The following is a 57,504-nucleotide window of genomic DNA, read 5'->3' as shown; positions in this document are numbered from 1 at the left end:
GTCGGGACGAGCGGCCGCGGCCCCCGACGCGACCGCGCCGGGGCCTCGGACCGGCTCCGCGCCCCGACCCGCTCGGAGAGCAGGGCCTAGCGGCGGCCGCGGGCCCGGGCGATCTCGATGACGGCGCGCTCCAGGGCGTACTCCGGGTCGCGGCCCGCGCCCTTGATCAGCGCGTCGGTCTCGGCCACCACCGCCATCGCCCGGCCGATGCCCGCCGGGGACCAGCCGCGCGCCTGCTGGCGCAGGGTGCGCAGCTTCCACGGCGGCACCTTGGCGCTCTTGGCCAGGTCCGCGTCCGAGCCCCCGCGCGAGGGGCCCGCCACCACGGCGATGCCGCGCACCGCGCCCGCCAGCGCGCTGTTGATCAGCACCGGGGCGGTGCCCACCGCCAGCGACCAGCGCAGCTGCTCCAGCGCCTCGGGCAGGCGGCCCTCGACCGCGCGGTCCGCGACGGTGAACCCCGACGCCTCCGCCCGGCCCGAGTGGTAGCGGGCCACCGCGGCGGCGTCCACCCGCCCCTCGGTGTCGGCGATCAGCTGGGTGCAGGCCGCCGCGATCTCGCGCAGTTCGCTGCCGACCGCGTCCAGCAGCGCCTGGGCGGCGTCCGGGGTGATCTGCCGGCCCGCCGCCGAGAACTCGGCCTTGACGAACGCCACGCGCTCGGGCCCCTTGGTCGGGCCCTTGCAGTCGATCCGGGCCGCACCCGCCTTCTGCGCCGCCTGCAGCAGGGCCTTGCCCTTGTTGCCGCCCGCGTGCGTCAGGACCAGGGTGACGTCGTCGGCCGGGTCCTTGAGATAGGCCGTCACCGTCTCGGCCAGGTCCTTGACCAGGTCCTGGGACGAGCGCAGCACGACCACCCGGCGGTCGCCGAACAGCGACGGCGAGGTGACCTCCACCAGGGTGTGCGGGCCCACCTGGGCGGGGACCAGGTCGTGGACGTCCACCTCCGGGTCCTCGGCGCGGACGGCGGCCACGATGGCGGCGACGGCCCGGTCGACGAGGAGTTCCTCGTCGCCGACGATGAGCGTGATCGGGGCGGGTGCAGGCATACCACGAGCATGCCACGCCCCACCGACCTCCCGCGCGCCGAAGCGACCGGTCGGGACCCCGGACCAGCGCCAGGGGTCCCTCGCCGGTGCCGACCACCGCGATGTCCCCCGACAGGTCGGTGCGCAGGTCCAGCGCGCCCATCCGGCGCAGCACGCTCTGCGTGAAGGGCGCCGGGTGGCCGTAGGGGTTGTCGGCGCCCACCGAGGTCAGCGCGATCCGCGCCCCCGTGGCCTCCAGGAACTCCGGGACCTGCGCGGCCGACCCGTGGTGGGGGACCGCCAGCACCGCCACGGCCAGCGGCTCCCCGAGCAGCCGGCGCTGTGCCTCCTCCTCGACGTCGCCGGGCAGCAGCACCGACAGGTGCGGGGCGTCGGCGCGCACCACCACCGAGCCGTCGTTGACGGAACCGCGGAAGCCGGGCGGCGGCCACAGGACGCGCAGCGTCCAGGCGCCCACGCGCAGCCGGTCCCCGCGTTCGGCGGCCGCCTGCTCCACCCCGGCCCCGGCGAGCAGCCCGCCCACCGGGGTGGCGCCGAACCCCGGCGGGACCAGGGCCCGGTCCACCCGGCGGTGCCGCAGCACCCCGGAGGTGCCGTCCACGTGGTCGGCGTGGTCGTGGCTCAGTACCAGCAGGGGGACCTCGCGCACGCCCAGGCGCTCCAGGCAGGCGTCGACCGCCTCGGGGTCGCGGCCCGTGTCCGCCACCACCGCGGCACCGGGGGCCACCGACAGCACGAAGGCGCTGCCCTGGCCCACGTCGCAGGCCGCCACCGCCCAGTCCCGCGGCGGCCACCCGCCGGGCAGGCAGCGCGCCGCCGCGGCCAGCAGCAGCACCGCCGCCGTCCCGGCGGCGAGCACCCGCCGCACCCGGCCCCGGGACGCCACCAGCGCCACCACCAGGACGGCCAGCAGCAGCGCCCCCGAGAGGTCGGTCCGCCAGGGCAGCGCCCCGTACGGGACGCGGGCGCCCGCCTGCGCCACCGCCGCGATCCAGGCCACGCCCCAGCCGGGCACCACCGCCACCGCGGCCGCCACCGTCGGCGCGACCACAGCCAGGGCGGCGACCAGGGAGCCCAGCACCGTCACCACCGCCACCACCGGGGCGGCCAGCACGTTGGCGGGGACCGCCACCCACGACACCTCGCCGGACAGGGTCACCACCACCGGGGCGACCGCCAGGTGCGCGGCCATTGCCACGGCCAGGGCCTCGGCCACCACCCGGGGGACCGACGCCGACCACTCCCGGGTCCAGCGCGGCACCAGCAGCACAATGCCCGCGGTGGCCAGCACCGACAGCGCGAAGCCGTAGGAGGACGCCAGGGCGGGGGCGGCGAACAGCACCCCCACCACGGTCACTCCCAGCGCGCCCAGCGCCATGTGGGTGCGGCCGGTCGCCAGCGCCAGCAGGGCGAGGGAGCCCATGAAGGCGGCCCGCACCACGCTGGGTTCGGGGCGGCAGACCAGGACGAACAGCCAGATCATCACGGCCCCGCCCGCCACCGTCCACCACGGCGGCGCGCGCACCAGGCGGCCCAGCGCCACGACCACCCCGGTCAGGATGGCGAGGTTGGCGCCGCTGACGGTGAGGAGGTGCGTCATCCCGGTCGCCCGGAAGTCCTCCGCCACCTGTTCGTCCACTCCGGAGGTGTCGCCGACGATCAGGGCGGGCAACAGCCCGCGCTCGGGCTCGGACAGGCCGGCGGCGGCGCCGCGCAGCCCGGCGCGCACGTCGCCGGCGAACCGCTGCCACCGGTCGGGCGGGGCCACCTCGAGGGGCGGGCCGCGCACCAGGACCAGGGCCCCGAGGAAGGGGTCGTCCTCGGCGGGGACGAACACGCCGCGGGCGGTGAGGGACTGGCCGGGCAGCAGCCGCGGCCACTCCCGGCCGGAGGCGAGCAGGACCACGGGTTCGGCGTTCCCCGGACGCCCGTCCGCGGCGCTCACCCGCGCGTGGACGACCCACTCCGGCCGGCCCGGCCGCGGTGTCCCGGCGCGCGCCCGTGGGTCGCCGGTGACCCGGGCGGTGAACTCCACCTCGCCGCCCGCCTCCACAGCGGCCCGGGCCGCGCCGACCGCCACCCGGTGCACCTGGACCCCGGCGACCACCGCGACGGTCCCGGCGCAGGCCAGCGCGGCGGCGGTGGTCAGCGCCAGCGCCTCGGCCGGCGCCCGCGCCAGCAGGAACACCAGCACCGCCGCGCACCAGGCGGCACCGCCCAGCGCCCACGCCGCCCAGGGCGGCGCTGCGGGGGCGGCCAGCGCGGCCGCCCACGCGGCCGCGGCGGGCACCACCGACCGCAGGTCCACCGGCCGCCCCACCCCGTACCCGTCCGTCCCCAGCCACACCACCACCTCCACCACCTCCTTCCGGGGCGCTTCGGGCCCCGGTCCTCAGCCGACGGTCACGTGCGGGCGGATCTCCTCCAGGGTCTTGGCGCCGATGCGGTCGACGTTGAGGAGGTCGTCCACGCTGGTGAACGGCCCGTTGGCCTCGCGGTAGGAGACGATGTTGACCGCGGTGACCTCGCCCACGCGGGGCAGCGTCTCCAGCTCCGCCTCGTCGGCTTGGTTGATGTTCACCAGCGGGCCCCCGGCGGTGTCCGCGGACGGGGCCGCCGCCTCCGGCTGTGGCAGGCCCACCAGGATCTGCTCGCCGTCCACCAGGGAGCGGGCCAGGTTGAGCAGGTCCATGTCGGCGTCGGGGAGGGCGCCCCCGGCGGCCTCCACCGCGTCCGCCACTCGCGAACCGGGTGGCAGCGTGTACAGTCCGGGGTCCTCGACCTCGCCGCCCACGTGCACGACCACGTCCGCCTCGGGGGAGGCCGCCGCGGCGCTGGGCGTGGCCGCCTCGGCGGGGAGCGTGTGCGCGACGGTCTCGGGCGCGACGACCTCGGCGGGGCGCTCGCGCAGGAGCAGCACGGCGGCGACCGCGGCCAGCGCCACCACGAGCAGGGCCGCCACGGCCCGCCGGGACATGGTCGCCTCGGGCGGCCACCGCCGCGCCAACCGCTCCACGAGCCCGCCCCGCTGGGGGAGGAACTCGGTGTACCCGCTCGGCACCCGCGGGACCCGCTCCTCCCCGTCCCGCCGGGCGGGGGCAGCGCCGTCCGCGCCCCCGCGCACCCCGGAGCCGGGGTCCCCGTCGGCCCGCCGCCGCGCCCCGGCGCCCGCGCGCCGCCATGCCGATGCCGTGCCGAGCCCCTCGGGCCCCGGTCCGCCCCCGTCACCCGCCGGCGTCCCGCCCGTGTGCGTGGAGCCGCCATCCGGGGTGGGTCCGTCCCCGTCACGCGCCAGCGCCCGGCCCGGGCGTGCGGGTCCGTTGTGCGGGTCGGGGCCGTGCCCGTTCCGGGGACGCCCCGCCGTGGACCGTGCGTCGTGGTCCGGGGTGGCGGTGTAGGAGAGGCTGTAGGCCGCAGCGGGGTCGCTCCCGCTTCGGGTGCGCTCCGGGATAGGACGTGTGTCCCAGATCGGGGGTGTTTCGGTCGGGTGGGTGGAGCCGCCGCGCAGGGTGGGGGTGCGCCCGTTCCGGGGGTGCCCTGCCGTGGAGCGTGCGTCGTGGTCCGGAAGCGTCCCGCCCGCACGCGGGGGGCCATCGTCCGGGGCGGGGCCGCTCACGCTTCGGGTGCGCTCCGGAGTGGGGCGTGTGTCCCAGGGCGGGGCGGCCGGGGGCGCTCCGTCCGGGCGGGGGCGGGCCGGGTGGAGGCGCTCGGTGGTGCCGTCGGTGAGCGGCGGGTGGGGGAGACGGGCGCCGGTCCACGGGGGCGGGTCGCGCGGGGGCGGGGTGCGCACGGTGCGGGCGGCGTCCGGCTCCGGGTCCGGGGGCGCCGGGGCGCGGTCGTGCGGGTCGCGCTCGGGCCAGGCGTCCACCGAGTACGGGGCGCTCGGGATGCCCTCGGCGGGTTCGGGGGCGGGGCGCGGGATGCGGGCGCGCAGCCGGCGCGCGGCCGGTGAGGCGTCCAGGCCCAGGGCCCGGAGTCGTTCCTGCTGGTCGTTTCGAGGGGTCATGAGCCCAAGGTAGGGAGCCCGGTCACCGTGTGCCAGCGGGTGTGCGCGGCCTGTGGATAACCCGAAGGCCCGGCCCCCCTGCGGGGACCGGGCCTTCGGAGAAGGGCTCTAGGCGCTCTGCAGGTCGTGCAGGCGCTTGGCGATCGCGCTCTTGCGGTTCGCGGCCTGGTTCTTGTGGATGACGCCCTTGCTCACGGCCTTGTCCAGGGCGCGGGCGGCGGAGCGCTGGGCCACGGTGGCCTGCTCGACGTTCCCGGTCTCGGCAGCCTCACGGAACCGGCGGACGGCCGTCTTCAGCGAAGAGCGCACCGCCTGGTTGCGGACACGGGCCTTCTCGTTCTGCCGAATGCGCTTCTTCTGCGACTTGATGTTCGCCATGCGAAAACGTGCTCCAGTTGATCTGTGCTTGTGCGCCGGTCGATCCGCGGGCTCTGCTCACGGGCAGCCGTTCCGTGAGCGGCCGACACGGGCGCCGACGCCGGGTGTGTGGTTCCACAGGGCTTGAAAGAACGTGGAAGTCCGAGACACGGACTTCCAGTATGCCGCATGGCGCCCACTGCTCAGCCCAGCCACCCTGCCGTGTAGAGCCGCAGGTCCGCCGGATCGGACAGGCTCACCCCCAGGCGCACCTGCTCGGGCGCCTGCGCCCGCGTCGTGCCGATGCGGATCGCCGCCAGCGCCGTCTCCGCCTGCTCGCCGGAGGGCACCCCGAAGCGGATCGTCACCTCCTCGCGGGTGCTCAGCGCCGACACCGCCTCGGTCACCTGCCGCACCGTGAACCCGCCGTCCAGGGCGTCCGCGGGCATCCCCGGGTCCGTCCCCGGCAGCACCACCTCGTCGGCGTGCTCGGTCACCCGCGCCAGGTACCCCTTGGACCAGTACTTCTCCTCGCCGTTCATGAGGAAGGACGGGATGCGCCCGCCCGGGGCCAGCTCCACGTGGTGCGCCAGCACCGACAGCACCGCGTCCCCGCCCAGCTCCCCGCGCACCATCTCCATGAGCGCCGGCATCGACGGGTCGTTGACGGTCACCGGCCGGATCTCCAGGTGCACCCCCGCGTACCCCTCGGCGGCCTGCGCCGCGGCCGGGGCGAGCCTCTCCCGGGCCTGCCGGTCGAACCGGTCGCTCAGCAGCGACGACCCCTCGGTGGCGTGCCGCAGCCAGGCCAGCGCCCGCACGTCCGGGTACCCCTCCACCAGGGGGCGCAGGTCGTCGGTGGCGGTCACGTCCCCGTCGGCGCCGATCTCCCCGGCGAGCAGGTACACGGTGTCCACCGCGCCGGTGTCCAGCAGCGCCCGCAGGTCCCCGGCGTCGTCGGCGGAGTCCACCCACACGGCGTCGGTCCCCTGGGAGACCGCCCACGCCGCCGGGGTCCCCGAATACTGGGCGGCCAGCAGCACCCCCACCCCGGCCAGGACGACGGCGACCGCCGCCGCACCCGCCAGCAGCCGGGTCAGAAACCACTTCACCGCCGCCACCCCCACGGTTCGCGCGCCCCGAGTGGCTCGGAGGTCGCATAATCTGGACACCGGACAGTCCCGCGTGCGCGACCATACTGTCGCACCGTCCGCCGCCCGCCCAAGGGGAGGGCGCGCACTCCTCCGTGGGAGGATGGACGACGGCCCCGCGGGCCGCACACCCCGAACCCTTAGTCGAACGGAGCACGGTGGCACAGCCGAACCGGACCGATCCCGCGCTGATCCGCAACTTCTGCATCATCGCGCACATCGACCATGGCAAGTCGACGCTGGCCGACCGGATGCTCCAGATCACCGGCGTCGTCGAGGACCGTCAGATGCGGGCCCAGTACCTGGACCGCATGGACATCGAGCGCGAGCGCGGCATCACCATCAAGTCGCAGGCCGTGCGCATCCCGTTCACGGCGCTGGACGACAAGACCTACACCCTGGACCTCATCGACACGCCCGGGCACGTCGACTTCACCTACGAGGTCTCCCGCTCGCTGGCCGCCTGCGAGGGCGCGGTCCTGCTGGTGGACGCCGCCCAGGGCATCGAGGCCCAGACCCTGGCCAACCTGTACATGGCGCTGGAGAACGATCTGACGATCATCCCGGTGCTCAACAAGATCGACCTGCCGGCCGCCCAGCCGGAGAAGTACGCCGAGGAGCTGGCCGGCATCATCGGCTGCGAGCCCTCCGACGTGCTCAAGGTCAGCGCCAAGACCGGCGAGGGCGTCGAGGAGCTGCTCAACGAGATCGTCCGGCAGATCCCGCCGCCGATCGGCGACGCCGACGCCCCGGCCCGCGCGATGATCTTCGACTCGGTCTACGACACCTACCGCGGCGTGGTCACCTACGTCCGCGTGGTGGACGGCCGCCTCAGCCCGCGCGAGCGCATCCAGATGATGTCGACCCGGGCCTCCCACGAGATCCTGGAGATCGGCGTCAGCTCGCCCGAGCCCACCAAGTGCGACGGCCTGGGCGTGGGCGAGGTCGGCTACATCATCACCGGTGTGAAGGACGTGCGCCAGTCCAAGGTCGGTGACACCATCACCGCCCTGAACCGGCCCGCCACCGAGATGCTGTCGGGCTACCAGGACCCCAAGCCCATGGTGTTCTCAGGCCTGTACCCGATCGAGGGCACCGACTACCCGGTGCTGCGCGACGCCCTGGAGAAGCTCCAGCTCAACGACGCCGCCCTGGTGTTCGAGCCGGAGACCTCGGCGGCGCTGGGCTTCGGCTTCCGCTGCGGCTTCCTGGGCCTGCTGCACCTGGAGATCACCCGCGCCCGGCTGGAGCGCGAGTTCAACCTCGACCTCATCTCCACCGCGCCCAACGTGGTCTACCGGGTGGAGATGGAGGACGGCACCGAGCACGTGGTGACCAACCCGAGCGAGTTCCCGGCGGGCAAGATCGCCGCGATCTACGAGCCGATGGTCAAGGCCACGGTGCTCAGCCCCTCGGACTACATCGGCCAGATCATGGAGCTGTGCCAGGAGCGGCGCGGCGACATGCAGGGCATGGACTACCTGTCCGAGGACCGCGTCGAGATGCGCTACACCCTGCCGATGGCGGAGATCGTCTTCGACTTCTTCGACCACCTCAAGTCCCGCACCAAGGGCTACGCCTCCCTGGACTACGAGCCCACCGGCGAGCAGCGCGCCGACCTGGTCAAGGTCGACATCCTGCTCCAGGGCGAGGCCGTGGACGCCTTCTCGGCGATCGTCCACAAGGACAAGGCGTACACCTACGGCGTCGAGATGACCAAGAAGCTGCGCGAGCTCATCCCCCGGCAGCAGTTCGAGGTGCCGATCCAGGCCGCCGTCGGCGCCCGGGTGATCGCCCGCGAGAACATCCGCGCCATCCGCAAGGACGTGCTCGCCAAGTGCTACGGCGGCGACATCAGCCGTAAGCGCAAGCTGCTGGAGAAGCAGAAGGAGGGCAAGAAGCGCATGAAGATGGTGGGCCGGGTCGAGGTCCCCCAGGAGGCCTTCATCTCCGCGCTGTCCACGGACACCAGCGGCGAGGACAAGAAGAAGAAGTAGTCCTCCCGCCGAGAACGCCGCGCAGGGGCGCCCCGCCACGGGGCGCCCCTGCGTCGTCGTGCCGGTCAGGCAGTGGCGGGCACGGAAAGAGGGGCGCCCCCGTCGGGAGGCGCCCCTTTTCGCGTGTACGGCGGGCCGAGGACCCCGGGTCAGCCCTTGACCGCTCCGGCGGTCAGCCCCTCGGTGATGTACCTCTGGAGGAACCAGAACACGATCAGCGTCGGCAGGGACAGCATGACCGCCCCCACCGAGAACATCCCGAAGTTCGCGTTGCGCTGCGACTCCACCAGCTGGTACAGGCCCAGCCCCAGGGTCTTGGCGTCGGTGTCGCGCAGGAACACGCTCGCCATCAGGAACTCGTTGATGGTGGAGATGAACACCAGCAGGCCCACGATCGCCAGCACCGGGGTGACCAGCGGCAGCATGATCCGGAAGAACACCTGCGCGTGGGTGGCCCCGTCGATCTGGGCGGACTCGTCCAGCTCCGTGGGCACCGTGTCGAAGAAGCCCTTCATCAGCCACGTGTTGATGCTCAGCGCCCCGCCCAGGTACACCAGCAGCAGCCCCCACCGGGTGTCGAACCCGATCTCGGGCCGGTACTCGCCGACGGTGCTGAACATCAGGTAGATCGCGACGATCGCCAGGAACTGCGGGAACATCTGGATGATCAGCAGGCCGATCATCCCCACCCGGCGGCCCCGGAACCGCATCCGGCTGAACGCGTACGCGGCCAGCGCCGACAGGAACACCGTCGCCGCGGCGTTGGCCACCGCGAAGAACAGCGAGTTGGCGTACCAGGTCGTGAACGGCGTGTTCCGGAACAGGTCCACGGCGTTGTCGAGCCCGGCCCCGGTCGGCCAGAGCCGGGCGCTGCTGAGCGTGCCGACGGGGTTGACCGCCGCCGACACCACGAACAGCACGGGGAACAGCGCGAACGCCGCGACGGCGATCATCACGACGTGCCGCCAGCCGAACCGCGCCGCCCACAGCGCGAACGCGGAGCCGGTGCTGCGCCGGTACCCCGGGGTCGTCGCGGTCATCGGTCCACCTCCTGCAGGGCCTTGCTGCGGCTGAGGCTGATCACCGACATCACCGAGACGATCACGAAGATCATCACCGACAGCGCCGCCGCGTACCCGTACTCGGCGGTGGCCTGGCTGAACGCCATCCGGTACGTGTAGGTGATGAGCAGGTCGGTGGCCCCCGCGGACGGGTCGTCCGGCGGGAACGGCCCGCCCTTGGTGATCAGCCACACCGCGTTGAAGTTGTTGAAGTTGAACGCGAACGTCGCGATGAGGATCGGCGTCATCGCGACCATGAGCATCGGCAGGGTCACGTGCCGGAACGCCTGCCAGGCCCCGGCCCCGTCGATCCGCGCCGCCTGGGTCAGCTCCCGCGGGATGGCCTGGAGGGCGCCGGTGGCGACCAGGAACATGTACGGGTAGCCGAGCCACACGTTGGCGAGGATCACCGCGAACCGGGCCGTCCAGGCGTCGCCCAGCCAGTCGACGTTCGTGCCGAGCAGCTGGTTGAACAGGCCGAAGTCGGTGTTGAACATGTCCCGCCACAGCAGGTACATGGCCAGCGAGCTCATCGCGTACGGCAGGACCACCAGGATCCGGTACGCCTGCTTCCCCCGCAGTTTCGGTACGTGCAGGGTGAGGGCGACGGCCAGGCCCACCACGAACACCAGGCCGGTGACGGCCACGGCGAAGCCGATGTTCCACACCAGGATGGAGAAGAACGAGGAGGCGAAGGTGGGGTTGAACAGGAACCGGGCGAAGTTGTCGAAGCCGACGTTCACGCGCCAGCCCTGGGCGAGCCGCTCGCCGTCCTCGCTGTAGAACGCGCCGCGCTCGTCGTCCGCGGTGTAGACGACCCCGGTCGAGGCGTCGGTGATGCAGTCGCACCCGGCGTCGTAGACCCGGGTGGCCCGCCCCTCGTAGGCGGTGGAGAGGCCGCTGGCCCGGATGCCGGTGCCGTCGCCGACGGGGACGGCGAACTCCTCCAGCTCCTGGCTGCGCGCGTTGACCTGCGCGGGGGACAGGACGGTGTAGCCGAACGCCTCGGTGACCCGGCCGGAGGCGGGGTCGACGGTGGCGTCGTCCAGGGGCCGCAGCCCCTCGATGTCGCCGGCGTAGGCGGCGCCCTCGGGGTCGGTGAGGAGGAAGACCAGCTCGCCGCTCTCGGGGTCGCCGGTGGTCGCGACGGTGAGGCCGAACTCGCGGCCCTGCTCGGCGCGGGTCACCGAGTACGCCTCGATGGCGGCGATCGCCTGTTCCTTGTCGCCGCGGTGGCCGTCGCTGAAGTTCGTGACCGAGGTGCTCATGGTGTAGAGCACCGGCAGGATCTGGAACGTGATCAGGAGGAGGACGCCGGGGAGCAGGTACTTGAGCGGCACCGTCCTCTTGGACAGGTACACCCAGTAGACGAGGACGAGCACGGCCGCGACGACGGCGATGCCCGCCCAGTTGCCGCCGACGTACAGCGGCAGGGCGGCCCAGACCCCCAGGGCCGTGAACAGGCCGAGCAGGGCGATCTTGACGACCTGGCCCCAGAGGGAGCCGGAGCCGGCGAAGGCGCCGCCGGGCAGTGACGTGCGGGCGGGCGCCCCCGGAGCGGGGGCGCCCGCGCTGCTGCGGGAGGACACTCCTAGCCGCCGATCTTCTCGGCGATCGTTTCGTGGGTGCTCTCCATGGTCTCGCGCACGTCCGCACCGCCGATGATCGCGGCCTCGGCCTTGCCCAGGGGCTCCCAGGTCTCGCCCATCTCGGGGATGGACGGCATGGGCATGCCCTCGGCGCCGGCCTCGGCGATGGCGGCGATGTTGGCGTCGTCGGCGGAGACCTCCTCCAGCGCTTCGAGCTGGACCGGCGTGCGCGGGTCGGACTCGTAGAGGCTGAGGATGAACGCCGGGTCGGTCACGTGGTTGGCCAGGAACTCCTGGGCCAGGGCGCTGTTGGCGCTGCCCTCGGTGACGAAGAAGGCCTGGTAGCCGATGTAGGGGCGGGCCGGGCCCTCACCCTCGAAGCCCGGGATGGGGCTGATGGCGTACTCCAGGTCGGCGGCGTCGGCGTCGCCGATGTTCCACGGGCCCGCGATGAAGAACGGGGCCTCGCCGTCGAAGAAGAGGGCGGCGTCGTTCTGGGTGTCGATGGAGCGGCGCAGCACACCCTGGCCGGCCTCGCCGTACTCGGCGATCTTCTCCATGGCGGCGATGGACTTGTCGCTGTTCAGGCCCAGGTCGGTCGGGTCCCAGTTGCCCTCGTCGTCCTGGCCGAAGAGGTAGCCGCCGGCGGAGGTGAACAGGGCGTTCATCCGGTAGGGGTCGCCCTCCTGGCCCACGGCCATGGACAGGACCTCGCTGGTCTCGCCGCTCTCCTTGAGGGAGGTGCCGACCTCGACGAGCTCCTCGAAGGTCTCCGGGGCGTCCGGGGCCAGCGCGGTGTTGCGCATGAGGAAGATGTTCTCCTGCGAGTACGGCACGCCGAAGAGCTGGCCGTCGTAGGTGAGCGCCTGCACCGAGGTCTCGTCCAGCGTCTCGGCGCGGTGCTCGGGCAGCTCGACGGGCTGCACGGCGCCGTTGCGGACCAGGTTGCCGGTCCAGTCGTGGGCGCCGATGAAGATGTCGGGGGCGTTGCCCGCCTGGTGGGCGTTGAGCAGGTCGCCCTGGATGTCGCCGAAGGCCAGCTGCTGCACGTCGACCTTGATGCCGTTGGTGTCGGCGAAGCTCTGCGCGGCGGCCTCGATGGCGGCGGCCCGCTCGGGGTCGGACCAGATGACGAGGGTGGTGTCGGTGCCCTCCTGGGCGTCCTCGCCGCCGCCTCCGCAGGCGGTCGCCATCAGGGCGGTCGCGGCGAGGGCCGCGAACGCCGGTGCGCTGCGCAATCTCATGGTGTCTTCCTTCCGGGAGGACGGACTGAGGAGGTCGTGCGTGCGGTCCGCCGGGGGTTCCGGTGCCTGCCTCCGCCGTGCGTGGTGATGTGACGTTAGCAATAACTTGCAATCATTGAAAGACTTTGCAGGCGCCAGGGATAAAGATGTGGAAACACCATGGAAACGACGGTGTGATCCGATCCGGTGCGTCGTTGCGGAGTCACTCTGGGCTGATCATATCTGTGACTTCGCACCATTTGGTCACACCATTCCCGCGGCGCCTGTAAGAACCCGACGCAACCCGGCCGTTCTTTCGGCAACCGGTCCGTACCGGCCGCCCGCCGTCGGTCCCGCCTGTCCCGTCGATCCCGCCCGCCCCGGCGACGGGGCCGGACGCGGCGGCGGCCGGGCGCCGCGAGGACGCCCGGCCGCCGGCCCGCTGCTCGAACGGGTCAGACGCGCAGCCAGACGGCGGTCTCGCCCGGCAGGGACAGCACGCCCACGGCCGGCGCGGGGACCGGGCCGCTGGCCAGCAGCACCTCGCCGTCCGCGGCCACCTCCGCCGGCTCGGCGCCGAGGTTGACCGCCACCCGCACACCCGGCTCGCGCTCGAAGAAGAGCACGCCCTCGGGGGCGTCCAGCCAGCTCATCGCCCCGTCGCCGAGCGCTTCCAGCTCCCGGCGCAGCCCCAGCGCCCGGGTGTACAGCTCCAGGGTGGAGCCCTCCACCCCGCGCTGGGCGTCGCGCGCCAGTCCGCCCCAGCCCTCCGGCATCGGCAGCCACGGCGTAGAGCCGGCGGGGCCGAACCCGAACGGCGCCTCGCCGGACTCCCACGGCAGCGGCACCCGGCAGCCGTCGCGGCCGCGCTCGGTACGGCCCGAGCGCTCCCAGGTCGGGTCCTGGAGCGCGTCCTCCGGCAGGTCGGTGACCTCCGGCAGGCCCAGCTCCTCGCCCTGGTACAGGTACACCGAGCCGGGCAGCGCCAGCATCAGCAGCGTGGCCGCGCGCGCCCGGCGCAGCCCCTGCTCCCCGCCGCCGAACCGGGTGACGTGGCGGGTCACGTCGTGGTTGGACAGCACCCACGTGGTGGTCGCGCCCACGGCGCCGTTGGCCGCCAGGGATCCGTCGATCACCTCGCGCAGCCGCGCCGCGTCCCACGGGGCGGTCAGGTACTCGAAGTTGAACGCCTGGTGCAGCTCGTCGGGGCGCAGGTAGCGGGCCACCCGTGCGGCGTCCTCCACCCACGCCTCGGCGACCATCGTGCGCTCGCCCGGGTAGGAGGCGGCGATCGCCGCCCAGCGCCGGTAGATGTCGTGCACGCCGTCCTGGTCGAAGTACGGCAGCGAGGTGCTGCCGTCGAGCAGGTCCGCCTTGGCGTCCTCGGCGATGTCGGGCAGCGCCGGGTCCTTGACCATGCCGTGCGCGACGTCGATGCGGAAGCCGTCCACGCCCCGGTCCAGCCAGAAGCGCAGCACGTCGTCGAACTCGTCGTGCACCTCCTGGCAGGTCCAGTCCAGGTCGGGCTGCTCGGCGTCGAACAGGTGCAGGTACCACTGCTCGGGGGTGCCGTCCGGGCGCTTGAGCCGGGTCCAGGCCGCCCCGCCGAAGATCGACTTCCAGTTGTTGGGCGGCTGCTCGCCGTCGGGGCCCTTGCCGTCCCGGAAGATGTACCGGGAGCGGGCGGGGTCGCCGGGCTCGGCCGCCACGGCCTCGCGGAACCACCGGTGCGCGGAGGAGGTGTGGTTGGGGACCACGTCGATGATCACGCGGATTCCCAGGCCGTGCGCGGCCTCCAGCAGCGCGTCGAAGTCCCCGAGGGTGCCGAAGCGGGGGTCGACGTCGCGGTAGTCCGCCACGTCGTAGCCGCCGTCGGCCAGCGGGGACACGTAGAAGGGGGTCAACCAGATCGCGTCCACGCCGAGCTCGGCGAGGTGCGGCAGGCGCTCGCGGATGCCCGCGAGGTCGCCCTCGCCGTCCCCGTTCGCGTCGGCGAAGCTGCGCACGTAGATCTGGTAGATGGCCGCGTCGCGCCACCAGTGCGACTCGTGGGTCATCGTGGGGGTCCTTCCCGATCGGTGGCTGCAAGTTCTTGCGCAAGGTTACCGCCAACTTTCAACCATGTGACGACCATCTCGACTACAGTTGCGCCCATGGGTCCACGACTTGCCGACATCGCGCGGCACGCAGGTGTCAGCGAGGCGACGGTCTCGCGGGTGCTCAACGACAAACCGGGCGTTGGCAGCGAAACCCGCAAGGCCGTCCTGACCGCGCTGGACGTCCTCGGATACGAACGCCCCGCCCGGCTGCGCCAGCGTTCCGCGGGCCTCGTGGGTATGGTCATCCCCGAACTGGACAACCCCGTCTTCCCCATGTTCGCCCAGGCGGCCGAGGGGGCGCTGGCCCAGCGCGGCTACACCCCCGTCCTGTGCACGCAGACCCCCGGCGGGATAACGGAGGACGAGTACGTCGAGCTGCTCCTGGAGCGCAACGTCTCGGGCATCCTCTTCGTCTCCGGCAAGCACGCCGACACCACCGCCTCCCACGAGCGCTACCGCTCCCTGGTCTCCCGGCGGCTGCCCATCGTCCTGGTCAACGGGTTCGCCCAGGAGATCCCCGCGGCGTTCATCTCCTGCGACGACCGCGAGGCCGGGCGGCTGGCCGTCGACCACCTGGTCGCCCTGGGGCACACCCGCATCGGGTTCACCAGCGGCCCCGAGCGCTACGTCCCGGTGCGCCGCAAGCTGGAGGGCTACCACGCGGCGCTGCGCGACCACGGCCTGGACGGGGCCGACCTGGTGGAGCTGTCGCTGTTCGGCGTGGAGGGCGGCCACGCCGCCGCCACCCGGCTCATCGACCGCGGCGTCACCGCGATGGTGTGCGGCTCCGACATGATGGCGCTGGGCGCCATCCGCGCGGCCCGCCAGCGCGGCCTGCGCGTCCCCCGCGACTTCTCCGTGGTGGGCTACGACGACTCCCAGCTCATCGCGTTCACCGACCCGCCGCTGACCACCGTGCGCCAGCCGGTCCACGCCATGGCGCTGGCCGCCGCCCGGGCGCTGTGCGACGAGATCGCCGGGCACCCCGTCTCCCACACCGAGTTCGTGTTCGGCCCCGAGCTGGTCGTGCGCGGCTCCACCGGCATCGCCCCCGGCGCCGGGCCGGGCGCCCCCCGCACCCCCGACGGCGCCGCCGTCCAGGGCTCCGCGCTCTGACCCCCGGCCGGGCCGGGGCGCGACCCGCCGGGACCGGGCACACACGCGGGTCGGTGACACTGGGTACATGCCTTCCGTTGCCCTCGACGGCGAACCCGTACCGCGCACCGGCGACCTGCCGGAGGCCTCCCTCGCCGAACTCGGCGACCGGCCGCTCGGGTTCTACGTCCACGTGCCCTTCTGCGTCACCCGCTGCGGCTACTGCGACTTCAACACCTACACCGCCGAGGAGCTGGTCTCCCGCGACGGAACGGCGGTCGCCTCCCGCGACACCTACGCCGACCAGGCCATCGCCGAGATCGCCCTGGCCGACCGGGTCCTGGCGGGCCCCCGGCCCCGGGTGAGCACCGTGTTCGTGGGCGGGGGGACCCCCACCCTGCTGGCCGCCGAAGACCTGGGCCGCATCCTCGCCGCCATCGCCGACCGGTTCGGCCTGGAACCGGGCGCGGAGGTCACCACCGAGGCCAACCCCGAGACCGTCACCCCCGAGTACCTGTCCCGTCTGCGCGAGGCCGGGTTCACCCGGGTGTCGTTCGGCATGCAGAGCGCCCGGGCGCACGTCCTGGGCGTCCTGGAGCGCGGCCACACCCCCGGCCGCCCCGAGCAGTGCGTCGCCTGGGCCCGCGAGGCCGGGTTCGAGCACGTCAACCTCGACCTCATCTACGGCACCCCCGGGGAGGCGGACGACGACTGGCGGGCCTCCCTGGACGCCGCCGTGGCCGCCGGCCCCGACCACGTCTCCGCCTACTCCCTCATCGTGGAGGAGGGCACCCGCCTGGCCGCCCGGGTGCGCCGCGGCGAGCTCGCCGAGCCCGACGACGACACCATGGCCGACCGCTACCTCATGGCCGACACGGTGCTCGCCGAGGCCGGGTTCACCCCCTACGAGGTGTCCAACTGGGCGCGCACGCCCGAGGGCCGCAGCAGGCACAACATGCTCTACTGGACCGGAGCCCACTGGTGGGGCGTGGGCCCCGGCGCGCACGGCCACGTGGGCGGCACGCGCTGGTGGAACGTCAAGCACCCGGCCGCCTACGCCGCCCGCCTGGCCCAGGGCTCCAGCCCGGCCCAGGCCCGCGAGGTGCTCACCGCGCAGGAGCGCCGCTTCGAGCGGGTGCTGCTGGAGCTGCGGATCGAGCAGGGGTGCCCGCTGGACCTGCTCGAACCCCCGGGCCGGGAGGCCGCCGCCCGCGCCGTCGCCGAGGGGCTGCTGGACGCCGACGCGCACCGCGCCGGCCGCGCCGTGCTCACCCGCCGGGGGCGGCTGCTCGCCGACGCCGTGGTCCGCGACCTCACCTGAGCGGCGCCCGCCGCGAGCGCGGCGGGGGGACGCACGACGAGGGGCCCGGTCCGAGGACCGGGCCCCTCGCGGCGTCCGCGGAGCGGTCGGCCTACTTGATCCAGGAGACGTTGAACGGGTAGCGGTACCACTCGCCCTTGTTGGCGGCGACGCCGCCCAGGATGCCGAAGACGACGGCGGCGACCCAGCACAGGAACCAGGTGATCATCCCGATGAAGACGAACATCAGGATGCTGGACACCACGTAGCCGATGAGGACCAGCAGCTGGAAGTTGAGGGCCTGGGCCGCCTGGTCGCGGACGAACGGCGACTCCTCGCGCTTGATCAGGTAGATGATCAGCGGGACGATGAAGCCGAGCAGGCCGCCGCCCAGGTGGGCGAACAGGCCGAACTGCCGCTCGTCCTGGCTGGGCGGGGCGCCCGTGGCCGAGCCCGGCTGGGCGCCGTAGCCGCCGTACGGGTAGCCGGCCGCCTGGTAGCCGCCGGTCTGGTCCTGGTACCCGCCCGGGGGCGGGTAGCCCCCGGGGGCTCCGGGCGGCGGCGGGTAGCCGCCGGGCTGCTGGGCGCCGGGGGGCGGGTAGCCGCCGGACGGGTCGTGGTGGCCGGGTGCCGCGTGGCCGCCGGAGGGGTCCTGCTGACCGGGCGCCGGGTAGCCGCCGGACTGGCCCTGGTAGCCGGGCGCCGGGTAGCCGCCGGACGGGTTCTGCTGACCGGGCGCGGGGTAGCCGCCGGACTGGTCCTGGCCGCCCTGCTGCGGGTGCTGGCCGTAGGGGTCTTCCGGCGGTGGCGTGTTGGGGTAGGACATCTCGGGTTCCTTAGGGACGGGTGCGTTCGCGGGTGCGGTCGGTCACTTGAGCAGACGGATGCTGAACGGGTAGCGGTACCACGCCCCCTTGTTGGCTCCGTTGGCTCCTAGGACGCCGAACACGATCGAAACGATCCAGATCAGGGCGATCAGCAGGGAACCGATCCACGACAGGTTCGGGAAGAAGATACCCAGACCGATGAAGACCACCCCGGCGAAGATGTACGGGATGAGCAGCGTGATCTGGAAGTTCGCCGCCTCGGAGGCGTGGTGGCGCACGTACGGCGAGGTGTTCCGCCTGGCGAAGTAGATCGCCAGCGGGGGGATCCAGCCCAGGCAGGCGATGATGAAGCCGGACAGGTGGGCGAGCATCGCCATCAGGACGTCGTTGTCGCCGCTCTGGGCCGGGGCGCCGGAGGCACCGGCCCCGGGTTGCGGCTGCCCGTACTGCGGCTGCCCCTGCGGTACACCGTACTGCGGCTGTCCCTGGGGCTGCGGCTGCTGCGGGGACCCGCCGTACGGGCCCTGGTCCCCGTAGGGCGGCTGGGCCTGGGGCTGCGGCGGGCCGTAGTGCGGGGCGCCGGGCGCCGGGGCGAAGCCGGGCTGGCCCTGTCCGTACTGCGGCTGCTGTGCCTGCGGGGGCTGCGCCTGGGGCTGTTCGTACTGCGGCTGCGGCTGTCCGCCGTACTGCCCGTGGCCGGGCTGTCCGCCCGAGGGCTGGCCGTACTGCCCGTATCCGGGCTGGGAGCCGGAGGGCTGTGCGTACCCCGGCTGCTCGCCGGAGGGCTGCCCGTACTGCCCGTACCCCGGCTGGGAACCGGAGGGCTGTGCGTACCCCGGCTGCTCTCCCGAGGGCTGCCCGCCGTACTGCCCGTGGCCGGGCTGTCCGCCGGAGGGCTGCCCGTACTGCCCGTACTGCCCGTACCCCGGCTGCGCGCCCGAGGGGCCGTGGGCGGGGTACCCGCCGGACGGCTGCTGTGCGCCGTACTGCTCGTGCCCCCGCTGCTCACCGTACTCCGGGGAGTAGGGGGACGGCGCCTGCGGCTGCTCGCCGGAGGGCGGGCCCTGGTTCGGGTCCTCCGGGGACGGGGGATTCGTCGGGGTCTCGCTCATGCTCTTCCTCGGCTCCGCTGGTGAGGGGCGCTATCTCGTGTCTACCGGGCCGTACCGACGACCGGAGGCAGAAACCGGCCTCGTGTCCGGTCTGAATCCTAGGCGCAAGGGGGGTCACGGTCCGTGCGGGCCGGTGACGAAATCGATGAGTTCCTCCACCCGACCCGACAGGGCCGGTTCCAGGTCAGCATAGGTTCGCACCGAACCCAGGATCCGGCGCCACGCCTCACCCGTGCTCATCCGCCAGCCCAGCGCCTCCAGGACCCCCTCCTTCCAGGGGACCCCCCTGGGCACCTCGGGCCAGGCGCGGATGCCCAGCGCGGCCGGCCGCACGGCCTGCCACACGTCGACGTAGGGGTGGCCCGCCACCAGGACGTCCCCGCCCCGCACCCGCTCGGCGATCCGCGACTCCTTCGACCCCGGCACCAGGTGGTCCACCAGGACCCCCAGGCGCCGCCCCGGGCCGGGGGTGAACTCCGCCACGATCGCGGGCAGGTCGTCGACCCCCTCCAGGAACTCGACGGCCACCCCCTCCACGCGCAGGTCGTGCCCCCACACCTTCTCGACCAGCTCCGCGTCGTGGGCGCCCTCGACGTAGATCCGGCCCTCCCGGGCCGTGCGCGCCCTCAGGCCCTGGACGGCGACCGAACCGGAGGCGCTGCGCAGCGGCCCCCGCGGAGCAGCGGACGGCCGCACCAGGGTCACCGGCTCGCCGTCCACCAGGAAGGCGGCCGGTTCCAGTGCGAACACCCGGCGCCGCCCGTGCCGGTCCTCCAGGGTCACGGTCGCCTTGTCCCAGCCGACCACCGCGCCGCAGAACGCCTCCCCGGCGTCCTCCACCACGAGGTCGCGGTCGAGCGGGACCTCGCGGACCCTCCGCTCAGGGCGGTTGCGCGCCGAGGCCAGCACATCGCGGCCGTACCGGCCGGTTCCCTTGGTAGCCACGGTGGTGCAGTCTACAGACGGCGCCCCCCGCCGGCGGGGAAGGCGCCGCGCCGGCGCCGCCCCCGCCCGCGGAGCGGCCGGGGTTTGCGTCCGGGCATAGAATTAGCACTGAGGACCATCGAGTGCCAGGAGGTGGCGAGTTGCTGGATGAGCGCAAGCTCGCGGTCCTGCGTGCCGTCGTCGAGGACTTCGTCAGCACCAACGAACCGGTGGGGTCCAAGGCCCTCGCCGACCGCCATCGGCTCGGGGTCTCCCCGGCCACCATCCGCAACGACATGGTCGCGCTGGAGGAGGACGGGTACATCACCCAGCCCCACACCAGTGCCGGGCGCGTGCCCACGGACAAGGGGTACCGGCTCTTCGTCGACCGCCTGTCCTCGGTCAAGCCCCTCTCGGCCGCGGAGCGCCGCGCCATCGAGTCGTTCCTCAACGGCGCCGTCGACCTCGACGAGATCGTCGCCCGCACGGTCCGGCTGCTCGCGCAGCTCACCCGCCAGGTGGCGATCGTCCAGTACCCGTCGCTGACCCGCTCCTCCGTCCAGCACGTCGAGCTGGTGCCCCTCGCGGGCCAGCGGCTCATGCTGGTGGTCATCACCGACACCGGCCGGGTCGAGCAGCGCGTCATCGACGGCCTGGGGGAGGTCGACGCCGACGCGGTCGCCGACCTGCGCGGCATGCTCATCCGGGCCACCGCCGGCCTGCACCTCGCGGAGGTCCCCGGCGCGGTCGAGGACCTGCCACAGCAGGTACCCGAGGAGAACCGCGCCATGGCGGCGTCCGTCCTGTCCGTACTGCTGGAGAGCCTGGTCGAACGCCACGAGGAGAAGCTGGTCCTCGCGGGCACGGCCAACCTCGCGGCCGTCGATTTCGCCGCCAGCCTGAGGGACGTCCTGGAGGCGTTGGAAGAGAACATGGTCCTCATCCGTTTGCTGGGTGAGGCGAAGGACCCGTCGATGCTCACGGTGCGCATCGGCGCGGAGAACTTCCACGAGGGGCTGCGGTCCACCTCGGTCGTGTCGGCCGACTACGGTGTGGGAAACCAGTCGCTCGCCAAGATCGGTGTCGTGGGACCCACCCGGATGGACTACCCCGGGACGATGGGGGCGGTACGCGCCGTTGCTCGGTATGTCGGACAGATTTTGGCAGGACAGTAACTCAGTGGCCAGAGACTATTACCAGGTCCTCGGTGTGCGTCGCGACGCTTCCAAGGACGAGATCAAGAAGGCGTACCGCAGGCTCGCGCGCGAGCTGCACCCGGACATCAACCCGGACCCCGCCACCCAGGAGCGCTTCAAGGAGGTGACCCAGGCCTACGAGGTCCTCTCCGACGAGAACAAGCGCCGGATGTTCGACATGGGCCAGGACCCCTTCGCCCCGGGCGGGGGCGGCGCGGGCGGCTTCGGCGGCGCCGCCGGGTTCCCGTTCGACGACATCATGAACGCCTTCTTCGGCGGCGGCCAGGCGGGCGGACGCGGCCCCCGCGAGCGCGTCCGGCGCGGGCGCAGCATCAAGATCCGCGTCGAGCTGGACCTGGCCGAGACCGCGTTCGGCGTCACCAAGGAGATCACCTTCCCCACCGCCATCCTGTGCGCCACCTGCCAGGGCGAGGGGACGGCCGCCGGCACCCACCGCACCACCTGTGACATGTGCCACGGCCAGGGCGAGGTCTCCCAGGTCACCCGCTCCTTCCTCGGGCAGGTCATGACCTCCCGCCCCTGCCCCCAGTGCGGCGGCCAGGGCTCGGTCATCCCCGACCCCTGCCCCGACTGCGCGGGCGAGGGCCGGGTGCGCGAGAAGGTCACCCGCACCGTCAAGATCCCCGCGGGCGTCGACGACGGCACCCGCATCCAGCTCGCCGGCGAGGGAGAGGTCGGCCCCAACGGCGGCCCGCGCGGCGACATCATCCTGGAGATCGTCCAGCGGCCGCACCCCACCTTCGAGCGGCGCGGCGACGACCTGCACTGCACGGTCACCGTCCCCATGACGGCGGCCGCGCTGGGCGCCTCCTTCGCCTTCGAGACCCTCGACGGCACCGAGAACATCGACCTGCGCCCGGGCACCAACTCCGGCCACGTCATCACCCTGCCCAACAAGGGCGTCACCCACCTCGACGGCGGCGGCCGGGGCGACCTGCGCATCCGCGTCGACGTGGAGACCCCGGGCAAGCTCGACGAGGAGCAGGAGGGGCTGCTGCGCAAGCTCGCCGAGCTGCGCGGCGAGGACCGCGCCCCGGGCCGGTTCAGCCCCGGCCACGGCGGCCTGTTCGCCAAGCTCCGCGACGCCTTCGGCGCCAAGTGACGCCGCCGGTCTTCCTCGCCGACACGGCCGAGCTGGCGGCCGACACCGTCACCCTCACCGGCCCGGAAGGGCACCACGCCGCCGCGGTGCGGCGCCTGCGGGCCGGTGAGGCCGTCGACCTGTCCGACGGGCTGGGACTGCGGCTGCGCTGCACGGTCGTCGACACCGGCAGGGACCACATCGTCTGCCGGGTCCTGGAGCGGATCCGGGAACCCGCTCCGCGCCCGCGGCTGACCGTGGTGCAGGCCCTGGCCAAGGGCGACCGCGGCGAGACCGCCGTGGAGACGATGACCGAGGCCGGGGTCGACGCGATCGTCCCCTGGTCGGCCGAGCGCAGCATCACCCGCTGGAAGGGCGACCGGGCCGCCAAGTCACTGGCCAAGTGGCGGGCCACCGCCCGCGAGGCCGCCAAACAGGCCCGCCGGGCCCGGCTGCCCGAGGTGGCCGAGCCCGCCGACCGGACCGCCGTCGCCGAGCTGCTGGCCGCCGCCGACCTGGGCGTGGTCCTGCACGAGGACGCCGGCCTGCGGCTGTCGCAGGTGCCGGTCCCCGCCGACGGCGACGGGGTGGGCGTGGTCCTGGTGGTGGGCCCCGAGGGCGGCTTCTCCGACGCCGAACTGGACGCCTTCGACGCCGCGGGCGCCGTGCGCGCCCTGCTGGGCCCCACCGTCCTGCGCACCTCCACGGCGGGGGTGGCCGCGCTCTCCGTGCTCCAGGCCCGCACCGGGCGCTGGTAGCCCGCGGGACCCGGCCGCCGCCGAGCCGGCCGCACACAGAAGAACAGAAGAAGGGGGCCTCCCGGGATCAGACCCGGGAGGCCCCTTCTCCACGTCCACGCGCTACTCCGTGGCGGAGGCACCCGACGAGGACTGCTGCTCGGTCCCCTCGGTGCCGGTGGAGCCGCCGCCGGTACCGCCGGTGCCGCCACCGGTGTCGCCGCCGGAACCACCGCCGGTGCCGCCGGGCTCCTCACCGCCGGTGCCGCCACCCGGCTCACCGGTGCCGCCGCCGGGGGAGGGCTCCTCGGAGGGGGCGCACTCCTCGTCCTTCTGCCCGTCCGCGTCCTCCTCCTTGTCGTCGGCCGACGCGGTCGGGGGGACCGACGGGCAGGTCGAGGTCGCGGTGGGGCCGTCGCCGTCCTCCCCGCCCTCGGCGGGCGCGCTCGGCTCGGTCGAGGGCTCGGGGGAGGGCTCCGGCGCGGAGGTCTGCGGCTCCGGCGCGGGGGCCTCCTCCTCCAGGGTGGGCGCGGCCACCCCGCCGCCGTCCTGCTCCGGCGGGGTGCCGAACCTGTCGGCGCCCGCGGGCACCATCTCCAGCACCTGCTCGCGCACCTGGGGCGTGGACATGGCCACCGAGGCTGCGATGAGCACGGCACCGGCCACGGCCAGCGCCGGGCGCAGCCACGGGAGCCCGAACCAGGCGCCGCCGCGGCGGGCGGCGGTCCGCTCGCGGATGAGGTTCAGGGCCTCGGGCGAGTGCGCGACGGTGTCGGCCTCCGCCTTCAGCGCCTGCCGCAGTAGGGCCTCGAAGTCGTCGTTCGCGGGATCTGTAGGGCTGCTCATGTCGTCTGCTCCAGAACAGAGCGGAGCGCGGAGATGCCACGGGATGTGTGGCTCTTCACCGCACCCCGGCTGATCCCCATGGCGTCCGCGATCTGAGCCTCGGACAGGTCGCCGTAGTACCGGAGCACGATGGCCTCTCGCTGACGGGTGGGAAGTTTGCGCAGGGCACGGATCACGGCCTCGCGCTCCAGCAGGTTCAGTGCGCCGTGTTCGGCGCTGGGGGCGTCGGGCAGGGCCTTGGGAGCGTGCTTCTCCACGACCGCACGGTGACGCAGCACGGACCGGGCCTTGTTCACCACCGCCTGGCGGAGATAGGACAGGGCCTTGTTGGGGTCGCGCAGGCGCCGCCACGCGCCGTGCATGGCCACGAACGAGTCCTGCACGACCTCTTCGGCCGTCGCGTGGTCCCGGACCAGCAGGGCGGCGAGACGGACGAGCGGACGGTAGTGCTCCCGGTAGAGCTCCGTCACGGCATGGTCCGCGTCCCACTCCACGGCCAGGGGCGCCGTGGTGGCTCCGGCCACCATGGTTTCTGTCGTCACATCAGTTCGACGCACACCCTTGTCGCGGGGTTTACGAAAGGGCATACCTCTTCTTTTCCAGGTAGGAGCGCGATTCAACCCGAACACGCCCGAGCGTGGCCGAGATGGACGGTGCTCGAGCCGCCGACGCGCACGGGAGGGAAGCCTATCGCGCTTCCGGCGGACCGCGGTGGGAACCGTCCCTTTCCGGGTGGAACGGACGCGTGCGGCCCCCGGGCCCGGCCTGCGGCATCATGGTGCCGACCCGATGCGACGGAGGTTGCCGATGACCACACAGGCCGACTGCCTGTTCTGCAAGATCGTGCGGGGGGAGGTGCCCGCCGAGATCGTCCGGGAGGGGGAGCGGACCATCGCGTTCCGCGACATCAACCCCCAGGCGCCCACCCACGTCCTGGTCATTCCGCGCGAGCACTACGCCGACGCCGGGGCCGCGGCCGAGGCCGACACCGGGCTGCTGGACGCGATCGTGAGGGAGGCCCGCGCGGTCGCCGAGGACGAGGGCGTCGCCGAGAGCGGCTACCGGCTGGTGTTCAACACCGGCAGCGGCGCGGGGCAGACCGTCTTCCACCTCCACGGGCACCTCCTGGGCGGGCGCGGCCTCAACTGGCCCCCGGGGTGACCCGCGAATAACCGATCGAGCGGGTGCGGGGTGCCTTGCTAGACTCGTGGCCGTGGGCCTGAGGAGGCTGAGGGGGTTCGCCGACCCCCGGCCCGGGGCCCCGCCGGCGCCGCAGCGCAAGCGGCCCGGACCGTCACATGAGGCGCCCCACCCGCCGTCGGGACGCCCGACCCCGAAGGGCAGGGACAGCGGCCGCAAGGCCACACCATGGCCGAGACAACGCACACGCATCCGCGACGGGACGCCCAGGTCAAGGTCGTGGTGCCCGACGAGCACACGATGATCAACCTGCTCGGCTCGGGGGACGAGCTCCTCAGAGCCTTGGAGCGGGCCTTCGAGAGCGACATCCACGTCCGCGGCAACGAGTTCACCATCAGCGGCTCCCCGGAGGAGACCGCCGTCGTCGTCCGCCTGATCGAAGAGCTCATCGAGCTGGCCAAGAGCGGCACCCACGTCACCCCGGACACCATCGAGCGCATGGTCCACATGCTGCGCTCGCCGGGGACCGAGCGCCCGGCGGACGTCCTCACCACCAACATCCTGTCCAACCGCGGCAAGACCATCCGCCCCAAGACGGTCAACCAGAAGCGCTACGTCGACACCATCGACCGGCACACGGTCGTCTTCGGGATCGGCCCGGCGGGTACCGGCAAGACGTACCTGGCCATGGCCAAGGCGGTCAAGGCGCTACAGGACAAAGAGGTCAACCGGATCATCCTCACCCGCCCCGCGGTCGAGGCCGGCGAGCGCCTGGGCTTCCTGCCCGGCACCCTCTACGACAAGATCGACCCCTACCTGCGGCCGCTCTACGACGCCCTGCACGACATGCTCGACCCGGACTCCATCCCCAAGCTGATGGCCGCCGGCACCATCGAGGTCGCCCCCCTGGCGTATATGAGGGGTAGAACCCTTAATGACTCCTTCATCATCCTGGACGAGGCGCAGAACACCTCGCCCGAGCAGATGAAGATGTTCCTGACGCGGCTGGGGTTCGGGTCCAAGATCGTGGTGACCGGCGACGTCACCCAGGTGGACCTGCCCAGCGGGCAGGCCAGCGGGCTGCGCACCATCGAGACGATCCTGCGTGATATCGACGACATCGCGTTCTGCAAGCTGAGCAGCGAGGACGTGGTCCGGCACAAGCTGGTGGGGCAGATCGTCGACGCCTACGGGCGCTACGACGCCGACCGGCAGAACGGCGCCGGGGGCGGTCAGGGCGACCGCCGCGGCGGCCGGGGGCGGGGCCTGTCGCCCCGCCGTGAGGCCCCCGACACCCCGGGCGAGGCCGGGACCGGGAGCGCCCACCCACGACAGCGGGCAGACTAAGGGGTGGCAAGGGAGCCGGTGGGCGCGCCGCGTGCGCGCTCACCGCTTCCGCTGCCCTAGGGGTGCCCGCCCTGCGGCGCCCGACCGCAACGATCAAGTGAGGCATCCGCAACCGATGAGTATCGACGTCGCCAACGAGTCCGGCGTCACCACCGTGGACGAGGAGCGGCTCTCCCGGCTCGCCCGGTACGTGCTGGACGCCATGCGGGTGCACCCGCTGGCCGAGCTGTCCGTGGTCCTGGTCGACGAGGGCCCGATGGCCGACCTGCACGTGCGCTGGATGGACGAGCCCGGACCGACGGACGTGCTGTCGTTCCCCATGGACGAACTGCGCCCCGGCGGCCCCGGCCGCACCAGCGAGCCCGGCGTCCTCGGTGACGTGATCATCTGCCCGCAGGTGGCCGAGCGCCAGGCCGAGAAGGCCGGGCACAGCACCGAGGCGGAGATCGACCTGCTGTGCACGCACGGCATCCTGCACCTGCTGGGCTACGACCACGCCGAGCCGGACGAGCACAAGGAGATGTTCGGCCTCCAGGGTGAGATCCTCGCCTCCTGGCGGGAGAGCGAGGCCCAGCGGGCCGCGGAGGGGGACGAGACCGCCTGATGAGACCGTCGGTGTGGCCCGATGTCGCCGCCCTGACCACCGGCGACCCCGTCGAATGGATCACGTCGTTCGCCGTCGCCCTGGCGCTCACCGCCGTGGCCGGGTTCCTGGTGGCCGCCGAGGTCGCCGTCACCCGGGTGGCGTCCGTGGGCCTGCCCGAGGGCACCGGCCGGGGCTGGGAGAAGGTGGCCGCCGACCCCACCCGCCACCTGAACGTGCTGCTGTTCCTGCGCGTGGTCTGCGAGGTGTGCGCGGTCATCGCCGCCGCGGTCGGCATGGTCTTCCTGCTGGGACTGGGCTGGCCCGCGCTGGTCCTGACGGCGGTGGCGATGGTCGTGGTGGAGTCGGTGCTGATCGCCGTCACCCCGCGCATCCTGGGCCGCCAGTTCTCCGGGCAGCTGGCCCGCGCCTCCGTGGCGATCGTGTACCCGGTCCAGGTCGTGGTGGGCCCGCTGGCGCAGCTGCTGGTGGGCGCCGGGCGGGCGCTCACCCCGCGCGGCAAGGGCGACCGGGAGGGGCCGTTCAGCACCGAGGTGGAGCTGCGCCAGCTGGTGGACCTGGCCGAGCAGGGGGAGGTCATCGACCCCGAGGAGCGCCAGATGATCCATTCGGTGTTCAAGCTCGACGACACGTCGGTGCGCGAGGTCATGGTGCCCCGCCCCGACATCGTGTTCACCTCGCGGGAGGCCGACGCCGACGCCGTGCTCACCCTGGCGCTGGCCAGCGGGTACTCGCGCATCCCCGTCACCGGGGAGGACGAGGACGACGTGGTCGGCATCGTCTACCTCAAGGACCTGGTGGACCGGCTGCGCGACCGCTGGGCCGCGGCGGCGGGCAACCCCGGCGGGGAGGTGCCGCTGACCGCGGGCGACGTCATGCGCCCGGCCACCTACGTGCCCGACACCAAGCCCATCGACGAGCTGCTGCGCGAGATGCAGAAGCAGCGCAACCACGTCGCGGTGGCCATCGACGAGTACGGCGGCACCGCCGGGCTGGTCACGCTGGAGGACATCGTGGAGGAGATCGTCGGCGAGATCACCGACGAGTACGACCACGAGATCCCCCCGGTGCAGTGGCTGGACGAGGACCGGGTCCGGGTGACGGCGCGGCTGCCGCTGGGCGAGCTGGCCGAGCTGTTCCCCGACGAGGACCTGGACGTCGACGACGTCGAGACGGTCGGCGGCCTGGTGGCGTTCGTGCTGGGGCGGGTCCCGGCGGGCGGGGCCCAGGCGCAATACGCTGGGCTCAGGCTCACCCTGGAGGGGAAGAGCAGCCGCCGCAACCGGATGACGACCGTCCTCGTGGAACGCCTTCCCGGAGAACAGGGTGAGGACGAGCGGGACGGGAACAAGAACACAAGGAGCACGGAACAGTGAGCGACACGACCCTGGGCGCCGAGGACACCAAGCTCGTCACCCTCGCGCGCGCCTCGCGGGCCCGCAACGCCGCGCCCGAGGGCGCCGCGGTGCGCGACGAGACCGGCCGTACCTACGTGGCGACCACGGTGTCGCTGCCCTCGCTGAAGCTCAGCGCGCTCCAGGCGGCCGTGGCCGCGGCGGTCTCCGGTGAGGCGACCGCGCTGGAGGCCGCGGTGGTGGTCACCGCGGAGCCGGAGCTCGACGGGGCCGACCGCGCCGTGCTGGACGACCTCAAGACCGCGACGGTGGTGATCGCCGCCCCCGACGGGGTGCCGGCGGGCATCATCCGCCGCTGAAGAAGGACATATGAACGACCTCGACCTGGAGAAGCTGCGGGTGCCGCTGACGATGCCCTCCTACCCGGAGGGCTTCCGCAGCGGTTTCGCGTGCTTCGTCGGCCGCCCGAACGTGGGCAAGTCCACCCTGATGAACGCCCTGGTCGGCCAGAAGGTGGCGATCACGAGCAACCGGCCGCAGACCACGCGGCGCACGGTGCGCGGGATCGTGCACCGGCCCGACGCGCAGCTGATCATCGTGGACACGCCCGGACTGCACAAGCCGCGCACCCTGTTGGGGGAGCGGTTGGACTCGCTGGTGCGGTCCACGCTGGTCGAGGTGGACGTCATCGCGTTCTGCCTGCCCGCGAACGAGCCGATCGGGCGCGGTGACACCTACATCGCCAGGGAGCTGGCCGAGCAGACGAACACCCCGGTGGTCGCGCTGGTGACCAAGACCGACCTGGCCGACAGGGCGCAGGTGGGCGAGCAGCTGATGGCGGTGGACCGGCTGGGGGAGTGGGCGGACATCGTCCCGGTGTCGGCGCAGGCCTCCTACCAGCTGGAGACCGTCACCGACGTGCTGTGCTCGCACCTGCCGGAGGGGCCGCCGCTGTACCCGGACGGCGACCTCACCGACGAGCCGGACGAGATGCTGGTCGCGGAGCTGATCCGCGAGGCCGCCCTGGAGGGCGTGCGCGACGAGCTGCCGCACTCGATCGCGGTGGTCGTCGACGAGATGGGGGAGCGGGAGAACACCAGGCCCGGCAAGGAGCTGGTGGACATCTACGCCTCGCTGTACGTGGAGCGCCCCAGCCAGAAGGCGATCGTGATCGGCACCAAGGGCTCCCGCCTGCGCGACGTGGGTTCGCGGGCCCGCAAGCAGATCGAGGGCCTGCTCGGGCAGCGGGTGTTCCTGGACCTGCGGGTGCGGGTGGCCAAGGACTGGCAGCGCGACCCCAAGCAGCTGCGCAAGCTGGGCTTCGACCAGCCGACGTAGCAGGGCGTGCGCGAACGGGCCCCGGAGCGACGGCTCCGGGGCCCGTTCGCGTCCCGGCCCCGCGCCCGGGCGCGGGGCCGGGAGGGCTCAGTCCCGGGGGTTCTGGTTGTTGAGGTCCCCGGCCAGGGTGGCCGCGCACTGCTGGACGATGGGGGCGGCGCGGTTGACGAAGTCCCAGCTCACCCGGGCCTCGGGGCCGGAGATGGACACGGCCATCCCGGAGGGGGCCCCGGTGACGGGGACGGCGACGCAGCGTACGCCGATCTCCTGCTCCCCGTCGTCGATGGCGTAGCCGTTGTGGCGGATGGTGTGGAGTTCGGCGATGAACCGTTCGGGGTCGGTGATGGTGCGGTTGGTGGCGGCGGGCATCCCGGTGCGGCGGACGGTGGCCAGCGCCTCCTCGTCGCCGAGCTGGGAGAGCAGTGCCTTGCCGACCCCGGAGGAGTGGGGCAGGACGCGGCGGCCGACCTCGGTGAACATGCGCATGGCGTGCGGCGAGGGCACCTGGGCGACGTAGATGGCCTTGTCGCCGTCGAGCATGGCGAGGTTGGCGGTCTCGCCGAGCTCCTCCACGAGCTGGGCCAGGTGGGGGCGGGCCCAGGTGCCGAGCATCTTGGCGGCCTTGTCGCCCAGGCCGATGAGGCGGGGGCCCAGGGCGTAGCGGCGGGAGGGGAGCTGGCGCACGTACCCGTTGCCGACCAGGGTGCGGATGATCCGGTGGATGGTGGGCAGGGGGAGGCCGGAGGCGTCGGCGAGCTGGCTGAGGGAGGTCTCCCCGCCGGCGTCCGCCATGATCTCCAGCAGCGCGAACGCGCGGTCGAGGGACTGGACCCCGCCGGTGCGCCGGACCGGGTCGTCGGGGCGGGCCAGGTCCGCGCCGGATGTCTGTGAGGCTGCCAAGGCTGGTGCTCCCCTGCTGTGGGCCGCTGCGGTCACCCTCCTTATTTTGCAATACGAAAGAGGGTTTTCGCTCTTGCTTTCCGAGGGAACTCCCGGGACCCGTGGTCTGGGCCGCCCTGAACCCTTGTTCTTCCGGATAGTAGAAGTTAGTATCCGCATATAGGAATTTGCGCGTGCCTCGCAAAGACGCGCCGACCACGGAGGAGGACATCGGACGTGGCCAAGGACACCCCCCGGGACCTTGCTGATCTGGTCGCCGGACTCGACTCCCGGCTCGCCGACGCGGACGCCCGCCTGGGCCGGGAGTACCCGGGTGCGCGCGGCGCCCGGCAGCCGGTGCACAGCGTTTACGTGCCCGCCGACCGCGTCGGCCCGGGCCTGGCCGCCGACTGGGGTGCGCAGGCGCTGGCCTCGCTCGACGAGTACGCCCCCGAACCCGCCGACCTGGCCCGGATCACCGGCCTGGACGAGGCGGCCGTCGCCGACGCCCTGCCCCGCGTGCGCGCCAAGCTCGCCTCCGAGCCCGTCGAGGACCTGCGCGCCGACTTCGAGGACGGCTACGGCGCCCCCGGCGACGAGGCGGAGGACGCCCACACCCGCGCCGTGGCCGAGGCGTTCGCCGCGGACCTGGCCAAGGGGGAGGCCACCCCCTACTTCGGCATCCGGATGAAGGGCATGGAGGCCGCCGGCCGCCACCGCGGTGTGCGCACCCTCGACCTCTTCCTGCGCACCCTCCTGGAGGCGCACGGCTCCCTGCCCGAGGGCCTGGTCCTCACCCTGCCCAAGATCACCTCCGTCGAGCAGGTGGAGGCGATGGCCTGGCTGGCCGGTCGGCTGGAGCGGCGCTACGGCCTGGAGGAGGGGCGGCTGGGCTTCGAGCTGCAGATCGAGACCCCCCAGTCGATCCTGCTCGCCGACGGCACCGTCGCCGTTCCCCGGATGATCGCCGCCGGGGCGGGCCGGGTCACCGCCCTGCACTACGGCACCTACGACTACAGCGCCGCCTGCGGGATCACCGCCGCCCACCAGAGCCTGGCCCACCCGGTGGCCGACCACGCCAAGTCCGTCATGCAGGTGGCCGCCGCCGGGACCGGCGTGTGGCTCTCCGACGGCGGCAGCAACATCCTGCCGGTCGGCACCGCCGAGGAGGTGCACGCCGCCTGGCGGCTGCACGCCGGCCTGGTGTCCCGCTCCCTGGAGCGCGGCTTCTACCAGGGCTGGGACCTGCACCCCCGCCAGCTGCCGATCCGCCACCTGGCCGGATTCGTGTTCTACCGTGAGGCGTTCGCGCCGGCCGCGGCGCGGCTGCGCGCCTACCTGGGGTCGGTGGAGGGCGGCAACGTTGCCGACGAGCCCGCCACCGCCCAGGCGCTGGCCTCGGTGCTGGCCCAGGGGCTGCGCTGCGGAGCCCTGGACGGCGGGGAGGTCGCCGAGGCGACCGGCACCGACGCCGACACCCTCCTGGCCCTGGCCACCCGCCGGGTGGGCTGACCGGGTCCGGCGCCCCGGCACGGAACGGGCGCCGGACCGGGCCGCCCCGTGCGGCCGTTGTCGGGACGCCCGGACCCCCTCGGGGGTCCGGGCGTCCCCGTGAAGGAAAGGTAGGAGATGGACCGTCTCGATCTGGTCGTCCGCGCCGAGCGGGCCCTCACCCCGCGGGGGGAGCGCCCGGTGACCCTCGGGGTGCGCGACGGAACGGTGGTCGAGGTGCTGGACGGCGCGGACGCGCCGCTGACCGGGGCGCGCGAGCTGCGCGCCGCCGCCGACGAGGTGCTGCTGCCCGGGCTGGTGGACAGCCACGTGCACGTCAACGAACCCGGCCGCACCGAGTGGGAGGGCTTCGCCTCCGCCACCCGGGCCGCCGTCCTGGGCGGGGTGACCACCCTGGTGGACATGCCCCTCAACAGCGTCCCGCCCACGACCACCGTCGCCGGGCTGGACGCCAAGCGGGCGGCCGCCGACGGCGTCCTGGCGGTGGACGTCGGCTTCTGGGGCGGCGCGGTGCCGGAGAACAGCCGTCCCGGCGGGACGGGGGAGCTGACCGCGCTGTGGGAGCGCGGGGTCTTCGGGTTCAAGTCGTTCCTGTCGCCCTCGGGGGTCGACGAGTTCGGGCACCTGTCCGCCACCGAGCTGGCCACCGCCGCCGAGGCGATCGCCGCGTTCGACGGGCTGCTCATCGTGCACGCCGAGGACCCCGACGTGCTGGCCGCGGCCCCGGTGGCCGCCGGGCGCGACTACGCCGCCTTCCTGGCCTCGCGGCCCGACGACGCCGAGACCCGGGCGATCTCCCTGGTGATCGAGACGGCCCGGCGCACCGGCGTGCGGGCGCACATCCTGCACCTGTCCAGCGCCGCGGCGCTGCCGCTCATCGCGCGGGCCCGGGAGGAGGGCGTCCGCCTCACGGTGGAGACCTGCCCGCACTACCTGACCCTGGCCGCGGAGGCCGTCCCGGCCGGTGCCACCGGGTACAAGTGCTGCCCCCCGATCCGCGGGGAGGGCAACCGCGACCTGCTGTGGCGGGCGCTGCGCGAGGGCCTGATCGACTGCGTGGTCAGCGACCACTCGCCGAGCACCCCCGACCTCAAGGACCTGGACACCGGTGACTTCGGCACCGCCTGGGGCGGGATCTCCGGTCTCCAGGTGGGGCTGCCCGCGATGTGGACCGAGGCGAGGCGGCGCGGTGTCCCGCTGGCCGAGGTGGTGGCCTGGATGTCGGCCGCCCCCGCCCGGGTGGCCGGGGTGTCCGGCAAGGGCGCGATCGCCGCCGGGACCGACGCCGACCTGGTGTTCTTCGCCCCGGAGGAGGAGGTGCGGGTGGACGCCCGGGAGCTGGCCCACCGCAACCCGGTCAGCGCCTACGACGGCGCGGTGCTCACCGGCCGGGTCCGGCGCACCCTGCTGCGCGGGGCCGAGGTCACCGGGGACTCCACGGCGGGGCGGATGATCGAGCGCTCCTGAGACGACGGGGGAGGGCGGCGCACCCGTGCGGGTGCGCCGCCCTCCGTCCTCTCCCCGTACCGGCGGAGGGGAGGGGGCCGGCGGCCGACCGCCGAACACCGGCCCCCGGCTCTCGGTCAGGCGCGGGTCCGTGCCCACCGGCGCTCCAGGCCGGCGGTCCCGGCCTCGGTCAGGGATCCGTACACGTGCAGGCGGGCGAGGCCGCCGTCGGGGAAGACGTCGGTCCGCACGTGCGTGGCGGTCACCGGCGCCGGGAGCACGAACCGGTGGATGCCGTCCGGCTCCAGCCGGGTGCGGCCCAGGATCTCGAACCACGCCTCGGGGTCGTCCCCCTCCGCGTCGCGGCCCAGCACCGTCACCCACCCGGCGGAGTTGCCCTTGAGGTAGGAGGTGTCCAGGACCAGGGCGCGGATCTCGCCCTGGGCGGCGAGCCGGAAGCGCACCCAGTCGTGGCCGTCGTCGCGGCGCCGCCGGTTCTCCCAGCCGTCGTCCATCTTCTGGGAGCGGCCCGGCGCGATGATGTTCTCGGGGGAGGAGTAGAACCGGTCCGAGGCGTCCTCCACCGCGCCGCCGTTGAGCAGCGCGACCAGGTCGAAGGAGCCCAGGGCGGCCAGCCAGACAGGATCGGCGACCGGCTCGCCGTACACGCGCAGGCGGGCGATGCCGCCGTCGGGGAACTGCTTGACCCGCAGGTGGGTCCAGCGGTGCCCGTCGGCCACCTCGAACCCGTTGGCGGCGTGTCCGTACACGGGGGTGCGCGCCACCAGCTCGGTCCACTCGGCCTTGAGCAGCTCGTCGGTGGTGGGGGTGCCCTCCACGTGGGCGGCCTCCACGCTCACCTCGGTGGGGTGGTTGCCGCGGAAGTGCGCGGTGTCCACGACCACGCCGCGGACCACGCCGGGCAGGGCCAGGCGGACCAGCGCCCAGTCGTGGTCGTCGGCCGAGGGGTGGGGGCTGTCGGCGGCCGGGCCGCGGCGGCGCCGGGTCTCCCAGCCGTCCATGACCTTGCCCTTGTGCCCGAAGGCGTGGGGGTCGAACTCGGCGGGTTCGGGCCGCAGCATGTTCTCGCGGTGGGCGAAGAACTCGTCGTTGGCGGCGACCACGGCGCCCCCGAGCCTGCGGTCCGCGAGGTCCACCAGGCCGCCGAGGTCGAGGTCGGTGGGCCGGTAGTCGGCGTAGGGGTCGCCGCCGGAGTAGGGGCGGGCGTTGTAGGCGCGCGGATCGAAGCCGGGGGTGGTGCTCATGGTCCTCCTGCCGAGCGAGGGATCTTTCGGACATCCTCAGATTGGCAGGAGGAAACAGTCATTTCCAGCGAAAGTTTCCGATCACCGTGTTCATTCGAACTGAACATTCGCGGTGGCGAGGGCGGCCGCGCGGTCCACCAGGGCCCGCAGCGCCACCGCGATCTGCGGCCGCTCCCGCGACCCGGCGCGCACCGCCCACACCACGTGCCGCCGCGGCCGGTCCTCGTGCAGCACCCGCAGGGCCACCCCGGGGCTGTCCCCGGCCGCTGCCAGCCGCGGCACCAGCGCCACCCCCAGCCCGGCGGCGACCATGTCGAGGATGGCCCGCCAGTCCGAGGCCACGTGCGCCTGTTCCGGGGCGAACCCGGCCTGGGCGCAGGCCGCCACCGTGATGTCCCGCCACGGGCCGTCGGCGCCGTAGATCCAGGGCTCCCCGGCCAGTTCGCGCAGGCGCAGCGCGGGGGCCCCGGCCAGCCGGTGCCGGGCGGGCAGGGCCGCGTCCATGGGGTCGGTGAGCAGGCCGGCGCGCTCGAAGCGGTCGTCGCGCCCGGTCGGGGCCTGCGCGGCCAGCGACAGGCCGATGTCGATCTCCCCCGCGGCCAGCAGGTCGTACACCTCCGACGCCTCGGCCTGGTGCACCCGCACCGCCAGGCCCGGGTGGGCGTCGCGCACCGCGCTCAGCGCGGGCACCACCAGCCCGGGCACGGCCGTGGCGAACGCGCCCACCCGCACCGTCCCGGCCCCGCCGCGGGCGAACCCGTCCAGCTCCGCCTCGGCCCGCTCCAGCTGGGCCAGCACGATGTCGGTGTGCCGCAGCAGCACCCGGGCGGCGTCGGTGAGCCGCACCCGGCGCCCGTGCGGCTCCAGCAGCTCCACCCCCACCTGGCGGGACAGGGCGGACAGCTGCTGGGAGACGGCGGAGGGGGTGGTGGACAGGGCCTCGGCGGTGGCGCGCACCGTCCCGACCCGGTCGAGGGTGCGCAGCACGCGCAGCTTGCGCAGGTCCCAGTCGGTCATGGTCACAGGCATACCATTCGGCTCCGGTGAACGGGAAAGGGAACGGGGGCGGGTGCGCCCCGATGGCACGCACCCGCCCCCGCCGCGGGGGACCGGCTCAGATCCGGTCGGGGTCCTCCTCGCGGTAGGCGGCCCCCGCCTGGTCGGTGTACTTGGCCTCGCCCGGGCCGGCCGAGCCGATCTCCCGGGTGTCGATCGCGGCCGGCTCCGCCCGGTCGCCGCCGCCGATCACGTTGAAGCAGATGTTCAGCAGGATCGCCGACACCGCGGCGCCGATGATCCCGGAGTGGGCGATCATCTCCACGGACGAGGGCAGGAAGGAGTAGAACGTCGGGTAGGCGAGCGGGATGACCGCCACCCCGACCGACGCGGCCACCAGCACCAGGTTGAGGTTGCGGGTGAAGTCCACCTTGGCCAGCGTCTTGACGCCGCTGGCGGCCACGCTGCCGAACAGCACCAGGCCGGCCCCGCCCAGGACCGGGGCGGGCAGGGCGGCCATCACGCCGCCCAGGATCGGGAACATGCCCAGCAGGATGAGGATGCCCGCGCCCACCGCCACCACGTAGCGGCTGCGGATCCCGGTGAGCGCCAGCAGCCCGATGTTCTGGGCGAACGAGCTGGTCGGGGTGGAGTTGAAGATCGGGCCGATGATCGACCCGCTCACGTCGGCGCGCAGGCCCGCCGAGATGCGCCGGGCGTCCACCTTCGTCCCGGTGATCTCGCCGACGGCGATGATGTGCGAGGCGCCCTCGGTGAGGACCACCAGCATGATCACGCACATCGTGGCGATCGCGGCGGGCTGGAACTGCGGGGCGCCGAAGTAGAACACCGAGGTCGGGTTGAACACGATGTCGGCCTCGCCGACCCGGCTGAAGTCGGCCATGCCCAGGGGCAGCGCCACCAGGGTGCCCACCACCATGCCGAGCAGGATGGACAGCCGCCCCCAGATCCCGGGCAGCACCCGGGAGCCCAGGAGGATGACGGCGAGCGTGACCCCGGCCAGGGCCAGGTTGGCCAGGGGCGCGGCCGGGACCGACGCGCCGTCCGCGCCGGTGTGGACGCCGCCGTCCATGATCCACCGGGCGGCCACCGGCATCAGGCTGACCCCGATGACGGTGATGATCGTGCCGGTGACGATCGGCGGGAAGAAGCGGATGAGCTGCCCGAAGAACGGGGTCAGGCACAGGGCGAAGACGCCGGCGGCCAGGGAGGCGCCGAACGCCACCGGCAGGTTCTCGCCGTTCTCGCCCGCGGCCAGGGTGGTGACGGCGCTGACGGGGACGAAGGAGGCGGCGACCACGATCGGCATCTGGGCGCCGATCCGGCGGTGGCCGACGGTCTGGATGAGGGTGGCGATCCCGGCCACCAGCAGCGCGCCGCTGACGAGTATCCCCATGGAGGCGGGGTCGTTCGCGAGTCCGGCGGCGGCGCCGATGACCAGGGCCGGCGCGACCGCGCCGGCGTACATGGTGAGGATGTGCTGGATCCCGTAGACGAGCAGCAGCCGGGCCGGCAGCTTCTCGTCCTCGGGGCGCGGGGCGGGGGCGTTCGTTGTGGCCGAGTCCTTCGCGGACGGACTGTTCGACATGGCCAGTTTCCAGCCTTTGTTCAGGTGACCACGGGGGGTGGTCGGTCTCTCGGGCGCGTGCGCCCGACGAATCGCACCGCCTGCGGCCCGTGCCGGGGCACGGCGGAGGCGGGCAGCCCGCTGCGCTGCGGGCAGGCGAGGGGTCACCTCGGATCGGGGGGCGGGTCCGGGGCCCGGCCGCACGTCGGGCCCCGGGGGAGGGCGGGGATCAGACGAAGCCCGGCACGGACTTCCACGCGTCGCCCGGCTCGGGGGCGTCGTCGCGCTCGACGACGGCCTCGATCTTTCCGTAGGGGCGGTCGGCGGCGAAGAACACCTCGTTGGGGTTGTCCAGGCCGAACGGCGACAGGTCCACCAGGAAGTGGTGCTTGTTGGGCATCGAGAAGCGGATCTCGGCGACCTCGGGGTGCGCCTCCAGGACGGCGGTGCCCATCTGGAAGAGGGTCTGCTGGAGGGCGAGGCTGTGCGTGTTCGCGAAGGCCTCCAGGCACAGCGCGCGGATGGACGCGTAGGCCTTGTCGAAGTCGTGGTCGGTGCCGATGTAGCGCCAGCGGGCGGTGACGTCCGTGGCCAGGATGCGGTCCGTGGTCTCCTGGAGCGTGGTGTAGCGGGTCTTGGGGTACCCGTGGAACTCCGAGCCGGTGGACTTCAGGACGGTCAGGCCGGTGAAGCCGGAGACGACCCACTCGCGGCCGCCGTCCTTGGTGACGACGGTGGTGCGGGTCTCGGCGCCGTTGCGCACGAAGGAATGGTCGTGGGGGCCGTCGGAGGTGACGATGCGCTCCCAGGAGTACTCCTCGATCTCCTGCCGGGCGCCGTGCACGTACTCGTGCTCGTCGACGAAGTGGCGGGCCAGGCGCAGCGCGAAGTCCTCGACGGCGCCGACGCCGCCCCACTCGCGGGCCTTGGCGTAGACCGTGTTCTTCTGGGTGTCGGTCGGCAGGCACGTGGCGTTGTCGCCGACGGTGTGGACGTCCTCCAGGTCGCCGCGCAGCTGGGAGGTGACGTTGACGTCCTTGATCCGGTGGACGTCGGTCTGGCGGTCGACGTGGACGAGGCGCACCTCGGCCTTGCCGTACTGGTTGTCTCCGAGTCTGATGCCCATCAGGGTGAACTCCATCCGTGTGGATAAGTCTTCGTCGTTCGCGTGTGAACGCTGTGCGTACGAGGGAGGACCGCTGGTCATGCGGAAGGACCTATCACGCACCCTGAGTCTGTGATCCTGCGTGTCGCCGTGTCCTGAGGCGTGTCCTTTCGGTTGCGTTCGGGTGTCCGTCGCCGTGTTCCCCTGAACCTCCGCTGCGCTGCGGGTCCGTGCCCGGCGGTACAGGAGGGCGTTCGGGAACAGGGCCTAGGAGCCCCGGTAGGTGGAGTAGGCGAACGGGCTGAGCAGGAGCGGCACGTGGTAGTGCGCGTCCTCGTCGGCGAGGTCGAACACGATGGAGACCTCGGGGTAGAACCCCCGCTGCCCCGTCGCCCCGAAGTAGGCGGCGGTGTCGAAGGTGATCCGGTGGTATCCGGCGGCGAGCCGCTCGGGGCCCAGGTCGCCGACCCGGCCGTCGCCGTCGGTCACGCCCTCGGCGACGGTCTTCCAGGAGGAGCGGCCGGGGTCGGCCGCGGCCTCCAGCCGGACGGGGACGCCGGCCGCGGGGCGGCCGAGCGCGGCGTCCAGGACATGCGTGGTGACGTGGCTCATCCTTCGGCCTCCAGGAGTTTGACCAGGCGCAGGGCGGCGATCCGGCGCAGTTCGCCGCCGACGACGGCCAGTTCGGTGTCGCGGTCGTTGCCGAGCCGTCCGACCAGGTCGGACAGCAGGTCGCGGGGGCCGCGGCCGCTGGCGCAGACCAGGTAGATCTGCCCGAACCTCTCCTCGTACTCCTGCTGGGCGTACTGGAAGATGCGCTGGACGCGGACGGCGGCGTCGTCGGTCTCGGAGGCGAACGCGGACTGCTCTCCGCGCGACCAGGCGGCCTCGGTGCCCCGGCCCCGGGCCTTCTCCCCGATGCGGGGGTGACGGGCCAGTGCGGAGGCGACCTCGTCGGCCGTGATCTCGCGGGCGTGGGCGTCGGCCGTGTCGAGGAGGGCGGCGCGGTCGGCGTAGGGGGCGGCGGCCGCGACGGCCCGCACCCAGCGTTCCACGTCCAGGCACTGCGCGAGCTCGGCGCGCAGTCCCTCCTCGGAGAGGGCGTTGAGCCGGTCCAGACCCTGGTCGGGCCGGGTGTCCGGCTCCGCCGAGGTGCTTTCGGGCATGGGGTTCTCCCGTGACCCGGCCGAAGCCGGGCTTTCATAGTGCAGACATGCGATTCCGTATTACGGATTGCAGGGACTCTAGTTGATGGCAGTGTGACCTTGTCAACACTCGCAAGGGGCTTTCGGTGAAAAACAAGCGGATTCATGACATGGGCAAAAGATCCGCCGAACGTGCGGAGGCGGTCGTGGTCCGGAGGGTGCCGGGGGTGGTCGGCGCGGCCGGCGGCGGCCGGTCGGCCCTGGGGGTGTTGACAACCGGGGCGACCCGACGCACACTCAAATCATTCCTTAAAGCGAAAAGCAAGTTCCACATTGCGGAAGTAACCACGGAGGCCGTGCATGAGCCACACCCTCGGGTACACGGTGAACTGCTCCATGCTCTTCACCGAGCTGCCCCTCAACGAGCGCCCCCGGGCCGTCCGCGAGGCCGGGTTCGACGCCGTCGAGTTCTGGTGGCCCTTCGAGAGCGCCACCCCGCCCCGGGAGGACGTCGACGCGTTCATCGCCGCCATCGAGGCCGCGGGCGTACGGCTGACCGGCCTCAACTTCTTCGCCGGCGCCCTGCCCGGGCCCGACCGGGGCGTGCTCTCCCAGCCCGCGCGCTCCGCCGAGTTCCGCGCCAACCTCGACGTCGTCACCGCGATCGCCGAGCGCACCGGCACCACCGGCTTCAACGCCCTGTACGGCCTGCGCCAGGCCGGGGTGGACCCCGCCGAGCAGGACCGCCTGGCACTGGAGAACACCGTCGCCGCCGCCGAGGCGGTCGCCCGGGTCGGCGGCACCGTCCTCATCGAGCCCCTCAGCGGCGCCGAGGACTACCCGCTCAAGACCGCCCGCGACGGCCTCGACTTCGTCGCCGGGGCCCGGGCCGCCGGGGCCGGCAACGTCGCCCTGCTGGCCGACCTGTACCACCTGGCCGCCAACGGCGACGACGTCGCCGCCGTCGTCCGCGACCACGCCGCCGAGTTCGGACACGTCCAGATCGCCGACGTCCCCGGCCGCGGCGAGCCCGGCACCGGAGAGCTGCCCATCGACGACCTCCTCACCGCCGCCCAGAAGGGCGGATACCAGGGCCTGGTGGGCCTGGAGTACAAGCCCACCGTCCCCACCGCGCAGAGCTTCGGCCGCCTGCGCTGAACCGCGCGCCCGCACCCACAGCCACGAACAGGAAGGGGCACACCGTGTCCATCCGCAAGGTCGCCTTCATCGGACTCGGCATCATGGGCCTGCCCATGGCCGTCAACCTCGTCCGCGCCGGGTACACCGTCACCGGCCACAACCTCACCCCCGACCGCGTGGACGCCCTCGTCGCCGAGGGCGGGCTGCGCGGCGGCGGCGTCGCCGGGGCGGTCGCCGACGCCGACGCCGTCATCACGATGGTCCCCGACTCCCCGGACGTCGAGGCGCTGCTGCTCGGCGAGGGCGGCGTGTTCGAGAACGCCAAGCCCGGCACGCTCATCATCGACATGAGCACCATCCGCCCCGACGTGTCGCGCTCCGTGGCCGAGGCCGGCGCCGAGCGCGGGTTCCGGGTCCTGGACGCGCCGGTCAGCGGCGGCGAGGCCGGGGCCATCGAGGCCAAGCTGTCCATCATGGTCGGCGGCTCCCAGGAGGACTTCGAGGCGGCCCGCCCGCTCTTCGACGTCCTGGGCACCACCCCGGTCCTGGTCGGCCCCAACGGCGCCGGGCAGACCGTCAAGGCCGCCAACCAGCTCATCGTCGCGGGCAACATCCAGCTGCTGGCCGAGGCCCTGGTCTTCCTGGAGGCCCACGGCGTCGACACCGAGGCCGGCCTGGAGGTCCTGGGCGGCGGGCTCGCGGGCAGCACCGTGCTCCAGCGCAAGGGCAGGGCCATGCGCGAGCGCGACTTCGCCCCCGGCTTCCGGATCGCCCTGCACGACAAGGACATGCGCATCGTCACCGACTCCGCGCACGCCGCCGGGGTGGTGATCCCGCTGGGCTCCCAGGTCGCCCAGTACGTGGCGGCACTCAAGCAGCAGGGCCACGGCGGCCTCGACCACTCCGCGCTGCTGAAGATCGTCGAGCAGCTCTCGGGCCGCGAGCAGTAGGCGGCCGCGCGGCGGAGCAGAGCACTCCGCCGTCCCGGGCCGCCCGGCGGCCGCGTGTGTTGGCCGCACCGCGTGACCGTCCGGAGCCGGCCCGCCCCCGGAACTCCCCCCTAGCACTGAAGGAACAGCCATGACACGGATGCCCGTGATGAACGCGGTCGTCGAGGTTCTGAAGGACGAGGGCGTCGACACCGCCTTCGGTTGCCCCGGCGCCGCCATCCTGCCCCTCTACAAGGCGCTGGAGGACGTCGGCGGGATCGAGCACCTGACCGTCCGCCACGAGGAGGGCGCCACCCACATGGCCGACGGCTGGTCGCGCACCACCGGCAAGGTCGGCGTGGCGATCGGCACCTCCGGCCCCGCCGGGACCAACATGATCACCGGCCTGTACACCGCGATCGCCGACTCCATCCCGATCGTCTGCATCACCGGCCAGCAGCGCACCGACCTGCTGGACAAGGAGGGCTTCCAGGCCGTCGACATCGTCGAGATCGCCAAGCCCGTCACCAAGTGGGCGGTGCAGATCAAGGAGGCGGCGACCGCCCCGTGGATCTTCCGCGAGGCGTTCCGGATCGCCCGCGAGGGCCGCCCGGGGCCGGTCCTCGTCGACATCCCCGTCGACATCGCCCAGCAGGTCATCGACTACGACCCCGAGCTGGACGCCCCGCTCAAGGTCAACACCGTCGAGCCCCACCTGCCCCGGGTCGAGCGCGCCCTGGACCTGCTGCTGGAGGCGGAGCGCCCGCTCATCCTGGCGGGCGGCGGCGTCATCCTGGCCGAGGCCTCCGGGGAGCTGCGCGAACTCGCCGAGTACCTGCGCGTCCCGGTCCAGGTCACCCTCATGGGCAAGGGCTCCTTCGACGAGGACTCGCCGCTGTACGCGGGCATGACCGGCGTGCAGACCTCCCAGCGGTACGGCAACGCCTCGTTCCTGGAGTCCGACCTGGTCCTGGCGGTGGGCGCGCGCTTCGCCGACCGGCACACCGGCCAGATCGACGTCTACCGGGGCGAGCGCAAGTTCATCCACGTCGACATCGAGGCCACCCAGATCGGCCGGGTCTTCGAGCCCGACCTGGGCGTGGTCTCCGACGCCCGCCTCTTCCTGCGCGAGCTGCTGGCCGCGGCGAAGCGGCGGGAGGCCCGGGCCGAGGTCGGGGCCTGGGTCGACCGGGTCGGCGAGCTCAAGGCCACCCTGACCCGGCGCGAGGACTTCGACAGCGTGCCGGTCAAGGCGCCGCGCGTCTACAAGGAGATCAACGAGGTCTTCGACGAGGACACCTACTTCGTCACCGCGATCGGCCTGTACCAGATCTGGGGCGGCCAGCACCAGAAGGCGTACAAGCCGCGCCGCTACCAGATCTGCGGCCAGGCGGGCCCGCTGGGCTGGGAGATCCCCGCGGCCATCGGCGTCAAGAAGGCGCTGAAGGACACCGACCCGGACGCCGAGGTCGTCGGCATCGTCGGCGACTACGGGTTCCAGTACATGGTCGAGGAACTGGCCGTCGCCGCCCAGTACAACGTCCCCTACGTCATCATCATGCTCAACAACGAGTACCTGGGCCTGATCCGCCAGGCGTCCATCCCCTACGGGATGAACTACCAGGTGGACATCCACTACGACGAGTACGGCACCGACAACGTCAAGATCATGGAGGCGTACGGCTGCGCGGGCCGCCGCGTCTGGGAGCCGGGGGAGATCCGCGACGCCCTGGAGTGGGCCCGCAAGGAGGCCAGGTCGACCTCCCGCCCGGTGCTCGTCGAGATCATGATCGAGCGCGAGGCCAACACCCCGCACGGGCCCGCGATCGACGCGGTCAAGGAGTTCGAGCCGGTCCCCGGCGCGTAGTCGACCCTGCTCGCTTCGGGCCTCCGCTCCGCTTCGTCCCGTGCGATGGCGCCCGGAGAACGGGAACCTTCGGCCGTGCGCTCACGCCCTCGCCCACCCGTCGCCCGCCACCACCCTCAACGGACGGCCTGGCGGCCGGCTGCCTTCGTCCTCGAAGACGTTCGCTCCGGGCCTCCGGAAACCCGTGGGCGCCATCGCTCTCACAGGCCGCCGCGGACGGGTTCCTCCTGCGCCTGCGTCCGCGGTGCACAGCGGCCCCTCCCCCTACTGGCTCGGGGGGAGGGGCCGTCCACACGGGGGTCAGCCGCAGTAGGCCTCCTCCTCGCCGATGATGCGGTACGGGCAGTCGGCGTAGTCGAGCAGCCGCAGCACGGCCTCCCGGTTGCGCTCGGTCTCCCGGTCGATCACCGAGGACGGCGGGTAGAAGCCGCCCTCCCAGGCCGAGCGGGGGTACATCTCGTACGTGAAGTTGACGATGCGCTGGTCGCCCCAGAGCCAGTCGTTGATCGAGCCGTCGGTGACGTACAGGTCGCTGGACTGCTGGGGCGTGTACCCGTTGGCGTCGGCCATGTGGGCGCCCAGGGCCGCGTGCGTGTCGTACTCCTCGCGGGTCATCCCGTCGGTGACGTCGGAGTAGGTGTGGCCGAACGGCCACAGGATGAGCTCGCTGTAGGTGTGGAAGTCGATGGCGGCGGTGATCTGCTGCTCGCCGCCCACCACCCGGCTCCGCACGAAGTCGGCGACGACCCGCACCTCGGGGGCGGACTCGGGGGCCGGGCCGCGGTAGGTGATGCTGCTCGGGTTGCCGGAGGAGCCGCCGCAGCAGCCCCACTCGTAGTCCCAGTTGCGGTTGAGGTCGGTGCCGACCGCCGAGGTCCCGGCGTTGGGCTGGCGGTTCTTGCGCCAGTCCCGCCAGGCGCTGCCGGCCATGTCGTACTCGGAGCCGTCGGGGTTGACGTTGGGGACGATCCAGATCTCGCGGCCGTCGACCAGCCCGGTGATGCGCTCGTCGGTGCCGTACCCGTCGGTGAGCAGGTCCATCAGGTAGACGGCCATCTCGACGGTCAGGTGCTCGCGGGCGTGCTGGGCGTGGGTGAACAGCACCTCGGGCTCGTCCTCGTCGGCCGCCGCGTTGTCGCTGATCTTGACCGCGACGATGTCGCGGCCCTCGTGCGAGGTGCCGATGACGCTCGGGACGGCGAGGTCGGGGTGGTCGGCGACCACCTTGTCGACGAGGTCGAGGAGTTCGGCGTGGTCGGTGTAACCGGGGTCGGGGGCGGCGAACGCCCCGGGGACCTCCAGCACCTCCACCCCGAAGCCGAGCGCGGCGATCTCCGCGGCGTCGTCGGGGGTGGCGGTGACCAGGACCTCCTCGGCGGCCACCTGGTCGATGGCGGCGCCGGTCGAGGCGATGGCGGTGCGGTCCCGCGGGGTGCTCGCGCCGTCCACGATGTACAGGTCGTACTCGGGCTCGGCGGTCGCGCTCCCGGCGGCCAGGGTGCCGAGCATCAGCGCGGCGGCGGTCAGGGGGACGAGGGTGCGGCGCACGCCCGAGGGGATGCGGGCGCGCCTGGGGGACGGGAAACGGGTGGTCTCCACGGGATGCCTCCGTGAGCGGGGGTGAGGCGATCGGACACGGTGGCGACATTGCAGAAGAGATCACCACGTTCTGTCAACATTCATGATCTCTGAGTCATATAGGAATGTTTGCCGCTGAAAGCGGCGAACCCCCACGTCACGCCCGCCGGGTCCGCCCCGCCCGCCGCGGGTACCCCGTCCCCTCCTGGCCGCATCCGGCCACCCGCCTACCGCGGCTGAGGCTCCCGGGCGGGGGAGAGGGCCTCGGCGGCCGCGGCCTCCGGGGGGAGGGCACGGCCCGCGGCCCGGGCGGCCCCGACGGCCTCGGGACCGGCCAGGGCGCGGGCGGCGGCCAGGACGCGGTCCACGTCGAACCGCTCGGCGGCGGGCATCGGCGCCCCGGCGGCCTCGCGCAGCCGCTCGGCGGCGCCGACCAGCCGGGCCGCGGCGACGCCGTCGCCCTCCAGGGCGGCGACCCCCGCCAGCCCCTCCAGGGCCAGGGCCACCGCGCGCGGGTCCCCGGTGAGCCGGGCCTGCTCCAGGCCCTGGCGGTGCAGGTCGCGGGCGGCTCCGGCGTCCCCGCGCTGCTCGGCGGTGAAGCCCAGTTCGGCCAGCGCGAACGCCAGCCCCGGCCGGTACCCGTCCTGCCGGTGCACCGCCAGGACCTCCTCCAAGTGCTCCCGCGCGGTGTCGAGGTCGCCGCGGCGCCGGGCGGTCATCCCCAGCCCGGCGACGGTGAACCTCCGCCCCGCCCGGAACGCCTGCTCGCCGGCGATCCGCAGGGCCCTCAGGTTGTGCGCGTCGGCGGCCTCCAGGTCGCCGTTGAGCAGGTGGACCCGGGCCAGGCGGCCCAGTTCGTCGACCACCGTCGGCCACAGCCCCAGGCCCTCGGCGATCTCCAGGGCGCTGCGGTGCCGGCGGGCGGCCTCGGCGTAGGAGCCCTCGATGCCCGCGACCACGCCCAGCAGGCTGTGCGCCCGGGCCTCGCCCCACGGCTCCCCGGCGCGGGAGAACAGGGCCAGGCTCCGGTCGGCGTCGCGGCGGGCGGGACCCAGTTCGCTGCGGCGCAGTGCCCGCCACCCGCGCAGGTGCAGCGCGAACGCGGTCCACCACGGGTCGCCGGCCGCCTCGAACACCTCCAGCGCCTCCGACAGCCGTTCGTCGGGCCAGTCGTCGCCGGGGCCGACGGCGTCGGAGAAGGCCGTCACGAACACCAGCAGGGTCTGCGCGCGGGCACGGGTCCGGGGGTCGGGCAGGCCCCGGGCGATCCGCTCGGCCTCGCGCGCCGGCGCGTGCTCCGCGTGGTCGGTGCACTCGGCCACCCCCAGGACGGTGTGCCAGAGCAGGGCCTCGGCCCGGTCCGCGGGGGAGCCCGTGCCCTGGGCGGCCAGCGCCCGGGACAGCAGGCGGCACCCCTCCCGGTACCGCCCGCGCAGGTACCAGAACCAGCCGTGGTAGGCGGCCACGCGCAGCGCGAGGTCGGCGTGCCCGTGGTCGGCCGACCACTCGATGACCGCGCGCACGTCGGCCGCCTGCCGGTCCGCGTCCGCCTGGTGCGGGTCCAGGGTGAAGTCCGCCGCCTCGCCCCGTCCGGAGCGGTCGGCGATGTGCCGTGCGTACCGGTGCCAGACGGCGTCCTCCTCGCCGGCGGCGGCCAGGCGCCGCGCGGCGTAGGCGCGGATCGTCTCCAGCAGCCGGTACCGGGTGCCCTCCTGGCCGACCGCCACCAGCGACCGGTCCACCAGGCCCGCCAGGATCCCCGCGACGTCGGCCGGCTCCACGCCGGGCGCCCCCTGCGGGTCGGCGGCGATCGCCTCCGCGGTCTCCAGCGTGAACACGCAGGTCGGCACGGACAGGCGGCGCAGCACCGCCTGTTCGGGCCCGGTCAGCAGCCGCCAGCTCCAGTCCACGGTCTCCCACAGGGTGCGTCTGCGGTCGTGCCCGCCCGCCCCCAGGACCCGGAAGCGGTCGTCCAGCCGTTCCGCGAGCCGGTGCACCCCCAGGGAGCGCACCCGGGCCGCGGCCAGTTCGAGGGCCAGCGGCAGTCCGTCGAGGTGGCGGCAGATCCCGGCCACCGCCTCGGCGTTCGCCGCGTCCACGGTGAAGCCGGGCACCGACGCGGCCGCCCGCCGGACGAACAGCGCCACGGCGTCGGAGGCGGCCACCTCCGCCGGCGAGGTGCCCTCCGGCAGCCCCAGCGGCCTCACCTGGTGCAGGTGCTCGCCGGGGATGCCCAGCGGCTCCCGGCTGGTGGCCAGGACCCGCAGACCCGGCACGGTCCCGAGCAGGCGGGCCGCCAGGTCCGCCGCCGGCGCGATCAGGTGCTCGCAGTTGTCCAGCACGAGCAGGGCCGGTCCGCCGCCCAGCGACTCGGCGATGCGCGCGGCCACCGGCCGCGCCCGGGCCGACCGCGACCCCTCGTCCTGGAGGCCCAGCACGGCCGCGACCTCCTCGGCGACCCCCTCGCCGTCCTCGCGCCCGGACAGCTCCACGAACCACACCGGGCCGAAGCGGCCGTCGCCGACGGCGACCGCGGCCAGGGCCATGGAGGTCTTGCCGACACCGCCGGGCCCCAGCAGGGTGGTCAGGCGCGACCGCGCCAGGGTGCGCCGCACCTCGGCGACGCAGTCGTCCCGCCCCACCAGGTCGGTCAGGGGGGCGGGCACCGAGCCCCGGGCAGGGGCGGCGGGGGCCGGATCGGCCGGGGGCGCCATGACGTGCGGGTGGTGGACGGCCGCAGCCGGAGCCGGGGCCGCCGGGACCTCCGCGACCGCGGGGGCCGGGTCCAGTACGGGGGACTGGGCGAGGATGTCCGAGTGCAGCCGGGTGATCTCCGGGCCCGGGTCCACGCCGAGTTCCTCGGCCAGCAGCTCCCGCAGCCCGCGGTGGCTCTCCAGGGCCTCGCCCTGGCGGCCCGCCCGGTACAGGGCGAGCATGTGCGCCGCCCGCAGCCGCTCCCGGGCCGGGTGCGCGCGCACCAGTCCGCCGAGCTCGGCGACGAGCTCGGGGCCCTCGCCCAGGTCGAGCCGGGCCCGGGCGCGGTCCTCCAGGGCCGCCAGGCGCATCTCCTCCCAGCGGGCCAGGGGCGCCGCGGCGAAGGCGGCGTCCGCGTGGTCGGCCAGCGCCGGGCCGCGCCACTGCTCCAGCGCCTCGTCCAGCAGCCGGACCCGCTCCCGGGGGCCGCCGCCGCGGGCCCGGGCCACCAGGGCCTCGAACCGGCCCGCGTCCACGGCGTCGGCGTCCACCCGCAGCCGGTAGCCCGAGGGGCCCGACTCCAGCCGGGACCGGAACCCGGCCTCGCCGCGCTCCAGGGCGCCGCGCAGCCGGGAGACCGCCGTCTGCACGGCGCCGGCCGGATCGGGCGGCGGGGCGTCCCAGAGCTCGTCGACCAGGCGGTCGGCCGAGACCGACTCGCCGCGGTGGACGAGCAGCAGCGCCAACAGGGCGCGCACCTTGGCCCCCGGAACGCGTACGGACGAACCCCCGTCGGTCCACACGGCCAGCGGCCCCAGCACCCCGAATCGCATACCGGAGAGCCTATACGCGCGGTTCCGCGGCGCTCCTCACGGTGAGACCGGGGTCACGACAGCGGACGGACAGCGCGCGGCAAGCGGCCGGACGGCGCCCCGGCCTAGCTTCGGAACGTTCCCGGGGGCGGTCGCCCCCGACACGTGAGACCCGGAGGAGAACCGTGGACGACTCCCTGTTCCAGCCGATCAAGGTCGGCCGCCACGAGGCCGCCAACCGCCTGTTCATGGCCCCGATGACCCGGTCGCGCTGCTACGACGCAGGCCGTCCCGACGCGCTCGTCGCCGAGTACTACGGCCAGCGCGCCTCCTCCGGCCTCATCATCACCGAGGGCATCCAGCCCAGCGTGCGCGGCCAGGGCTACATCAACACCCCGGGCCTGCACGACGCCGGCCAGGTGGAGGCGTGGAAGCCCGTCACCGACGCCGTCCACGCGCGCGGCTCGCTCGTCTTCGCGCAGCTCATGCACACCGGCCGGATCGGCCACCCGGTGCTGTACCCGGACGGCGGGCTGCCGGTGGCCCCGTCCCCGATCGCCTCGGGCCAGGAGCTGTTCGACGGCTCGGGCATGCTCCCGCACCCGGAGCCCCGGGAGCTGACCGTCGCGGAGATCCAGGAGGTCGTCGACGACTTCGCCAACGCCGCCCGCAACGCGGTCGAGGCCGGGTTCGACGGCGTCGAGGTCCACGGCGCCAACGGCTACCTGGTCCACCAGTTCCTCGCGGACGGCTCCAACCACCGCACCGACGAGTACGGCGGCGACGCCGAGCGCCGCTCCCGGTTCGCGATCGAGGTGGTGGACGCCATCGCCGACACCATCGGCGCGGACCGCACCGCCCTGCGCATCTCGCCGGAGAACAACTACAACGGCATGTCGGACGGCGACCCGGCCGCGCAGTACACGGCCCTCCTGGAGGGGCTGCGCCACCGCTCCGACCTGGCCTTCCTGCACACCACGCAGATCGGCGGCGCCGAGCTGACCCCGCTGGTCCGCCGCCTGTGGGAGGGCACCCTCGTGGTGAACCCGGCGACGGGGCTGGACCTGTCCGGCGTCGACGCGGCCCTGGCGAACGGGGCCGACGCCGTCGCCCTGGGCTCGGCCTGGCTCGCGAACCCGGACCTGGACGAGCGCCTGCGCTCGGGGGCGGACCTCAACGCGCCCGACGCCGCCACCTTCTACGGCGGCGACCGCACCGGCTACACCGACTACCCGCACCTCGCCGGCGCCTGACCCCGTCCGGGGCGGCACCGGGGTGCCGGAAAGGAGAAATCCCGCCGGGGGGCCGGCCCGGCCGTCGGTCGCGGCTTACGTGTGAACGGCGCGCAACGACGGCGGCCTCGGGTGTTGGCCGCACCCTGGGTCCCCCGGCGGGACTCGAACGACCCCCCTAGCACTGAAGGGTTCCCCCCAATGGTACAGACCTCTGCCCTGTATCTCGAGATCAAGGTATCGGTTGTCTCGAAATCGAGATGACCCGGACAGAGGGGGACCGATCGCCGACACGCGCCCGCCGGGAAAGGCGCAGGTCACGTGATGCTCGTCCCAAAGTGTGGACAGGAAGTACCAGGATTTCCGGACGCTCTGCTAGCGTGAGCCCATCATGCTGTGCGAGCTGCTCCTTCTTAGCGGCCGCGGCGGGGGTCGTTAGTACGGGTCGGCTCCCTCGCCGCGGGGCTTCGGCTTGTCCACGGTCGACCATTGACCACGCCGCGAATCCGAGGAGCCACCGAGATGGTGCCCCAGCAGCAGACCTCCCCCATGCCGTTCCAGCGCTACACCCCCTTCACCCCGGTCGACCTGCCCGACCGCACCTGGCCGTCCAAGACCATCACCGAGGCGCCGCGCTGGCTGTCCACCGACCTGCGTGACGGCAACCAGGCCCTGATCGAGCCGATGGACCCCGACCGCAAGCGCGAGATGTTCGAGCTGCTGGTCAGGATGGGCTACAAGGAGATCGAGGTGGGCTTCCCGGCCGCCTCCCAGACCGACTTCGACTTCGTGCGCTCCCTGATCGAGGGCGACCTGATCCCCGACGACGTCCAGATCTCGGTCCTGACCCAGGCCCGCGAGGACCTGATCGAGCGCACCGTGCAGAGCCTGGTCGGCGCCAAGCGGTCCACCGTCCACCTGTACAACGCCACCGCGCCGACCTTCCGCCGCGTCGTCTTCAAGGTGGACCGCGAGGCCTGCAAGGCCATCGCCGTCGAGGGCACCCGCCACGTCATGCGCTTCGCCGAGCAGTACCTGGGCGACACCGAGTACTTCGGCTACGAGTACTCGCCCGAGATCTTCATCGACACCGAGATCGACTTCGCCCTGGAGGTCTGCGAGGCGGTCATGGACGTCTGGCGGCCCGGCCCCGGCCGCGAGATCATCCTGAACCTGCCGGCCACCGTCGAGCGCGCCACCCCCAACGTCTACGCCGACCAGATCGAGTGGATGAGCCGCAACCTGTCGCGGCGCGAGCACGTGGTCCTGTCCGTGCACCCGCACAACGACCGCGGCACCGGGGTGGCCTCCGCCGAACTGGCCGTCATGGCCGGCGCCGACCGCGTCGAGGGCTGCCTGTTCGGCCACGGCGAGCGCACCGGCAACGTCTGCCTGGTCACCCTGGGCCTGAACCTGTTCAGCCAGGGCGTCGACCCCCGGATCGACTTCTCCGACATCGACGAGATCCGCCGCACCGTCGAGCACTGCACCCAGCTGCCCGTCGCCCCTCGCCACCCCTACGGCGGCGACCTGGTCTACACCGCCTTCTCCGGCTCCCACCAGGACGCCATCAAGAAGGGCTTCGCCGCGCTGGAGGCCGACGCCGAGGCGGCCGGGGTCCCCGTCGGGGAGTACGGCTGGGACGTGCCCTACCTGCCCATCGACCCCAAGGACGTCGGCCGCAACTACGAGGCCGTCATCCGGGTCAACAGCCAGTCCGGCAAGGGCGGCGTCTCCTACATCATGCAGCGCGACCACTCGCTGGACCTGCCGCGCCGCCTGCAGATCGAGTTCTCCCAGGTCATCCAGAAGTTCACCGACGCCGAGGGCGGCGAGTTCTCCGGCGAGCGCATCTGGGAGATCTTCTCCGACACCTACCTGCGCGAGAACGGCCCGGTCGCCGTCCTGGCGCACCGCTCCAGCACCGACGCCGAGGGCACCTACCGGATCGAGGCTGACGCCCGCGTCAACGGCGAGATCCGCGAGCTGGTCGGCACCGGCAACGGCCCGATCTCCGCGTTCTGCGACGCCCTGGCCGACGTCGACGTCAAGGTACGGGTCATGGACTACGTCGAGCACTCCATGGGCGCCGACGGGGACGCCCGCGCCGCCGCCTACGTGGAGGCCGAGATCGACGGCCGCGTGGTGTGGGGCGTGGGCATCCACAGCAGCATCACCACCGCCTCGCTGCGCGCCCTGTGCAGCGCCATCGGCCGCGCCTGACGCACGCGCGCGAGGGGCCCGCGGCACCGGCCGCGGGCCCCTCGCCCGTCACAGCGTCCCGAACGGCCCCGGGTCGGGCTCGCCCGCGAGCGCGGCGAACTCCCGGTTGAGCCCCGTCAGCTCGGCCAGCGGCACCGGCCGCCGCCGCACCGCCGCCGGATCCGCCGCGGCCTCCTCCGTCCACAGGAACGGCACCGAGGACAGCCCCCGGTCCGGGGCCAGCCCCGCGACCGCCTCGCGCCACCCCGGCCAGCGCAGGTCGGCGTAGAAGTTCTCCAGGTTGTGCTCCTGGAGCATCCACAGCAGCCACGACGAGTAGGCGGCCTCCAACGGCTCCCACCGCAGGGAGTCGGGGGCGAAGTACACCATCTCCCCGGGCCGCCCCGGGTACCGGTCGTCCTCGCAGGCCGGGCCGTTGAGCGCGAACACCCCGCCCAGCACGTCGTGCCCCACGACCAGGTGCGGCGGGGGGCCGTGCACCACCGCCGCGCTCAGGTCGTTGACCTCGCCGAGCCCGGGCAGCCCGGGGCCGCCGCCCCCGTACACGCGCAGCCAGCCGTCGTCCACGAGCAGGCCGCCGCTCTCCAGCGCCATCGCGCCCAGGAACGACCGCGCCGTCACCTGCAGCCGGTGCAGGCAGGTCCGGCCCCGCTCGGGGTCGCCGGGCAGCATCCGCACCGGCACCCTGGCGTCCGCCAGGTGTGCGGCCACCACCGGCCATCCGGGCCGGTCCACCTCGACCAGCTCACTGAGCTCGCGCACCCGTGCCCTCCCACCTGTTCGCTGCGGTGCCGCTCACCCTATTACCGCGTCCGGACACCTCGATCGGGGGCGGGAAAACCCCTGGCGGCGGGGGTTCGCGCGATGGGAGCATTCCGGGCATGGTGCACACCGAGATCATCCAGCGGACCCTGCGGGTCCCCCTTCCCGCGGCCGAGCCCGGAGACGGCACCGCCGCGGTGCGGCGGCTGGACGCCGCGCTGCTGTCCCTCGGGTTCGCGCTCACCGCAGACCTGCGCGCCCACCTGGAGGGGCTGGCCCCCGACGCGGTGCTGCGCACCGCCGTCCCCCTGCTCGCCGCCGTCCGCGGCCTCGTCGGCGCCGACGCCGAGCACAACGTGTACTTCGCGGACTTCCCCCGGAACGTCCCCGACACCGTGGAGTTCTGGCTGGAGTGCCTGGTCGCCGCGGTCACCGACCCGGCCCACCGCGACGCGGTGGTCCTGGGCCCCGACGGCCTCGACCTGCTCTCCCTGCCCTCCTACGGGCGCCTGCGGCACACCTACGCCGAGCTGGCGGCCGTCCGCGACGCCTTCGTCGCCGGCGCGAAGGACCGGTGGACCCTGCTGCACCGCGGCGGCACCCCCGAGGAGGAGGCCCGCCTGCTCTACACGGACCTGGCCGGGTCGACGGTGCCGCTCTCCGACGCCGACCGCGACCTGCTGGGCCGCCTGGCCGCGCAGTGCCCTGACCACGAGCCCTCCGCGATCCCCGTCCGGGAGAACCGGGCCGTGGTCAACGCCGCCCGGGTCCTGGCCGGCCACCCCCCGGTGCTCGACACCGTCACCGACGTGCTGCGCCTGGCCCAGGCCCTGTCCGACGGCGACCCCACCCTGGTGGCGCCCGCGCGCTTGCGCTCCTTCACCCGCCGCGAGCGCCGGCTGCTGCTGACGGCGCTGGACGGCATCGTCGCCGCCGACCCCGGCAAGCTGGCCGACGTGGGCCGCCGGGTGCAGGGCTGGAAGCGCCTGGGGGAGGGGCTGCACCCGCACGAGTACCCGGCGCTGGGCCACGCCCGCGACGTGTTCGCGGTGGCCCGGGGCGACAAGCGCGTGCGCACCCTCGCCGCCCGGGTGGAGGCCGCGTTCGGGTCCGGGGACGTGGCGGCCGCCGTCCACCTCCTGGCAGGGGCGCCCGGAACCCTCGTCCGGTCCCTGGACCGGATCATGGTCGCGGGCGGACCCGCGGTCACCGACCTGCTGGTGGAGCGCCTGAACGCGGTCGGCCACCGGGTGTCGGGCCGCGTGCTGGCCTCGGCCCGCGAGCAGCTCGCCAACCGGAGCCTGCCCGGCTCGGTGCGGCTGTTCGCCAACGAGACCGCCCGCGGGTGGACGGTCCCCGACACCCGGCCGCCGCTGCCCGAGGCCGACACGGCCGCGGTGACCGCCGCCCTGGACGCGCTGATCGCCGACCGCCTGCCCGACGTGGACCTGCTCCTCGTCGATCCGGCGGTGCGGGACGTGGCGGTACCGCGTTCGGGCCGCGGCGCCGGCAAGGGGACGGGCGTGCTGCCGCGGGGCAGCGTGACCGCGGTGGAGGGGGAGCGCCTGCGCTTCTTCGTGCACTGGGTCGAGGGCCCGGACACCACGACCGACCTGGACCTGTCGGTGATGCTGCTCGGCGAGGACTTCGGCCCCCTCGGCCAGGTCTCCTGGACCAACCTCAAGGACACCGGGGCCGTGCACTCCGGCGACCTGGTCGAGGCCCCGGCTCCCGGCGGCGCGACCGAGATGATCGACCTGGAGCTCGCCGCGCTGGACCCGGGGGTGCGGTACGTGGTGCCGCAGGTGCTGGTGTACAGCGGCGACCGGTTCACCTTCCTGCCCGAGGCGTTCTTCGGCTACATGTCGCTGGACACCGCGCAGGAGGGGATGCCGTTCGAGCCGCGGACCGTCCGGGTCCGCTCCGACCTGGAGGGGGAGTCGCGGGTGCTGGTGCCGCTGGCCTTCGCCAAGGGGGAGGACGGCACCTGGTCGGCCCGCTGGATGCACCTGTTCCTGGCGGCGGACGAGCAGTTCAACCGGGTCGAGGAGACCGGGGTCCCGGGCAACCTGCTGGCCCGCGGCGTGCTCTCGCGCCGGTACCTGACCGTCGGCGACCTCGTCGGCATGATGGCCGAACGCGGTGTCCGGGTGCGCGAGGCGGGCCCGCTCACCGAGGAGGAGGCGGAGGGGCTGGCGACGGGGGGACTGCGGGTCGGCTACCTGGGGACGGAGCTCCCGGAGGGGCTGCCGGACGGCGTGCGGGCGATCACCCTGCCGACGCTGGCCTCGCTGCTCCCCGACACCGGCCCCGAGCCCGGTCCCGTGTCCTGAAAACCCGGTGGCGCCGGGCCGCCCCGCTCGCTAACGTGGTGGGCGGAGCGGCCCCGAACCGGCTTCCTTCTCCTTTTTTCTCTCTTTAAGAAAACCGCAGCCGGTTCACTCTCCGCTCTCCCGGTCGGGCCCATGGCGGGCCCGGCCAGGGCGGCACCGCGAAAAGGTCCGTCGCCGAAGGCGTCCGTTGAGGGCGGTGGTGGGCGACGGGCAGATGGGTCCGTCGCCGAAGGCGTCCGTTGAGGGCGGTGGTGGGCGACGGGCGGGCTTCCTTCTCATTCTCGGACACAGCCCTCGCACCCTCCGCCCCCACACCGGGTGAGGCTCCGGCCCGCAGGGCCCACGGGCGGGCTTCCTTCTCTTATCCCTCTCTGGAAAGACACAGCCCGGCCACTCTCCTCACCCGGTGCTTCCCGGCACCGGGAGCGCTTCCTTCTCGACCCTCTTCGAGGGCTCCGCTGCTAACGGTTCAGCGCTCCCACTCTCCGGGCCCCGAAAGGGGACGGGGCGGTCCGCGCGGAGAAACGCGGACCGCCCCGTACAGGAGCGGTGGGCCGGATTCACTCCCAGCCGAACAGCTGGGTCCAGGCGTTGCCGGACTCGCCCACGCCGATGGCGACCAGGCCGCAGTTCAGGATGTTGTCGCGGTGGCCCTGGCTGTTCATCCAGGCGTCCATCACCTGGGCGGCGCTGGTCTGCCCCTTGGCGACGTTCTCGGCGCCCCAGGCGTCGTACCCGTGGCGGCGGGCCCGGTCGCCGGGACCCTCGCCCTCGGGGCTCTGGTGGCTCATGTAGTCGCGCCGGTCCATGTCCTCGCTGTGCTCCTGGGCCGCGGCGGTGAGCCGCGAGTCCACGCGCAGCGCGTCGCACCCGGCGTCGGCCCGCTCGGCGTTGACCAGGCGCACGACCTCGTCGGTGACCGCGGAGGAGGGCCCCGCGCCACCGCCGCCGCCCCCACCGGAACCGCCCGAGCCCCCGGACCCGCCGCCTCCGCCGGAGCCGCCCGCCCCGCCGGCGTTCTCACCGCGGTTCCCGTCGGCGTCCGCGTCCTCGGCCCCGGTGTCCTCGGGGGAGGACGAGGCGGTGACGTCGGCGCTCTGCGGCTCGCTGTCCCCCGACGGGGTGCGCTCCTGGGCGGGCGCGTCGGGGGACACGAAGAAGTCCGGGTCCTCGGACGCGTCCGGGACCGTCGGCGCCTCGGTGCCGACCGACGAGGCCGCGCCGCCCTCGGGCAGGGCCGACCCGTCCGCGGTGGTCCGGAACGGGTTCAGCTCCTCGCCGAACCCTGTGACCAGGAGCGTTCCGGCCAGGGTCAGCCCCACCGGTACCGCCGCCAGGGTGACGCCCAGGGGGACCGGCCTTCTGCGCTGGGAGCGCCGGGGGCCTGCCCGCCGTTTTCCTCGACGACCGCGCGCCATAATCGCTCTCCTCCGGTGTGTGCGGGATACGGGCGGGTTCGCCGCCCGAAGCCGGGTTCGTACCCTGGGGCGGCTCTGGGTTCGCCCATCGCCACGTGAGATCTCGGTGGTCCGGCCGCGAGGGGGCCGCGCCTCCGCGTGGCGGCGCCGGGGGCGCCGCGGGGGAAGGGCGGCCGACCCGGCGGGTCACGTCTAGCGCGTGAGAGTAGACCAAATATCTTGAAAAGGGAATCCAAAACGTGATCAACCTGGTCAAGGCAGTGCGCGTCCGGCATATGTGCTCCGGCCCGGCGCGAGGACGGTCACCGGCATCCGCGACAATGGGGGAGTGAGCCTCTACCGTGACGAGGGCGTCGTCCTGCGCAACCAGAAGCTGGGCGAGGCCGACCGCATCATCACCCTGCTGACCAGGCGCCACGGTCTGGTGCGGGCGGTGGGCAAGGGCGTGCGGCGCACCCGGTCGCGGTTCGGCGCCCGGCTGGAGCCCTGCACCCACGTCGACCTGCAGCTGCACACCGGACGGACCCTGGACGTCGTCACCCAGGCCGAGACCGTCCGCGCCTACGGTGAGGCGATCGTCGCCGACTACTCCCGGTACACCGCCGCCACCGCGATGCTGGAGACGGCGGAGAAGGTCGTCGCCGTCGAGAAGGACCCGGCCCTGCGCCAGTTCCTCCTGCTCCTGGGCGCACTGCGTACCCTGGGCGAGGGCACGCACGACGCCCGGCTGGTCCTGGACGCCTACCTGCTGCGCTCCCTGGCCGTGGCCGGGTACGCCCCGGCCCTGTCCGAGTGCGCCCGCTGCGGCGACCGCGGCGAGCACCGGTTCTTCGCGATCCACGCGGGCGGAACGGTGTGCTCGGTGTGCCGCCCCCACGGCAGCGTGCACCCCTCGGCCGAGACCGTCCGCCTCATGTCGTCCCTGCTGGGCGGCGACTGGGCGGCGGCGGACGCCAGCGACCCACGGCACCGCACCGAGTGCAGCGGCCTGGTCGCGGCGTACCTACAGTGGCACCTGGAAAACGGAATCCGATCACTGCGCCATGTGGAGCGTTCTTGAGTCTGTTCAGCTTCGACACCGGTAACCGGCGGGGGTACACCGCACCCGTCCCGCACGAGAGCGGG

The 57,504-nt window shown here is 73.5% G+C and carries 46 protein-coding genes and 1 pseudogene (1 of these 47 only partly in view); 22 read left to right on the top strand and 25 right to left on the bottom strand.

The genetic code is table 11. The features are described 5' to 3' along the window. Positions 1-86: 86 nt before the first annotated feature. The 5 genes and pseudogenes from holA to ACFVNO_RS18150 all read right to left on the bottom strand — a co-directional run bounded on the left by holA (position 87) and on the right by ACFVNO_RS18150 (position 6,524). Positions 87-1,049, bottom strand: coding sequence for a DNA polymerase III subunit delta (gene holA / locus ACFVNO_RS18170; protein ID WP_220562659.1), 963 nt, complete (start codon positions 1,047-1,049; stop codon positions 87-89). A gap of 49 nt (positions 1,050-1,098) precedes the next feature. Beyond that, positions 1,099-3,402 (bottom strand): annotated as a pseudogene (locus ACFVNO_RS18165) (ComEC/Rec2 family competence protein); the annotation flags it as partial. A gap of 39 nt (positions 3,403-3,441) precedes the next feature. Beyond that, a complete protein-coding gene (locus ACFVNO_RS18160) occupies positions 3,442-5,055 on the bottom strand; it encodes a helix-hairpin-helix domain-containing protein (protein ID WP_378893896.1) in 1,614 nt (537 codons plus the stop codon). A 108-nt stretch (positions 5,056-5,163) separates the two neighbouring features. Next, positions 5,164-5,433: a 30S ribosomal protein S20 gene (gene rpsT, locus ACFVNO_RS18155; protein WP_220562658.1), complete on the bottom strand. Its 270-nt coding sequence runs from the start codon at positions 5,431-5,433 to the stop codon at positions 5,164-5,166. A 182-nt stretch (positions 5,434-5,615) separates the two neighbouring features. Next, positions 5,616-6,524 carry a hypothetical protein gene (locus ACFVNO_RS18150; RefSeq protein WP_355259763.1) on the bottom strand — a complete coding sequence of 303 codons (909 nt, stop codon included), beginning with the start codon at positions 6,522-6,524 and terminating at the stop codon, positions 5,616-5,618. A gap of 197 nt (positions 6,525-6,721) precedes the next feature. Between ACFVNO_RS18150 and lepA the strand changes: the two genes are divergently transcribed. Continuing rightward, positions 6,722-8,560: a translation elongation factor 4 gene (gene lepA / locus ACFVNO_RS18145; protein WP_220562656.1), complete on the top strand. Its 1,839-nt coding sequence runs from the start codon at positions 6,722-6,724 to the stop codon at positions 8,558-8,560. A 149-nt stretch (positions 8,561-8,709) separates the two neighbouring features. Here lepA and ACFVNO_RS18140 read toward each other — a convergent pair whose 3' ends face one another. The 4 genes from ACFVNO_RS18140 to ACFVNO_RS18125 all read right to left on the bottom strand — a co-directional run bounded on the left by ACFVNO_RS18140 (position 8,710) and on the right by ACFVNO_RS18125 (position 14,490). Next, the gene (locus ACFVNO_RS18140) at positions 8,710-9,600 is read right to left on the bottom strand and encodes a sugar ABC transporter permease (RefSeq protein ID WP_378893891.1); all 891 of its coding nucleotides are present in this window, start codon (positions 9,598-9,600) and stop codon (positions 8,710-8,712) included. Next, a complete protein-coding gene (locus tag ACFVNO_RS18135; protein WP_355259770.1) occupies positions 9,597-11,210 on the bottom strand; it encodes an ABC transporter permease subunit in 1,614 nt (537 codons plus the stop codon). The genes ACFVNO_RS18140 and ACFVNO_RS18135 overlap by 4 nt, the downstream gene beginning before the upstream one ends. A gap of 2 nt (positions 11,211-11,212) precedes the next feature. Then, positions 11,213-12,454 (bottom strand): extracellular solute-binding protein, encoded by a 1,242-nt coding sequence (locus tag ACFVNO_RS18130; RefSeq protein ID WP_378893888.1) that lies wholly within the window; start codon positions 12,452-12,454, stop codon positions 11,213-11,215. Positions 12,455-12,888: 434 nt separating this feature from the next. Beyond that, positions 12,889-14,490 (bottom strand): glycoside hydrolase family 13 protein, encoded by a 1,602-nt coding sequence (locus tag ACFVNO_RS18125; RefSeq protein ID WP_378893885.1) that lies wholly within the window; start codon positions 14,488-14,490, stop codon positions 12,889-12,891. A 96-nt stretch (positions 14,491-14,586) separates the two neighbouring features. Here ACFVNO_RS18125 and ACFVNO_RS18120 point away from each other — a divergent pair, with 96 nt between their 5' ends. Further along, positions 14,587-15,648 carry a LacI family DNA-binding transcriptional regulator gene (locus ACFVNO_RS18120; protein ID WP_220562651.1) on the top strand — a complete coding sequence of 354 codons (1,062 nt, stop codon included), beginning with the start codon at positions 14,587-14,589 and terminating at the stop codon, positions 15,646-15,648. Between the two features lie 67 nt (positions 15,649-15,715). Next, positions 15,716-16,948 carry a radical SAM family heme chaperone HemW gene (gene hemW / locus ACFVNO_RS18115; protein ID WP_378893880.1) on the top strand — a complete coding sequence of 411 codons (1,233 nt, stop codon included), beginning with the start codon at positions 15,716-15,718 and terminating at the stop codon, positions 16,946-16,948. Between the two features lie 91 nt (positions 16,949-17,039). Here the strand turns inward: hemW and ACFVNO_RS18110 are convergent, their stop codons facing one another. From ACFVNO_RS18110 to ACFVNO_RS18100, 3 genes are all read right to left on the bottom strand, one after another. Next, positions 17,040-17,753, bottom strand: a complete 714-nt coding sequence (locus ACFVNO_RS18110; RefSeq protein ID WP_378893877.1) for a DUF4870 domain-containing protein — start codon at positions 17,751-17,753, stop codon at positions 17,040-17,042. A 42-nt stretch (positions 17,754-17,795) separates the two neighbouring features. After that, positions 17,796-18,125 (bottom strand): DUF4870 domain-containing protein, encoded by a 330-nt coding sequence (locus tag ACFVNO_RS18105; protein ID WP_220565284.1) that lies wholly within the window; start codon positions 18,123-18,125, stop codon positions 17,796-17,798. Positions 18,126-18,980: 855 nt separating this feature from the next. Next, positions 18,981-19,811, bottom strand: a complete 831-nt coding sequence (locus ACFVNO_RS18100) for a DUF3097 domain-containing protein (RefSeq protein WP_355259783.1) — start codon at positions 19,809-19,811, stop codon at positions 18,981-18,983. Positions 19,812-19,951: 140 nt separating this feature from the next. Between ACFVNO_RS18100 and hrcA the strand changes: the two genes are divergently transcribed. The 3 genes from hrcA to ACFVNO_RS18085 are packed head-to-tail and all read left to right on the top strand — an operon-like array spanning position 19,952 to position 22,846. After that, complete coding sequence (hrcA, locus tag ACFVNO_RS18095) at positions 19,952-20,965, top strand: heat-inducible transcriptional repressor HrcA (protein WP_220562647.1); 1,014 nt, start codon at positions 19,952-19,954, stop codon at positions 20,963-20,965. 4 nt (positions 20,966-20,969) lie between these two features. Then, positions 20,970-22,109 carry a molecular chaperone DnaJ gene (dnaJ, locus tag ACFVNO_RS18090; RefSeq protein ID WP_220562646.1) on the top strand — a complete coding sequence of 380 codons (1,140 nt, stop codon included), beginning with the start codon at positions 20,970-20,972 and terminating at the stop codon, positions 22,107-22,109. Further along, positions 22,106-22,846 carry a 16S rRNA (uracil(1498)-N(3))-methyltransferase gene (locus ACFVNO_RS18085; protein ID WP_378893872.1) on the top strand — a complete coding sequence of 247 codons (741 nt, stop codon included), beginning with the start codon at positions 22,106-22,108 and terminating at the stop codon, positions 22,844-22,846. The genes dnaJ and ACFVNO_RS18085 overlap by 4 nt, the downstream gene beginning before the upstream one ends. 102 nt (positions 22,847-22,948) lie before the next feature. Here ACFVNO_RS18085 and ACFVNO_RS18080 read toward each other — a convergent pair whose 3' ends face one another. Next, complete coding sequence (locus ACFVNO_RS18080; protein WP_378893869.1) at positions 22,949-23,671, bottom strand: hypothetical protein; 723 nt, start codon at positions 23,669-23,671, stop codon at positions 22,949-22,951. Further along, positions 23,668-24,198 (bottom strand): SigE family RNA polymerase sigma factor, encoded by a 531-nt coding sequence (locus ACFVNO_RS18075; protein WP_220565283.1) that lies wholly within the window; start codon positions 24,196-24,198, stop codon positions 23,668-23,670. The genes ACFVNO_RS18080 and ACFVNO_RS18075 overlap by 4 nt, the downstream gene beginning before the upstream one ends. A gap of 280 nt (positions 24,199-24,478) precedes the next feature. Here ACFVNO_RS18075 and ACFVNO_RS18070 point away from each other — a divergent pair, with 280 nt between their 5' ends. The 6 genes from ACFVNO_RS18070 to era all read left to right on the top strand — a co-directional run bounded on the left by ACFVNO_RS18070 (position 24,479) and on the right by era (position 29,455). Further along, entirely contained in the window at positions 24,479-24,832 is a 354-nt protein-coding gene (locus ACFVNO_RS18070; protein ID WP_355259792.1) for a histidine triad nucleotide-binding protein, read from the top strand. A 207-nt stretch (positions 24,833-25,039) separates the two neighbouring features. After that, the gene (locus tag ACFVNO_RS18065; protein ID WP_355259795.1) at positions 25,040-26,158 is read left to right on the top strand and encodes a PhoH family protein; all 1,119 of its coding nucleotides are present in this window, start codon (positions 25,040-25,042) and stop codon (positions 26,156-26,158) included. A 115-nt stretch (positions 26,159-26,273) separates the two neighbouring features. Then, the gene (gene ybeY, locus ACFVNO_RS18060; protein ID WP_355259798.1) at positions 26,274-26,762 is read left to right on the top strand and encodes an rRNA maturation RNase YbeY; all 489 of its coding nucleotides are present in this window, start codon (positions 26,274-26,276) and stop codon (positions 26,760-26,762) included. Beyond that, positions 26,762-28,138, top strand: a complete 1,377-nt coding sequence (locus ACFVNO_RS18055) for a hemolysin family protein (protein WP_220562640.1) — start codon at positions 26,762-26,764, stop codon at positions 28,136-28,138. The genes ybeY and ACFVNO_RS18055 overlap by 1 nt, the downstream gene beginning before the upstream one ends. Further along, the gene (locus ACFVNO_RS18050; protein ID WP_220562639.1) at positions 28,135-28,476 is read left to right on the top strand and encodes a cytidine deaminase; all 342 of its coding nucleotides are present in this window, start codon (positions 28,135-28,137) and stop codon (positions 28,474-28,476) included. The genes ACFVNO_RS18055 and ACFVNO_RS18050 overlap by 4 nt, the downstream gene beginning before the upstream one ends. A gap of 10 nt (positions 28,477-28,486) precedes the next feature. Continuing rightward, on the top strand, positions 28,487-29,455 hold the full coding sequence (gene era, locus ACFVNO_RS18045; protein WP_355259804.1) for a GTPase Era: 969 nt from the start codon (positions 28,487-28,489) through the stop codon (positions 29,453-29,455). Between the two features lie 87 nt (positions 29,456-29,542). Here the strand turns inward: era and ACFVNO_RS18040 are convergent, their stop codons facing one another. After that, on the bottom strand, positions 29,543-30,325 hold the full coding sequence (locus ACFVNO_RS18040) for an IclR family transcriptional regulator (RefSeq protein WP_260697241.1): 783 nt from the start codon (positions 30,323-30,325) through the stop codon (positions 29,543-29,545). Between the two features lie 246 nt (positions 30,326-30,571). Here ACFVNO_RS18040 and ACFVNO_RS18035 point away from each other — a divergent pair, with 246 nt between their 5' ends. Next, complete coding sequence (locus tag ACFVNO_RS18035; protein ID WP_220562637.1) at positions 30,572-31,846, top strand: DUF6986 family protein; 1,275 nt, start codon at positions 30,572-30,574, stop codon at positions 31,844-31,846. 117 nt (positions 31,847-31,963) lie between these two features. After that, entirely contained in the window at positions 31,964-33,313 is a 1,350-nt protein-coding gene (gene allB / locus ACFVNO_RS18030) for an allantoinase AllB (protein WP_378893861.1), read from the top strand. A gap of 116 nt (positions 33,314-33,429) precedes the next feature. Here the strand turns inward: allB and alc are convergent, their stop codons facing one another. The 6 genes from alc to uraD all read right to left on the bottom strand — a co-directional run bounded on the left by alc (position 33,430) and on the right by uraD (position 39,412). Beyond that, entirely contained in the window at positions 33,430-34,557 is a 1,128-nt protein-coding gene (gene alc, locus ACFVNO_RS18025) for an allantoicase (RefSeq protein WP_355259810.1), read from the bottom strand. Positions 34,558-34,647: 90 nt separating this feature from the next. After that, positions 34,648-35,574 (bottom strand): LysR substrate-binding domain-containing protein, encoded by a 927-nt coding sequence (locus ACFVNO_RS18020; RefSeq protein ID WP_355259813.1) that lies wholly within the window; start codon positions 35,572-35,574, stop codon positions 34,648-34,650. A 97-nt stretch (positions 35,575-35,671) separates the two neighbouring features. Further along, positions 35,672-37,162: a nucleobase:cation symporter-2 family protein gene (locus ACFVNO_RS18015; protein ID WP_378893856.1), complete on the bottom strand. Its 1,491-nt coding sequence runs from the start codon at positions 37,160-37,162 to the stop codon at positions 35,672-35,674. Between the two features lie 208 nt (positions 37,163-37,370). Further along, a complete protein-coding gene (gene pucL, locus ACFVNO_RS18010) occupies positions 37,371-38,267 on the bottom strand; it encodes a factor-independent urate hydroxylase (protein WP_355259819.1) in 897 nt (298 codons plus the stop codon). A 246-nt stretch (positions 38,268-38,513) separates the two neighbouring features. Then, positions 38,514-38,858: a hydroxyisourate hydrolase gene (gene uraH / locus ACFVNO_RS18005; RefSeq protein WP_220562631.1), complete on the bottom strand. Its 345-nt coding sequence runs from the start codon at positions 38,856-38,858 to the stop codon at positions 38,514-38,516. Then, the gene (uraD, locus tag ACFVNO_RS18000) at positions 38,855-39,412 is read right to left on the bottom strand and encodes a 2-oxo-4-hydroxy-4-carboxy-5-ureidoimidazoline decarboxylase (protein WP_355259823.1); all 558 of its coding nucleotides are present in this window, start codon (positions 39,410-39,412) and stop codon (positions 38,855-38,857) included. The genes uraH and uraD overlap by 4 nt, the downstream gene beginning before the upstream one ends. Positions 39,413-39,751: 339 nt before the next feature. Here uraD and ACFVNO_RS17995 point away from each other — a divergent pair, with 339 nt between their 5' ends. The 3 genes from ACFVNO_RS17995 to gcl all read left to right on the top strand — a co-directional run bounded on the left by ACFVNO_RS17995 (position 39,752) and on the right by gcl (position 43,327). Then, positions 39,752-40,549, top strand: a complete 798-nt coding sequence (locus ACFVNO_RS17995) for a TIM barrel protein (protein ID WP_355259826.1) — start codon at positions 39,752-39,754, stop codon at positions 40,547-40,549. Positions 40,550-40,593: 44 nt separating this feature from the next. Beyond that, complete coding sequence (locus tag ACFVNO_RS17990; protein ID WP_355259829.1) at positions 40,594-41,481, top strand: 2-hydroxy-3-oxopropionate reductase; 888 nt, start codon at positions 40,594-40,596, stop codon at positions 41,479-41,481. Between the two features lie 130 nt (positions 41,482-41,611). Further along, a complete protein-coding gene (gene gcl, locus ACFVNO_RS17985; protein WP_355259832.1) occupies positions 41,612-43,327 on the top strand; it encodes a glyoxylate carboligase in 1,716 nt (571 codons plus the stop codon). Positions 43,328-43,627: 300 nt separating this feature from the next. Here gcl and ACFVNO_RS17980 read toward each other — a convergent pair whose 3' ends face one another. Both ACFVNO_RS17980 and ACFVNO_RS17975 read right to left on the bottom strand, forming a co-directional pair. Then, positions 43,628-44,836, bottom strand: coding sequence for a M14 family metallopeptidase (locus tag ACFVNO_RS17980; RefSeq protein ID WP_355260256.1), 1,209 nt, complete (start codon positions 44,834-44,836; stop codon positions 43,628-43,630). A 296-nt stretch (positions 44,837-45,132) separates the two neighbouring features. After that, positions 45,133-48,432: a BTAD domain-containing putative transcriptional regulator gene (locus ACFVNO_RS17975; RefSeq protein WP_355259835.1), complete on the bottom strand. Its 3,300-nt coding sequence runs from the start codon at positions 48,430-48,432 to the stop codon at positions 45,133-45,135. Positions 48,433-48,596: 164 nt separating this feature from the next. Here ACFVNO_RS17975 and ACFVNO_RS17970 point away from each other — a divergent pair, with 164 nt between their 5' ends. Continuing rightward, a complete protein-coding gene (locus tag ACFVNO_RS17970; protein ID WP_355259838.1) occupies positions 48,597-49,664 on the top strand; it encodes an alkene reductase in 1,068 nt (355 codons plus the stop codon). 501 nt (positions 49,665-50,165) lie between these two features. Beyond that, on the top strand, positions 50,166-51,866 hold the full coding sequence (leuA, locus tag ACFVNO_RS17965) for a 2-isopropylmalate synthase (protein ID WP_355259841.1): 1,701 nt from the start codon (positions 50,166-50,168) through the stop codon (positions 51,864-51,866). 48 nt (positions 51,867-51,914) lie between these two features. Here leuA and ACFVNO_RS17960 read toward each other — a convergent pair whose 3' ends face one another. Beyond that, on the bottom strand, positions 51,915-52,628 hold the full coding sequence (locus ACFVNO_RS17960; RefSeq protein WP_355259844.1) for a DUF2625 family protein: 714 nt from the start codon (positions 52,626-52,628) through the stop codon (positions 51,915-51,917). 119 nt (positions 52,629-52,747) lie between these two features. On the opposite strand from ACFVNO_RS17960, the gene ACFVNO_RS17955 reads away from it, so the two are divergent. Further along, the gene (locus tag ACFVNO_RS17955) at positions 52,748-54,961 is read left to right on the top strand and encodes a hypothetical protein (protein WP_378893846.1); all 2,214 of its coding nucleotides are present in this window, start codon (positions 52,748-52,750) and stop codon (positions 54,959-54,961) included. Positions 54,962-55,521: 560 nt separating this feature from the next. On the opposite strand, the gene ACFVNO_RS17950 is transcribed toward ACFVNO_RS17955, so the two are convergent. Then, positions 55,522-56,379, bottom strand: a complete 858-nt coding sequence (locus ACFVNO_RS17950; protein WP_355259850.1) for a CAP domain-containing protein — start codon at positions 56,377-56,379, stop codon at positions 55,522-55,524. Between the two features lie 328 nt (positions 56,380-56,707). Here ACFVNO_RS17950 and recO point away from each other — a divergent pair, with 328 nt between their 5' ends. Continuing rightward, on the top strand, positions 56,708-57,439 hold the full coding sequence (gene recO / locus ACFVNO_RS17945; RefSeq protein ID WP_378893843.1) for a DNA repair protein RecO: 732 nt from the start codon (positions 56,708-56,710) through the stop codon (positions 57,437-57,439). Beyond that, a protein-coding gene (locus ACFVNO_RS17940) for an isoprenyl transferase (protein WP_220562620.1) crosses the window boundary here: on the top strand, positions 57,436-57,504 show its start. It continues 762 nt past the right edge of the window; the window shows 69 of its 831 coding nt (coding positions 1-69); the start codon lies at positions 57,436-57,438; the stop codon falls past the right edge of the window. The genes recO and ACFVNO_RS17940 overlap by 4 nt, the downstream gene beginning before the upstream one ends.

This window comes from Nocardiopsis sp. NPDC057823, from assembly GCF_042797335.1.
Taxonomy (GTDB): domain Bacteria; phylum Actinomycetota; class Actinomycetes; order Streptosporangiales; family Streptosporangiaceae; genus Nocardiopsis; species Nocardiopsis changdeensis.
Note: the sequence above shows the minus strand (reverse complement) of the source record. Positions and strands in the feature narration are given on the sequence as shown.

What these genes read in the sequence shown, in the direction of transcription:
- holA (WP_220562659.1), bottom strand. Translation starts at nt 1,049, where the DNA reads ATGCCTGCACCCGCCCCGATCACGCTCATCGTCGGCGACGAGGAACTC.
- ACFVNO_RS18160 (WP_378893896.1), bottom strand. Translation starts at nt 5,055, where the DNA reads ATGACCCCTCGAAACGACCAGCAGGAACGACTCCGGGCCCTGGGCCTG.
- rpsT (WP_220562658.1), bottom strand. Translation starts at nt 5,433, where the DNA reads ATGGCGAACATCAAGTCGCAGAAGAAGCGCATTCGGCAGAACGAGAAG.
- ACFVNO_RS18140 (WP_378893891.1), bottom strand. Translation starts at nt 9,600, where the DNA reads ATGACCGCGACGACCCCGGGGTACCGGCGCAGCACCGGCTCCGCGTTC.
- ACFVNO_RS18130 (WP_378893888.1), bottom strand. Translation starts at nt 12,454, where the DNA reads ATGAGATTGCGCAGCGCACCGGCGTTCGCGGCCCTCGCCGCGACCGCC.
- ACFVNO_RS18125 (WP_378893885.1), bottom strand. Translation starts at nt 14,490, where the DNA reads ATGACCCACGAGTCGCACTGGTGGCGCGACGCGGCCATCTACCAGATC.
- ACFVNO_RS18120 (WP_220562651.1), top strand. Translation starts at nt 14,587, where the DNA reads ATGGGTCCACGACTTGCCGACATCGCGCGGCACGCAGGTGTCAGCGAG.
- hemW (WP_378893880.1), top strand. Translation starts at nt 15,716, where the DNA reads ATGCCTTCCGTTGCCCTCGACGGCGAACCCGTACCGCGCACCGGCGAC.
- ACFVNO_RS18110 (WP_378893877.1), bottom strand. Translation starts at nt 17,753, where the DNA reads ATGTCCTACCCCAACACGCCACCGCCGGAAGACCCCTACGGCCAGCAC.
- ACFVNO_RS18105 (WP_220565284.1), bottom strand. Translation starts at nt 18,125, where the DNA reads ATGCTCGCCCACCTGTCCGGCTTCATCATCGCCTGCCTGGGCTGGATC.
- ACFVNO_RS18080 (WP_378893869.1), bottom strand. Translation starts at nt 23,671, where the DNA reads ATGAGCAGCCCTACAGATCCCGCGAACGACGACTTCGAGGCCCTACTG.
- ACFVNO_RS18075 (WP_220565283.1), bottom strand. Translation starts at nt 24,198, where the DNA reads ATGGTGGCCGGAGCCACCACGGCGCCCCTGGCCGTGGAGTGGGACGCG.
- ACFVNO_RS18070 (WP_355259792.1), top strand. Translation starts at nt 24,479, where the DNA reads ATGACCACACAGGCCGACTGCCTGTTCTGCAAGATCGTGCGGGGGGAG.
- ACFVNO_RS18065 (WP_355259795.1), top strand. Translation starts at nt 25,040, where the DNA reads ATGGCCGAGACAACGCACACGCATCCGCGACGGGACGCCCAGGTCAAG.
- ybeY (WP_355259798.1), top strand. Translation starts at nt 26,274, where the DNA reads ATGAGTATCGACGTCGCCAACGAGTCCGGCGTCACCACCGTGGACGAG.
- ACFVNO_RS18055 (WP_220562640.1), top strand. Translation starts at nt 26,762, where the DNA reads ATGAGACCGTCGGTGTGGCCCGATGTCGCCGCCCTGACCACCGGCGAC.
- era (WP_355259804.1), top strand. Translation starts at nt 28,487, where the DNA reads ATGAACGACCTCGACCTGGAGAAGCTGCGGGTGCCGCTGACGATGCCC.
- allB (WP_378893861.1), top strand. Translation starts at nt 31,964, where the DNA reads ATGGACCGTCTCGATCTGGTCGTCCGCGCCGAGCGGGCCCTCACCCCG.
- alc (WP_355259810.1), bottom strand. Translation starts at nt 34,557, where the DNA reads ATGAGCACCACCCCCGGCTTCGATCCGCGCGCCTACAACGCCCGCCCC.
- ACFVNO_RS18020 (WP_355259813.1), bottom strand. Translation starts at nt 35,574, where the DNA reads ATGACCGACTGGGACCTGCGCAAGCTGCGCGTGCTGCGCACCCTCGAC.
- ACFVNO_RS18015 (WP_378893856.1), bottom strand. Translation starts at nt 37,162, where the DNA reads ATGTCGAACAGTCCGTCCGCGAAGGACTCGGCCACAACGAACGCCCCC.
- pucL (WP_355259819.1), bottom strand. Translation starts at nt 38,267, where the DNA reads ATGGGCATCAGACTCGGAGACAACCAGTACGGCAAGGCCGAGGTGCGC.
- uraH (WP_220562631.1), bottom strand. Translation starts at nt 38,858, where the DNA reads ATGAGCCACGTCACCACGCATGTCCTGGACGCCGCGCTCGGCCGCCCC.
- uraD (WP_355259823.1), bottom strand. Translation starts at nt 39,412, where the DNA reads ATGCCCGAAAGCACCTCGGCGGAGCCGGACACCCGGCCCGACCAGGGT.
- ACFVNO_RS17995 (WP_355259826.1), top strand. Translation starts at nt 39,752, where the DNA reads ATGAGCCACACCCTCGGGTACACGGTGAACTGCTCCATGCTCTTCACC.
- gcl (WP_355259832.1), top strand. Translation starts at nt 41,612, where the DNA reads ATGACACGGATGCCCGTGATGAACGCGGTCGTCGAGGTTCTGAAGGAC.
- ACFVNO_RS17980 (WP_355260256.1), bottom strand. Translation starts at nt 44,836, where the DNA reads ATGCTCGGCACCCTGGCCGCCGGGAGCGCGACCGCCGAGCCCGAGTAC.
- ACFVNO_RS17975 (WP_355259835.1), bottom strand. Translation starts at nt 48,432, where the DNA reads ATGCGATTCGGGGTGCTGGGGCCGCTGGCCGTGTGGACCGACGGGGGT.
- leuA (WP_355259841.1), top strand. Translation starts at nt 50,166, where the DNA reads ATGGTGCCCCAGCAGCAGACCTCCCCCATGCCGTTCCAGCGCTACACC.
- ACFVNO_RS17955 (WP_378893846.1), top strand. Translation starts at nt 52,748, where the DNA reads ATGGTGCACACCGAGATCATCCAGCGGACCCTGCGGGTCCCCCTTCCC.
- ACFVNO_RS17950 (WP_355259850.1), bottom strand. Translation starts at nt 56,379, where the DNA reads ATGGCGCGCGGTCGTCGAGGAAAACGGCGGGCAGGCCCCCGGCGCTCC.